The 57,671-nt window shown below is 46.5% G+C and carries 43 protein-coding genes (2 of these 43 cut by a window edge); 10 read left to right on the forward strand and 33 right to left on the reverse strand.

Annotated features, from left to right (window positions below; translation table 11 throughout):
- The 8 genes from L3C95_RS18905 to L3C95_RS18940 form a co-directional block, all read right to left on the reverse strand.
- On the reverse strand, positions 1-397 hold the 5' portion of the coding sequence (locus tag L3C95_RS18905) for a phage tail protein (RefSeq protein WP_089831925.1). 47 nt of this gene lie to the left of the window's left edge; the window shows 397 of its 444 coding nt (coding positions 1-397); its start codon is at positions 395-397; its stop codon lies off the left edge, out of view.
- A 43-nt stretch (positions 398-440) separates the two neighbouring features.
- Positions 441-1,286, reverse strand: coding sequence for a hypothetical protein (locus L3C95_RS18910; RefSeq protein WP_236389973.1), 846 nt, complete (start codon positions 1,284-1,286; stop codon positions 441-443).
- 48 nt (positions 1,287-1,334) lie between these two features.
- Positions 1,335-2,279 carry a hypothetical protein gene (locus L3C95_RS18915; protein WP_236389975.1) on the reverse strand — a complete coding sequence of 315 codons (945 nt, stop codon included), beginning with the start codon at positions 2,277-2,279 and terminating at the stop codon, positions 1,335-1,337.
- A gap of 55 nt (positions 2,280-2,334) precedes the next feature.
- On the reverse strand, positions 2,335-3,738 hold the full coding sequence (locus tag L3C95_RS18920; RefSeq protein ID WP_236389978.1) for a phage tail sheath family protein: 1,404 nt from the start codon (positions 3,736-3,738) through the stop codon (positions 2,335-2,337).
- An 11-nt stretch (positions 3,739-3,749) separates the two neighbouring features.
- Positions 3,750-4,973 carry a hypothetical protein gene (locus L3C95_RS18925; RefSeq protein ID WP_236389980.1) on the reverse strand — a complete coding sequence of 408 codons (1,224 nt, stop codon included), beginning with the start codon at positions 4,971-4,973 and terminating at the stop codon, positions 3,750-3,752.
- Positions 4,974-4,975: 2 nt separating this feature from the next.
- On the reverse strand, positions 4,976-5,590 hold the full coding sequence (locus L3C95_RS18930; protein ID WP_236389982.1) for a DUF4255 domain-containing protein: 615 nt from the start codon (positions 5,588-5,590) through the stop codon (positions 4,976-4,978).
- A gap of 828 nt (positions 5,591-6,418) precedes the next feature.
- Entirely contained in the window at positions 6,419-8,236 is a 1,818-nt protein-coding gene (locus tag L3C95_RS18935; RefSeq protein ID WP_236389984.1) for a family 20 glycosylhydrolase, read from the reverse strand.
- A gap of 607 nt (positions 8,237-8,843) precedes the next feature.
- Complete coding sequence (locus L3C95_RS18940; protein ID WP_236389985.1) at positions 8,844-9,827, reverse strand: MBL fold metallo-hydrolase; 984 nt, start codon at positions 9,825-9,827, stop codon at positions 8,844-8,846.
- Between the two features lie 118 nt (positions 9,828-9,945).
- Here L3C95_RS18940 and L3C95_RS18945 point away from each other — a divergent pair, with 118 nt between their 5' ends.
- Positions 9,946-10,326: a winged helix-turn-helix transcriptional regulator gene (locus tag L3C95_RS18945; RefSeq protein WP_236389987.1), complete on the forward strand. Its 381-nt coding sequence runs from the start codon at positions 9,946-9,948 to the stop codon at positions 10,324-10,326.
- Positions 10,327-10,375: 49 nt separating this feature from the next.
- Positions 10,376-10,717: a TfoX/Sxy family protein gene (locus tag L3C95_RS18950; protein ID WP_236389989.1), complete on the forward strand. Its 342-nt coding sequence runs from the start codon at positions 10,376-10,378 to the stop codon at positions 10,715-10,717.
- A 254-nt stretch (positions 10,718-10,971) separates the two neighbouring features.
- On the opposite strand, the gene L3C95_RS18955 is transcribed toward L3C95_RS18950, so the two are convergent.
- The 4 genes from L3C95_RS18955 to L3C95_RS18970 all read right to left on the reverse strand — a co-directional run bounded on the left by L3C95_RS18955 (position 10,972) and on the right by L3C95_RS18970 (position 14,726).
- Positions 10,972-11,244, reverse strand: a complete 273-nt coding sequence (locus L3C95_RS18955) for a UBP-type zinc finger domain-containing protein (RefSeq protein ID WP_236389991.1) — start codon at positions 11,242-11,244, stop codon at positions 10,972-10,974.
- Positions 11,245-11,363: 119 nt separating this feature from the next.
- Entirely contained in the window at positions 11,364-13,022 is a 1,659-nt protein-coding gene (locus L3C95_RS18960) for a trypsin-like peptidase domain-containing protein (protein ID WP_236389993.1), read from the reverse strand.
- A 151-nt stretch (positions 13,023-13,173) separates the two neighbouring features.
- On the reverse strand, positions 13,174-13,746 hold the full coding sequence (locus L3C95_RS18965) for a DUF417 family protein (RefSeq protein ID WP_236390000.1): 573 nt from the start codon (positions 13,744-13,746) through the stop codon (positions 13,174-13,176).
- Positions 13,747-13,871: 125 nt separating this feature from the next.
- Complete coding sequence (locus tag L3C95_RS18970; RefSeq protein ID WP_236390002.1) at positions 13,872-14,726, reverse strand: helix-turn-helix domain-containing protein; 855 nt, start codon at positions 14,724-14,726, stop codon at positions 13,872-13,874.
- 148 nt (positions 14,727-14,874) lie between these two features.
- On the opposite strand from L3C95_RS18970, the gene L3C95_RS18975 reads away from it, so the two are divergent.
- Entirely contained in the window at positions 14,875-16,056 is a 1,182-nt protein-coding gene (locus tag L3C95_RS18975) for an ATP-binding protein (protein WP_236390004.1), read from the forward strand.
- Complete coding sequence (locus tag L3C95_RS18980) at positions 16,053-18,038, forward strand: ATP-binding protein (protein ID WP_236390006.1); 1,986 nt, start codon at positions 16,053-16,055, stop codon at positions 18,036-18,038. Before L3C95_RS18975 ends, L3C95_RS18980 begins: the two co-directional genes overlap by 4 nt.
- Positions 18,039-18,120: 82 nt before the next feature.
- Here L3C95_RS18980 and L3C95_RS18985 read toward each other — a convergent pair whose 3' ends face one another.
- The 10 genes from L3C95_RS18985 to L3C95_RS19030 form a co-directional block, all read right to left on the reverse strand.
- Positions 18,121-19,950, reverse strand: a complete 1,830-nt coding sequence (locus L3C95_RS18985) for an OmpA family protein (RefSeq protein ID WP_236390008.1) — start codon at positions 19,948-19,950, stop codon at positions 18,121-18,123.
- A 17-nt stretch (positions 19,951-19,967) separates the two neighbouring features.
- The gene (locus L3C95_RS18990; protein WP_236390009.1) at positions 19,968-20,936 is read right to left on the reverse strand and encodes a type IX secretion system membrane protein PorP/SprF; all 969 of its coding nucleotides are present in this window, start codon (positions 20,934-20,936) and stop codon (positions 19,968-19,970) included.
- A 20-nt stretch (positions 20,937-20,956) separates the two neighbouring features.
- Positions 20,957-27,202: an Ig-like domain-containing protein gene (locus L3C95_RS18995; protein WP_236390014.1), complete on the reverse strand. Its 6,246-nt coding sequence runs from the start codon at positions 27,200-27,202 to the stop codon at positions 20,957-20,959.
- 363 nt (positions 27,203-27,565) lie between these two features.
- Positions 27,566-29,056, reverse strand: coding sequence for a calcineurin-like phosphoesterase C-terminal domain-containing protein (locus L3C95_RS19000; RefSeq protein ID WP_236390015.1), 1,491 nt, complete (start codon positions 29,054-29,056; stop codon positions 27,566-27,568).
- A gap of 6 nt (positions 29,057-29,062) precedes the next feature.
- Entirely contained in the window at positions 29,063-30,574 is a 1,512-nt protein-coding gene (locus L3C95_RS19005) for a DUF5689 domain-containing protein (RefSeq protein WP_236390017.1), read from the reverse strand.
- 27 nt (positions 30,575-30,601) lie between these two features.
- On the reverse strand, positions 30,602-32,104 hold the full coding sequence (locus tag L3C95_RS19010; protein WP_236390019.1) for a SusD/RagB family nutrient-binding outer membrane lipoprotein: 1,503 nt from the start codon (positions 32,102-32,104) through the stop codon (positions 30,602-30,604).
- An 11-nt stretch (positions 32,105-32,115) separates the two neighbouring features.
- Positions 32,116-35,547: a SusC/RagA family TonB-linked outer membrane protein gene (locus tag L3C95_RS19015; protein ID WP_236390021.1), complete on the reverse strand. Its 3,432-nt coding sequence runs from the start codon at positions 35,545-35,547 to the stop codon at positions 32,116-32,118.
- Positions 35,548-35,671: 124 nt separating this feature from the next.
- The gene (locus L3C95_RS19020) at positions 35,672-36,676 is read right to left on the reverse strand and encodes a FecR family protein (protein WP_236390022.1); all 1,005 of its coding nucleotides are present in this window, start codon (positions 36,674-36,676) and stop codon (positions 35,672-35,674) included.
- Positions 36,677-36,754: 78 nt separating this feature from the next.
- The gene (locus tag L3C95_RS19025; RefSeq protein ID WP_236390023.1) at positions 36,755-37,297 is read right to left on the reverse strand and encodes a sigma-70 family RNA polymerase sigma factor; all 543 of its coding nucleotides are present in this window, start codon (positions 37,295-37,297) and stop codon (positions 36,755-36,757) included.
- A gap of 233 nt (positions 37,298-37,530) precedes the next feature.
- On the reverse strand, positions 37,531-37,926 hold the full coding sequence (locus L3C95_RS19030; protein ID WP_236390024.1) for a winged helix-turn-helix transcriptional regulator: 396 nt from the start codon (positions 37,924-37,926) through the stop codon (positions 37,531-37,533).
- 75 nt (positions 37,927-38,001) lie between these two features.
- Between L3C95_RS19030 and L3C95_RS19035 the strand changes: the two genes are divergently transcribed.
- Entirely contained in the window at positions 38,002-38,892 is an 891-nt protein-coding gene (locus tag L3C95_RS19035; RefSeq protein WP_236390027.1) for an NAD(P)H-binding protein, read from the forward strand.
- 48 nt (positions 38,893-38,940) lie between these two features.
- On the opposite strand, the gene L3C95_RS19040 is transcribed toward L3C95_RS19035, so the two are convergent.
- The 8 genes from L3C95_RS19040 to L3C95_RS19075 all read right to left on the reverse strand — a co-directional run bounded on the left by L3C95_RS19040 (position 38,941) and on the right by L3C95_RS19075 (position 46,070).
- Positions 38,941-39,957 (reverse strand): MlaD family protein, encoded by a 1,017-nt coding sequence (locus tag L3C95_RS19040; protein ID WP_236390028.1) that lies wholly within the window; start codon positions 39,955-39,957, stop codon positions 38,941-38,943.
- 3 nt (positions 39,958-39,960) lie between these two features.
- Positions 39,961-40,734, reverse strand: coding sequence for an ABC transporter ATP-binding protein (locus tag L3C95_RS19045; protein ID WP_236390031.1), 774 nt, complete (start codon positions 40,732-40,734; stop codon positions 39,961-39,963).
- A gap of 3 nt (positions 40,735-40,737) precedes the next feature.
- Positions 40,738-41,532: an MlaE family ABC transporter permease gene (locus L3C95_RS19050; protein ID WP_236390033.1), complete on the reverse strand. Its 795-nt coding sequence runs from the start codon at positions 41,530-41,532 to the stop codon at positions 40,738-40,740.
- A gap of 313 nt (positions 41,533-41,845) precedes the next feature.
- Positions 41,846-43,357 carry an FAD-binding protein gene (locus L3C95_RS19055; protein ID WP_236390036.1) on the reverse strand — a complete coding sequence of 504 codons (1,512 nt, stop codon included), beginning with the start codon at positions 43,355-43,357 and terminating at the stop codon, positions 41,846-41,848.
- Between the two features lie 36 nt (positions 43,358-43,393).
- Complete coding sequence (locus L3C95_RS19060) at positions 43,394-43,747, reverse strand: Bor family protein (protein WP_236390038.1); 354 nt, start codon at positions 43,745-43,747, stop codon at positions 43,394-43,396.
- Between the two features lie 91 nt (positions 43,748-43,838).
- Positions 43,839-44,087: a hypothetical protein gene (locus L3C95_RS19065; protein ID WP_236390041.1), complete on the reverse strand. Its 249-nt coding sequence runs from the start codon at positions 44,085-44,087 to the stop codon at positions 43,839-43,841.
- A gap of 241 nt (positions 44,088-44,328) precedes the next feature.
- On the reverse strand, positions 44,329-45,030 hold the full coding sequence (locus tag L3C95_RS19070; RefSeq protein WP_236390047.1) for a LytR/AlgR family response regulator transcription factor: 702 nt from the start codon (positions 45,028-45,030) through the stop codon (positions 44,329-44,331).
- Positions 45,027-46,070, reverse strand: coding sequence for a sensor histidine kinase (locus L3C95_RS19075; RefSeq protein ID WP_236390050.1), 1,044 nt, complete (start codon positions 46,068-46,070; stop codon positions 45,027-45,029). The genes L3C95_RS19070 and L3C95_RS19075 overlap by 4 nt, the downstream gene beginning before the upstream one ends.
- A gap of 105 nt (positions 46,071-46,175) precedes the next feature.
- Between L3C95_RS19075 and L3C95_RS19080 the strand changes: the two genes are divergently transcribed.
- Complete coding sequence (locus L3C95_RS19080) at positions 46,176-47,015, forward strand: DUF922 domain-containing Zn-dependent protease (protein WP_236390054.1); 840 nt, start codon at positions 46,176-46,178, stop codon at positions 47,013-47,015.
- A gap of 87 nt (positions 47,016-47,102) precedes the next feature.
- A complete protein-coding gene (locus tag L3C95_RS19085) occupies positions 47,103-49,916 on the forward strand; it encodes an outer membrane beta-barrel family protein (protein ID WP_236390056.1) in 2,814 nt (937 codons plus the stop codon).
- 120 nt (positions 49,917-50,036) lie between these two features.
- Here L3C95_RS19085 and L3C95_RS19090 read toward each other — a convergent pair whose 3' ends face one another.
- Together L3C95_RS19090 and L3C95_RS19095 are read right to left on the reverse strand one after the other, a co-directional pair.
- Positions 50,037-51,077, reverse strand: coding sequence for an alpha/beta fold hydrolase (locus tag L3C95_RS19090; RefSeq protein WP_236390058.1), 1,041 nt, complete (start codon positions 51,075-51,077; stop codon positions 50,037-50,039).
- Between the two features lie 347 nt (positions 51,078-51,424).
- A complete protein-coding gene (locus L3C95_RS19095; protein WP_236390060.1) occupies positions 51,425-52,219 on the reverse strand; it encodes a GLPGLI family protein in 795 nt (264 codons plus the stop codon).
- A 167-nt stretch (positions 52,220-52,386) separates the two neighbouring features.
- On the opposite strand from L3C95_RS19095, the gene L3C95_RS19100 reads away from it, so the two are divergent.
- The 3 genes from L3C95_RS19100 to L3C95_RS19110 all read left to right on the forward strand — a co-directional run bounded on the left by L3C95_RS19100 (position 52,387) and on the right by L3C95_RS19110 (position 55,641).
- The gene (locus tag L3C95_RS19100) at positions 52,387-53,871 is read left to right on the forward strand and encodes a sensor histidine kinase (RefSeq protein ID WP_236390062.1); all 1,485 of its coding nucleotides are present in this window, start codon (positions 52,387-52,389) and stop codon (positions 53,869-53,871) included.
- Position 53,872: 1 nt separating this feature from the next.
- The gene (locus L3C95_RS35130) at positions 53,873-54,559 is read left to right on the forward strand and encodes a response regulator transcription factor (protein ID WP_236390064.1); all 687 of its coding nucleotides are present in this window, start codon (positions 53,873-53,875) and stop codon (positions 54,557-54,559) included.
- A gap of 125 nt (positions 54,560-54,684) precedes the next feature.
- The gene (locus L3C95_RS19110; RefSeq protein ID WP_236390066.1) at positions 54,685-55,641 is read left to right on the forward strand and encodes a hypothetical protein; all 957 of its coding nucleotides are present in this window, start codon (positions 54,685-54,687) and stop codon (positions 55,639-55,641) included.
- A 72-nt stretch (positions 55,642-55,713) separates the two neighbouring features.
- On the opposite strand, the gene L3C95_RS19115 is transcribed toward L3C95_RS19110, so the two are convergent.
- A protein-coding gene (locus L3C95_RS19115; RefSeq protein WP_236390068.1) for a GH92 family glycosyl hydrolase crosses the window boundary here: on the reverse strand, positions 55,714-57,671 show its 3' portion. 1,258 nt of this gene lie beyond the right edge of the window; only the last 1,958 of its 3,216 coding nucleotides appear in the window; its start codon lies off the right edge, out of view; it ends in the stop codon at positions 55,714-55,716.

A 57,671-nucleotide genomic window follows, 5' to 3' on the forward strand; every position in this document is an offset into this window, starting at 1 on the left:
CAACCGCGATCTCGTTGGCGTCAGCTTTCAGATCTGCAGACTGTACCTTGATAGGCCATGCATTCTTCACCTTCCATACGATGATAGGTTTATGCGTTTCGTCCAGCAGGCTGATAGTAATGTTCCTGCGGTATTTACCGTTCTGTTCCTGGAAGAACACGGTTTCTTCCCACCAGTCGAAATACTCGTTGTCTGACTGGAAAGTGCCGCGTTTCAGCGTGATGTTGCTGTATTTCTTCAGACCAGGTTGTTTGGTCTTGTGATATTCAGGACTGGCGCCATGGCGGTATTCTATCGCTTCTGTTTCAACAGTGAGGCCGGTTACTTCAGTGAAACCGATGTTTTTACCACCCCATTCTACCTGGAAGTGAAACTTGGGTAATGGATAATTTGCCATTGTAATGATTTTGTTCTGTTATGATTGAATGTTGAAATCTTGATTATCTTCTGGCTGCAGCTGCAGGTGCTGTTTCACAGGACTTTGCTGCCAGTGCGGCTGCATATGCTTTGTCCAGCGCAGTCTTGCGGGCCTGTGCAAATTCACGTTTGCAGGAAACCACTTCCACTTCTTTCTGCAGATCTTTCAGTTCGTCGAGGGTCTCTTCGTACTGACGTTTCGTTTTGGTATAGAAGTCGCAGGTCTCATCGTCCATCGGGAACAGCGGCGTTTTCTGCGGATGGCAGGAAGCGCAATCTTCCAGATCAGGCTTTTTGCCATCGGTCATCAATTTGTAGGAACCCACCACCTGGAACAGCAGACCTTTTTCGCCGGCCAGCAGCCCCCAGAGGTCTTCTTCCTCGTGATAGGTAACCAGCAATGCCTTGATAGCATCTTTGATAGCTGTCAGCGCATCATCTGTAGCGGTTTTCAGCGCAGCCAGATTTGCCATGATGGAGTTGGCGCCCTTGTCAGGTATCTTGTTGTCAATACGGTCTGTCAGTACCTTGATCTGTCCTTTCAGTACCTCGGTGCAATCCAGCAGTTTCTTGCCTTCGCAGATGAGGATCTTGATAGCATCGATACACAGGCGTGCATTCTTGCCGGATTTCTCGTTGTACTTACGGGTCCTTTCCAGGGTACCCAGGTAGATCATACCGAGACGGTTAGTTTCGGTGATAGTAGCCAGCAGGTCTTTCAGGACGTCGGCCCAGCGGGTCTTCTTTTCCAGGGCACTCTTCTTGAAAGCCTCCTGTGCGAGGGCGTTCACGAGTTCCTGGTCCGCCTCTGTGACGTCTTTTTTCAGACGGTCCAGGTATTGTTGTACGGTATCTTTATTTGAAGCCATGATGATTAAATTGTGTACGGTGTTTTAATAGTGTGAAACGGGCTGTTATTATGCTTCGTTCTCATGTGGTTCGCCAGGAGTTCCGCAGTTAGGATTCTCGTATGCGCCTTCTGCTTCCTCTGAAATATCATCCAGTTTCTGACAGCCACCGCCGTTACAGTTTTTATCCTCTACAAACTTGCTGGTTGCAGCGTCAGCATCTTTCAGTACCCATGCTTTGTTCTTGGAAGTACTTGCCGTGCTGAGACCCTTGAGTGCATCACCCAGTGGTTTGCGGGAATCATCATATTTCTTCTGGGAATTTTTAACGTTGTTCTCTACGTCGGTGATCAGCTTACCGCCATCAGTTTTAGCAGTAGCGATCAGCGCAGACAGGTTGTCGATATTAACGAAGGCATTGATACCTGCTACTTTTACAGCTGCCTGTGCCACGTCGTCGGCCTGGTTTACGATCTTTTCAGCATACTGTACAAACTCCTGTACGCTGTCTTCGATATTCTTTTTGTTGGGGCCTCCTTTAGAAAGGTTCTCGCGGATCAGTTTCAGCTCTTCTGAGTTGCATGAATCTGCCACAGCGTCTTTCAGTTTGCCTGCCAGTGTATTTACCAGGCCTACCTTTGTCTTGGCGGCTTTGATAGCGGTAACGGCAGCATCAAAAGAGGTTTTAACAGAAGTGTATTTTGTCTGAGCCTGTGCTACAGTCGCGGTAAGGCCTTCCAGGTCCTGTCCTGTGTATACGGTCACACAGTTGCTGAGGAAGTTGTACTCCTTTACAGCGCGGGCTAACTTATCGTTGATCTTTCTTTCAACGCATACTACCTGGCTGGCAGTATTGGTCAGAATCACTTCAGCTTCGAGGTTAGCAGAACGTTGCTGCAGTTCTTCTTTCAGGGTAACTCCGTATTCCTGCATCAGCAGATCAAACTGGGATGGGGATGGCGGTACACATTGTACTACCGGATGTTGTTCTACCGGAGGTTTAAAGTCGCTCATATATGGTGTATTTTCTGGGATTTAGTTATTACAATTGGGGGTGTTCGATCAGGGATCAGGATTCCTGCATTTTGTGACTGAATCTCAGGATGATGAATTCAGCAGGACGTACTACGGCCAGACCGATTTCAACGATCATTCTTCCTTCCAGGATATCAAATGCTGTCATGGTTTCATTGATGCCGATCTTCACATAAAAGGCATGCTCAGGTTTAGCGCCTGCCAGTGCACCGGAGCGCCACTGATTAATGAGGAAGTTCTCGATCATCGCTTTCACCTTTACCCAGGTATTAGCGTCGTTCGGTTCAAATACAAAACCTTCAGAGGCTTTCTTGGTAGATTCTTCCACCATGTTGAAATAGCGGCGTACAGAAACATAGCGCCATTCGTTGGAGTTACCATCCAGTGTGCGTGCACCCCAGATCTTGATACCTCTGCCTGCGAAGAAGCGGATAGCGTTCACAGATTTACCTGCGTTCACGTCCACGTTCAGGTTACGCTGGATCTGGTCGCTGATATCGCAGGTTACACCGGATACTGCCAGTAAGCCTTCATTGGCCGGCGCCTTCCACACACCACGTGCATTGTCAACACGGGCATATACACCGGCAACAGCTGCAGATGGAGGTAAAATGATAGAGAAGTTGGAGATAGCCAGTTTAACGTTCGCCTTATCCAGGTTATTTAGTCCGCCGAAATTAGGCGCGTCTCCACCTACGATTGTCACTGTACTTTCGTCATACGCATAGTCGAATGTAGAGCGGATGTTAGGGAAATATACAGCGCCGTAGCTGGTGTAAGGTGCGCTCAGGGAGATCGCATTACGGAAGTCATTTGCCGCTGCCAGGATCGCACTTTCTGTTTTTAATGTGAGACCGCTGTCGAACATGTCCATGATCACAAAACGGTCCTTCAGATCAAAACACTGTGTCAGCGCAGCTTCCAGCAGGGTTTTGTAAGTATCCTTCGGCAGGTTCTGGCCTTCAGGGAAAACAATGAGTGTAGGTTCATCCTGTTTTCTCAGTTCTGTCAGTGCATCCATGAATGCGTCCGAATCAGTGATCGGTGTACCCAGGTCCAGGTAAGGTCCTACGGAAATGATGTAACATGGACCACCACCGTTTGCATAGAACTGCTGCAGGGAATAGTACATGATGTGTTTGGACAATCCCTTACCGTCGGCATCATTGTAGCTTACAGTATAACGTTTGCCTGAGGTCTCACTTTCAGTGATGGTAACGATCAGGTTCACCTCTTTCTGCGGGCCGCCGAAGATGTTTTCATACTCCAGCAGTGAGCTGATACGTACGGGCGTACCCACTACTGATTTACCATCTACAATAGCCTGCTCTGTAAAGCCGATAAATGCAGGAATAGCTGTTTCCACCGCTGTGATGGATGGGGGGAACTTGGAGATCTCTTCAATATACACGCCTGGTGTATAGTATGTGTTTGCCATAATCGATCGATTTATAATTTCATTTTAGGAAGTAAAATTTCGGAACATATCAGGTCGCCCTGGCGGCTGATCATTTCGCCGTCAGGATTGGGAAGACTGACTGCAGCATAGCTCACCTTTCGGTAGGCCTGCATGAGCGGGTACGGTTGTTTACTGATGATCACCTTTTTGATACCCGGAGGAGCAGGAAGTACTTCCTCCCAGTTACCATCTGCTCCCGGAGGATCTGCTTTCTGCAGATAGTATTTCCAGTAAGTAGCCCTGTTGGCGAAGCGCAGTTCAAACACTGGTGCGGATGGTGTCCTGAGCAAACCATCTGCATCCACCAGTTCAAATGCGGCATCATTTGTATGCATTACCAGGTCGAGCACACCCCATACATCTTGCTGGTAAAGCGTTGAATGCAGGTAAACCGTATAACTCCGCTCGTAGCTGTTATTACCGGAGATCTTCAATGTGTAGATCCCGTCCGGTGTACCTGTAAAATTGAGGGCCGCTTCCCGCAAGCCATCTGCATGCTGGAAAGGCAATGTCTTAATTTCGTCTGCTCCTTTCAGCAATACGAAGTCAGCCTGTGTGATCCCTTGCTGGTCGAACGTGTAGGTAAACTTTTGCGGCAACAGGATGCGATCATATTCATTGATGAGATGATGATCATCTGTTGTTGCCCAGCCGGTAGCAGCGTTGTCAGTGCGGGCAATGGCCTGCGACACATTACCGTTGACGATCGCCATCTCTCCCATCTCATACACCTGGCCATCCGTGAACTCCTTTACGGCGGCGGAAAGTGAGGGAAAAGATTTACCGGTAGTAATATCGTCGTTCGTAAAATAGTAGCATGCGGGAAATACGGGATTAATACGCAGGTTACTACGGGATAACAAAGCAGCGTTTTTCAGGCGGATCGTAAACTGTAACCGCAATTGGCCGCTGACCGGCACCGCTGTTGTCAACGCCCCGTTGGGGCCCGGTGCAGATGCGACACCTAATACAAGTCCGGTGGATGTTTGACGATACACGATCCGCTGCCCTTTCAGTAATTTTTCGGTAGCGGGTGTCGGTTTGATCGTCACGTTTTCCATCAGGCTGTAGCGGTTATCCATCAGGAGATCGGCCAATCTGAATTCCTGGTCTTCCTGGGACAGGCTATAGTAGGTGCTTCCCTCTTTATCGAGGTAGAAGCTGTGCAACATATTCACCACGGCCAGGCGCCTGTATGTAATCTGAAAAGCCATTATTATGATTTGGGGAAAGCAATACTGTCTTTTGATTGGATCTGATCCACAATGGTACCCAGTCCTGTAATCCTGTTCTCTGTGATCTTTACCAGTCTTACTTTATATAGTACGCTGGGCATTTGTTTGCCACCCAGAGCGCCCCATAGATGATTCAGTTGTTCAAAGGAAAGGGAAAACAATTCTAAATGTAATTGCAGATCGTCGGGTGCCTGACCACTGTTGATCAGGGCTTCATTCGGTGAGTTCTTCAGGTTAAAACTACTCTTACCCTGAAAGAACTGGATAGCCTGAGAAAGCCTTGACAGCGCATCTTCATAGTTCTTATAATGCGCGGACACAAGCATGTACAGATTCAGATAGATAGGAGGATTATGATAGGCAACGCCCTGTGCATTCCGGTAAAAATGTGTGCTGTTTTTCAGGGTCGCTTCTTCCTCTATATTCACCATGCTCAGGATAATCCGTTCTTCTGCGCCCGGAGGCCTGTCTGGTGTTTCCAGTGTAGCTACGTTATCCAATACCACATGACCTTCGGGGTCGTTTCCCATAGGGTTAAAGGATTGGATATAACTATCCAACTGATCTTTTAATAATTTAAAAGCAGTGAAAATCATGGTGATGATTTTATTTACTATCAAGCACGGAAAGCAGGTCCGGTGGCTATTGCCAGCGGCTGTTTACACGGGATATGATAAATGATATATGATTTTTCGATACGTTGATGAGGAAAACGTGGACGGTTTTCAGGTACAGTTGTGGCAGCATTCTGCTTACGGATTTCGGGAGGGTGTATTGGCCATATGCACATGTTGCGGCGACTGCGGCACATCAAGAGTTAAACGAATCTTCTTTTTGTTATGATTTTTCTTTCGGGGTAATGTCTTCTTTTTTTTGAGTTAAATTTTGAGTTAATACAGGAGTTCTTCAAACGCTTTACACACGATTACCATAGAGAATGTAAAACTATGTAATAATTCGGAAATAAAAAACTTTTGAGCCATCGTAAAACTCAAATTACGTAGAACTACGCAAAGTGTTTTTTAGTGATGAAAATTAACTTTTCATGTACAATAATTTTTACTCATTTGACGAAAGTGTTGATGTTCTGTTCCTGAATTGCAACTACTCAAAAAATTGCGTATAGGTTGTATGTGATCAGGATATGACTTGCATATGACCAGCATTAACCTCCGATTATCTTCCGATCAAATCGGAGGATAATCGGAGGTTAATGCTGGTCATATGCAAGTCATATCCTGGTTACATGCTACTCATGTGAAGATTATTCGCGGCAATCACGTCGCCGTGGCGCGGCAATGTGTTTGTGAGTGGTGTACAACCGTAAATATATTGAGCGCATTTAAAGAATCCCATAAACGAAACAGGATGCCCCATCATGAGACATCCTGCCCTTTTATCAAATTAAACAATCTCTACTTTCCTTACTGCAACGGTACACTAAACATGTTGCTCACTCTTCCACCTGGTGTTACAATAATATAATTCAACACCATTGGCTTTGCTCCGGGCACCGCCAGTGTAACAGGTCCGTTATACAGATTTCCTGTCTGATCAGGTTTATGACCATCCAGCGTATAATACACTAAGCTATTCGCTATGAAAGGCGTGATCTCTGCAGTCCTTCTGCCAGCGGCATTTGCCGCAAATGTGATTTTCGCTTCAGGAATACGATAGAAATACTTCATCTGCTCCAGTTCCTGCAAACGTGCGGGCAGTCTTCTGGTAGAGAATTCATCATAATTCTGTTTGTCCCTTGCCGTCCACGCTATCTCAGACAAAGCCAGTATACGCGGGAACAACATATATTCCAGCTTATTGTTAGTGCCGATATACTCTGTCCACAGGTTAGCCTGTACACCTAATACCAGCTTCTGCTGATCAGGCGTCAGGGAATCAGGACGCGGATGATAGCTATACACTCTTTCCAGCGTCAGGAAACCACCGATTGCGGTAGGTTCTGTAGTTTTATCTTTAGCCTGATAGTGGTCAATATACAGGTGGCTGTTAGGCGTCATGATCACGTCATGTCCCATTCTTGCGGCGGCAATACCACCTTTCTCTCCTCTCCAGCTCATTACAGTAGCATTAGGCGCTAAACCGCCCTCCAGGATCTCATCCCAGCCTACAAGACGACGGCCGTTTTTGTTAAGGAACTTTTCAATGCGGGAAATGAAATAACTCTGCAGCTCATGCTCGTCTTTCAGCTTTTGCTTCGCAATCACACTCTGTGCGAATTTAGACTGCTGCCAGTGTTCTTTCGGCACTTCATCGCCACCGATGTGGATGTATTGGCTGGGGAAGATAGCCATTACTTCCGTCAGCACATCTTCCAGGAATTTGAAAGTCTCTTCTTTCGGACATAAGATAGCATAATGTACGCCCCAGTAGCCAGGTACCTGGTAGGTGGTATCTTTACAACCCAGCTGCGGATAAGCTGCTAATACAGCTGTACTATGGCCAGGCAGCTCTATTTCCGGCAGGATAGTGATCTTACGGTCAGCCGCATACTTTACGAGCTCACGGGCCTCTTCCTGGCTGTAATAGCCGCCATGTTTTTCACCATCGTATACAAAAGGCTTGAAATCGCCGTATTGTCCCAGGATGGTAGAATCGCGCCATGCAGATACCTGCGTGAGCTTAGGATATTTTTTGATCTCCAGGCGCCATCCCTGATCGTCCGTCAGGTGCCAGTGCAGCCGGTTGAATTTAAAATAAGCCATCACATCCACGATCTTCTTCATTTCATCCAGGGAGAAGAAATGTCTGCTCACATCGATCATCACACCACGATAACCGAACTCGGGTTTATCGGAAATCACCACTGCCGGTACCCCCAGGCTGCCATTCTGTACATCGATCAGCTGCAACAGTGATTGTAAGCCATAAAAGCAGCCAATATTGCCCCCTTTGATGGTTACCTTGTCATTTCCCGCTGTCAGGCTGTACGCCTCCGTGGTATCGTTCTGCTCTTCCAGTACGATCGCCTTTCCTTTGGCGTCGTGGGCCACGGTAAGGCGGATACCGTAACGGTTAAAGAGGAAGTCGTTGAACAGTTCAGCGTTCTTCCTGGCGGCGTTACTCTGCGCTACCAGGACCGTCTGCGGCCCAAGATCAAACCTGCCATTGGCCGGCTGCATAGATACGGGTTTGGGTATCAGGGAATAGTTTCCCTGCTGCGCATAGGCGCCGCTAACCCCTAACGATAGCAATAAGATAGAAGCGATTCTTTTTAACATCATCCTGTTTTATTGGTTTACGAGATTCAATTGCACGTGAAAAATTTAGTACCTGTAACGTGGATTATATACTCCTTGTAGCATAATATTACCCCAACACTGATAGTTTTTACACCGGTTTTCCGTAACTGGCTGAGTTATCGGACAATATAGTAAGAATTTGGTGGCCATCAAAGCCGTTCATCCCATAAATATCCTACGAATAGGGTGAAGTACCGTAACGAATCCGGTGGGGAGTATAGCTTATAGGCGCTCTACTATAGCGTTATGGCCACTATTCTATAGCCCTGGCTATAGAATAGCAGGCCTAATGCAGGACTATAGCGCCTATAGGTATAGAGTGGTACTATAGTCGAAGCGAAGTCGTACCCTTTTGGTACCATGGAAGGTTCGGTGAGGAATGGTCTCAAGTCCGGCTCAAAGGCTGGGTAAAGGCAGGGTAAAGCTATGGTAAAGGCACACCAACATACGGCATCATCCGCTTCGATGAGCCTGCCGCAGGCGACATCTTCGTAGTCTGCGGGTGTCCCCGGGGAAACGGAAGGATGTCCCCGGGGTTGGAATCTAAAACGCGTTCATATCCAGCAACGCGTCTGGTGTAAAGTATACATTAGGCTGGAAACGCATATGTCTCCGCTACCCACTCATAAGCATCTGCCTTCTTTTTGATATGCCCTATACCCGGCCAGGGCAGATGGTACGAAAATACGGCCGTCCGGTCAACTGCCAGCTCCTCCATTACCTTCCTTCTCGTGGCAGCAGCCATAACGAAATCTGTATCTCCGTCGAAACCCCATTCGGGGTGAGGGAACAACAACACATCTGAATGCAGCAGATCTGCGATATGCACGATCTCTTCTTTCCCCGAGAATATCCTGACAAGCGTATGGCCTGGCGTATGGCCAGCTGCCAGTTGCAGGCGTATACAGCCAAACAGCTCCTCTTTGTCGTCAAATAAATGCAGGCGGTCTTTCAACCCGGTCAACGTTTGCTTTGTAGATACCAGGATCCTTGCCAGCAACTCCTGATTACCGAACTTACTTTTTGAGAAATCAGATTTGTTAGCAGACATCCAGAACCTGTGCTCTATAGAAGACATATACACCTGGGCATTAGGGAATATCAGCTTATTATCCTGGCTAAACAATCCGCCAATATGATCAGGATGCGCATGTGTAATTACGATCTGTGTAACGTCATTTACGTGAATCCCTGCATCTTTCAGTGAAGCAGGCAACCAGCCGGAATCAGGACCGAAACCATAACCGGCGCCGGTATCGATCAGGATAATATCTTTTCCCTTCTTTACGATCAGTATGTTCATGCCCAGATCAATAGCCTTCGTTGACCGGAAGTTGCTTTCCAGCAACTGATTTACTTCCTGCTGCGGTGCATCCATGGCAAAGTGCTCCTGCACAGGACTCATCACAATATGTCCGTCCGTTACCACCATCAGCTCCAGCTCTCCCAGCTGAAACCGGTGATAGGGGCGTTCCGCAGGCGTAACACGTTTTCCGGCAAACAGGGATTGTAGCGGCAAAACAGATCCAAGACCTATAATAGCCATCGTTTTTAATAAAGCTCTTCTTTCCATCTTTGAATATTTACATCAAATTTATCCGGGGCGTATCTTTGAAACAAGTATGTACTTTTAAGTATCCTGGATACCAAAAAGTATGTATAATTGATTTTCAATGACAAAAAACTAAGGAATGGCTAAGAAAAATATTGACACACCCATTTGCGCGGTAGATTTTGCTTTCCGGAGGATCGGGGGAAAATATAAAGGCCGCATCCTATGGTATTTGCATATACATAAGGTGTTACGGTATGGCGAACTGCGAAAAAGCATTATTGATATCACGACAAAGATGCTGACCCAGACCTTGCGTGAGCTGGAGGAGGACGGACTGGTGCATAGAGAGGTCTATCATACGATGCCGCCCCGTGTAGAATATACACTGACACCTTCCAGCCAGGAACTGATCCCCTTCATCAATCACCTGCGACAATGGGGCGACAGACAGATGGATAAAGAAAATATTCCCAAAATAGGCAGCGCTGCTGACTGTGTGATAAAGGACGCCTACTAAAATATGGCTGGTAACAGGAAGTACTGTATGAATAACTAAACTTTTCTCTATGGCTTACGATGAAAAACTCGCAGACAGGATCAGGGAAAGATTTGCAGATCTTCCCAATGTGGAAGAAAAGAAGATGATGGGCGGCCTCACTTTTATGTACAATGACAAGATGTGTGTGGGAGTGATCAAAGATCAGCTCATGTGCCGCATTGATCCCGATCTTCACGAAGCTGCCGTTGAAAAGACCGGCTGCAGAACAATGGACTTTACCAATCGTCCGATGATAGGTTATGTACTGATCGATCAGACGGGAATGAAGAGCAAAAAGGATTTTGACTATTGGATTGATCTGGCGCTTGACTTCAATAAAAGGGCCAAATCATCCAAGAAGAAAAAATGAAACGGCCTGATACACGAAAGCTCCGGCTGTCTGACCGGAGCTTTGCGCTGATAATTCTGATACATTATATTGTTATTTCATCTCCACCCCTACTGATACCCTGGTCTCATTATAGAACGGGTTCAATGGTTTAGGCCTGGTACCAGCCGGCGATCTGAATACTTTGTCAGTAGACGATTTGGTAGATCCAGCCTCCACATTCAATGAATGGTATTTGTCATTGGTGATGCCGTTAAATACGGGCCCTGCACAGGTTAATATTCTGCAAATTGTTTATCAGGATAACACCACAGCCAACGCTCTCCCGGTTCTGCCGAAGCCACCACAGGGTGATGCGATTCATGGTAGTGACGGGTCATATGCTTTTCCGGCGACTGATCACAACAGAGCGTCACGCCACAGGTCTGACAGGTACGAAGATGCACCCATTCTCCGTTATGCTTAATGCATTCTTCACACACATACTCTTCCCCTATTTTCACTTCGGCGATCTCACGCAGATGCTGGCAGGTATTCTGATCTTCCATTTGTAACAATGATTTTTATTCTACAATCGGGTTATCTGTGGTAATATAAAACTTTCTGTTGACTAAATCATGATGCAGCAGCAATCACATTGCTATTGCTGTGATCACTGCTGCCATTATCAACTGTTTCTCCGGTAAAGATTGCTTATGATAAACTGTTTTACGATGGCTGCCGGAATCACCAGGCTACTTGTCCGTGAAAACCGCGCAATATTGATCCCGTAAAACTGTCCGAGCATATCAAACACGGGACCTCCGCATTGTTCGGGCCTGAGAATAGCATCATGTGAGAACACGCTTTCAAAGCCGTCCCTTCTGCTACTCTTTCCTCCCGGGAACATCTCAGCAGGATGACTGGCCGGTTGCTGAGGACGGGTACCCAGCACAATCTCTTTGGTATATACAGTTCCATTATGCTGACCTTCAAAAACAATCTTGTCGCCTGCCCAATATTGAGATAGCTCCCGGCCATAGTCTTCCGCCTTTCGAATTGGAACACGATTGATACTTAACACCAGGTCTCCTGCCTGCAGGCCACTTTCTCCGGCGGGTGAACCTGGCTGCACGATCGTCAGTACAAGCGGCCCGTCTGTAGGCGCTATCGCAGCTCCCAGAAATGCAAAGCTGGTCATCCGGGGCAACGAGAATTCCTTACTTCCCAATACACTTGCAATGCCCATCGTATCAGGCTGGGGAGACAGCAGGAATTCACCCGGATGATCCGGCGCCTGTATACTTTGCCGGAGCGTAATACCTTTCTTCAATGGAGAGGCTAATTCCAGCCATACCAGGTCCGTACTTCGGTCCCGGCATCTGACAGTAGCTTTCAACTGTTTATTGTTCACGATAACAAAGGGGGCTTCTCCTACCGCTGAACTCTTGCTGATGATGGCCGATTGTCCGCGTACAGAAAACAGCGTGCCGAGTATTGTTTGCTGCACTCCATCCACCCTGCTGATGACTTTCAGGCTTAAGCCGTTATATGCTGTCGTCTTCAATGCTGCGTTCATATCTTCCAGCTCCGGAACAGTCAGCAAGCTGGCAGCCAGCGGGTCTGGCATCAACGTATCTGCTGCTGCCGGAAATTGGGTGTAATGTTCCGCTTTATTCAGGGCAGTCCAGTATTTCCTGTAGAGATCAACCGGCACCTCATAGTTGATGCTTTCGCTTATATCCACTGCGCTATGCAGGCCGATGACGCGCCCCATGTAATCAAATAGCGGACCTCCGGAATCACCCGGCTCCATGATACAGGACGACTGTACGAAACCCTTGTCGTTCCTAACTTGTGTAATACGACCAAAACGCACCGCCGGTAATGGCTGGTTCAGACTTTCAGGGTAAGCAATGCTGATACAGGGTTCATTGACTTTCAGGTCTGCCGACCTGCCCATGGCTGCAAATGTCCACTCTCCGCTACTGATGATCTTCATCATTGCCACATCAGGCAGGATGGGCGTTTCCGGAAAGTTGATTTTCCCTAAGGCAAGGGCAATCGCGGCCTTCCCATCAGGGAAAGTGACCTTATAGGTTTTGCCCGGAATAGTGGTATGGGCAACCGTCAGGATATGCCCTTCGCGGGTGACTACCACACCGCTGAACTGAGCGCTCATTTGCTGATTCGAGACGGTGTCATATCCCCAGATCCTTACACTGGCGGGATAGGCTTTTTCAATGGCAGCGTGAATAATGGGAGGTAATGTTTCGGCAATACGTTGGCTGTAGCTATCCCCTGCAAGTAGTAGCAGGAGGATAACAAATAGTTGGTTTTTTCTCATTTTAACAGACCGGTTTTTATAACCGGCAGATAAAGATAAATTTCCAGCCGTTAAGTATACAAAGTTTTCAATAGAGGAGTTGCTTATTCACATAAAAGGGCATTCCGCTTTCAGCGGAACGCCCTTTTACTTTTTGTCAGTCACTATATTATCAATGTGCCGTTTTTTGCCGGTGCAAATAGATCTTCGCTGATTCAGCTGCTGTTATAAGCGCGCCGCCGAGAATAACGATGTCCTTGATGACCAGCCTTCCACGTCCGGACAGATAAGGGAATCCCCACTCACGATCTGTCAGATGCGGCACCCAGCTTTCGGGAGTCGTTACCAGGAAGGAAAGCGTACCCAGTGTCATGATAAAGATCAATATACTACCTATCATACTGGCAAATGGCGCTACTTTATATAATGCCACCAGTACTCCTAAAGTGACCAGCATGATACCCAATCCCGTTGAGAACCCATATGTATTGTTCTCAATATGCCACTGATGATTTTCAGGGACCAGTTCACCTTCTTTATTTATATGGCTTTTATATTCGCTGGGATGGTTGTAAAAGAATGACATGAATGGACTATTGGCCACAAACGGCGTAATACCATCCGCCTCATAGGTGAAAAATTTCAATCCGCCTATCCAGAGAAAAACGACCACAATACCAAAACGTACCGCCTTTTTACCAAATTGATCCAGGTTAGCTATCAACCTTACAAATGAATTTTTCATGATCTGTGTGTTTAGTGTTGTTTTGCCTTTGATGATGTAAAGGTAGATACACCTGTCACAGCAGAACATGGACGATACAGTCCTTCACTTGGACAAATCTGCCGGGCATACAGATACGAGAAATATCATTTGGGCAGGTCGGCTACGATGGAGATGCCTGTCTTTTGCCGGAAGGTCTGGGGAGATACCTTCGTAAACTTTTTAAAAAAGCGGCTGAAATAGAACTCATCGCTGAACTGTAGCGCATAAGCTATCTCCTTAATACTACGGCGTGTCAGATGCAGCTGTTTCTTCGCTTCCAGGATCAGGCGCTCCTGTATCATGGCGGAGGGGGACTTCTTAAAGTACCTGGTACAGCGCTTAGTGAAATTGTTGGGGGACATTGCTAACATCTCCGCATAATCGGAGGGTTTATGCAGGGTGAGGTAGTGCTGTTCCAACAGCTCCCTGAACTCTTCCATCTGCTCATCTTTCTCCCGCGGGTCCTGCTTATTAGCTACTGACTTCAGCTTGATACTGCTGGATTTCGCGAGCAGTAATTGTAAGTAGCCCCTCATCACAATTTCGTCACAGCCGGAGGTGTCAAATTCTGCGGTTAACTCAGCCAGCAGGTTCTTAAAACTTGCTGTTTCCCGTTCGTCCAGGTTTACGGAAGGCGTTATATAGATGTTGTTGAACAATAATCCATTGCAGGCAACCTGCGCCTTGTGGTATTCTATGCAGTAAAAGTCGCTATGGAACTGCAGCATGGTCAGGTCACAGGGCTGGCTCCGTTCTATATAGATCAGCTGTAAAGGTGTGGAGAATAGCAGCACAGGGCCTTTAAAAGGGAAAGTACCAAAATCGGCATGATAAAGCCCCTCTCCTTCAGGGATGAAAACGACGGTGTACTCAGAGAATTGAGCAGGGCTGGCGAGGCAGTCCGGATCGGTGTTCAGGCTGAGCAGCGTTTCATTGGAGGAGGAACAAAGTCTTTTCATGATGATTAATAGCTAGGCAGGGGCAAAAATAAGGAAGTTGGGGTAGTGTCTGCTTAGGGCAGATTAACTGAAAGATGACAATAAATTTATTGCTATCTTTTTTGACAATAAAAACATTGTCAATATATTTGACAAAAGTTCCATTGTTATGAAAAATTTAATTGGCCTTCCGGTAAGAGGAAATCGTTTCTATCAACGTGACCGTGAAATAGCGAGGATATCAAAAGCATTAATAGACAACAACATACACCTTATGGCGCCCAGGAGAGTAGGAAAGACCTCCATACTATGGTATTTGTTTGACAACCGTGTTGCAGGGAGACATTACGTATTTGTAGACACAGAAAGCATTGCAGATGCGTCGCAATTTTATAAAAAGCTTCTGGAAGTTATTTTGAACGACCCTAACATTAAAAAGTCACTATCCAATAAACTTAAGGCTGGTGTCAAGACTACCGGCAGCAAATTCTTCCGAATAGTAAAGAGCATTAAAATATTGAATACAGGGATAGAATTCAATCATGATGAGAGCACCCGGGACTATTATGAAGAATTCAGAAACTTTCTGATCGATTATTGTGCAACGGAAGACACGCCCCTGGTGTTGTTGCTTGATGAATTTCCCCAAACCATTGAGAACATGAAGAAAAAGGATGCAGACGCGGCTACTCTTTTCCTTCTGGGAAAACGTGCGATTCGAATAGATCCCGTGATCTCTCAAAAAGTCAGGTTTATATATACAGGCTCAATCGGCCTTAATCAGGTAGTGTATTCTATGGGCGCTTCAGCTACTATTAATGATCTGAATCCTCTTGAATTAGAGCCTCTGACAGAAGATGAGGCCATCGACTTCCTCAGGAAATCATTGCCCGGTAAAGTTATTCATGACAGTGTCGTGGATATATTGAGAAAATCGTTGCAGTGGTATATACCTTTTCATATTCAACTGATTGCCCTGGAAATTCTTAGAACATGTGGTAGTCAGCCCGTGGTTACAGAAGAGATTATCGAAAATGCTATCGAAGGATTGTTAAGTTTGAGATATAAAAGCCATTTTGAGCACTACTACGTTCGTCTAAAGGCACATTTTAAAGGAGATGCATTCAGATATGCAGACTTGTTATTGAAACAACTGGCTGAAAAACAGATCCTTACTTCGAAAGATACTTTGGAGTTGGCAATAGCATGTCAACAGGAAGAAGATTATAGACTCATAATTGAAAATCTGATGTATGAGGGATATATACATTGCGATTATAAACAACGTATTTACTTCTTTAATTCTCCTATCCTGAAGCGATGGTGGGAGCGATTTATTTGTAAGTTATGAGCATTTTTCTTTACAATCCTGATCGGAAAGGTAAACAGGAGTTTATATCGGAGTTCGTTATCAGGACGGAAACATTTGAGCAGATATTCAGGGATATCAAATCCGGTAAGATGGTCACCCCAGAGCAGCATTATCTGCTGTTCGGCCAGCGGGGTGCAGGCAAAACCACACTGCTCCTCCGGTTAAAGTATGCTGTTGAAGATCATCCTGCATTATCCAAATGGCTACTCCCTGTCATGTTTAATGAGGAACAATACAACATAGGCGCACTTGGGGATCTCTGGGAAAGGATTGCTGAATATCTGGAAGACCATTATAACTTCACCGGCATTACCGGTGAAATGGAACCTCTTGCTCAACAGGATGGCTTTGAAGGAGCGGCATTCAAGATACTGATCAGGCATCTCGATAAACACAAAAAGAAAATACTACTGCTCGTAGACAATATTGGCCAGTTGCTCGCCAAATTCGAAGAACTGGAAGTGAGACGATTGAGGGAAGTATTACAAACAATTCCACATTTCAGACTGGTAGGAGCATCTCCAATAATAATGGATTCGGTATTTGATTATCAGCAGCCATTTTTTGAGTTCTTTAAAATGATAGAGCTTCAGGGACTGACCAATGAAGAAAGTGTGGCGCTGTTACGGCAATTGGCAATTGTTCATCATCAAGAGGAAAAAATTGAGCGCATTATCGACAATATGCCTTCCCGCATCTCTACTATCAGAACATTATCAGGAGGCATACCTAGAACAATGTCTTTGTTATTCCAGATCTTCGTCGACAATGAACATGGAGCAGCCCTGAGTGATCTCGAAAAAGTACTGGATGCGGTAACACCACTTTACAAACACCGGATGGATGATCTTCCCGCACAGCAGCAAAAAATCGTTGATGCCGTGGCATTACACTGGGAAGCTATCAGCGTAAAAGACCTGACCAAACAAGTAAGATTGGATAGCAAACTTATATCAGCCCAGCTCAGACAACTTGAAAAAAACCAGGTAATCGAAAAGCGTGCAACTAACACGAAAAACCATATTTACCTGTTAAAGGAAAGATTCTTCAACATCTGGTACCTGATGAGGTACGGGAGAAAACAGGACCGTAACAGAGTGATATGGCTGGTTAAGTTCCTCGAATCGTGGTGTGGTAAAAGCGAAATAGAAAAACGGATACAGGACTATATTAATAAAGCCCAAAATGGCTTACTAGACAAACATACGCTTGAAATTTACGGACAGGTCTATAGCTTTTTTCAGGATATTGACATAGAAACAAGGTATCTGCTTAACGAAAGCATACCTGAACACATTGTGAAAACTACAACATTATCCGAAGACGATTTCTATTATTTACTGAATAAAAAATTGCAGGAAGAAGACTATTCATCCTTTCTGCAAATTGCTCTCAGACGTGATGTATCAGGGCCAGCATCCCGGCAAAGAGCGTTCCTGTATCTTGAGCATCAATTTATAGAGATCATAGCTGATTTTTCCTCAGAAAAAAAGAAGGAATATGTACAATACCTACGTGGTGCTCCTCCCTCCTCCTATTTTTGCCTTACACTTTTTCTTATCTGGGGAGAACACAGTCTTATGAATTCCATTATTTTTCAGGAACCGGAATCAGTGTTGGATATTGCCAACAACCTGATAAATCTGATTCAACAATACAGGTTTGACAAACTTACAGATAAGGAGGAGGAATTCTTTCAACAGATATTTTATACCCTCATAGTAGGTGGGTATTATCAACTTGCTTTAAAAGTCCTTAGGGTGATTCCCATGTCCAAACAAGAACTTGAAATATGGGACAAAGTAATTAACTATATGACATCGAACAACGGTAAAGAGGTCCTTTCTTCTTTTGGCGCAGAGGTGGAGGAATCAATACTTATTTATATAGAATCCATTACAAGTGTCAGAAGATCTATTAAGAAAAAATTTCCGGGATTTTCAGTAGGCAAGCCCGAATAGACAAATCCGCCAGACACTACGCCAGTAAATATTTCAGGAGGCAATCCGATATTCTGATTGCCTCCTGAAGTATGTTTTATTATCACTTCACAATCTTAAACTCAGTCCTCCTGTTCACCTTATGCTCCTCCTCACTACACTGCACCCCATTGGCACAATTATTCAACAACTTCGTCTCACCATACCCTTTCGCCTTCACTCTCGCCTTCGCCACACCTTTCGTCACAAGATAGTTCGTCACCGACACCGCCCGTTTCTGTGACAGCACCAGGTTGAACTGATCACTACCACGGCTGTCTGTATGTGAGCCTACTTCTACAATACTACCCGGACTATCCGCCAGCAGTTTAACCACTCTGTCCAGTAAAAGCTGTGCATCAGGACGGATCTCCGCCTTATTAAAGTCAAAGTAAATATTAGGCAGATTAGGAGAAGAAGGAATGCTGTCTTTCGGCTTTTGCGGTACCGGCACTACCGCCACCGGATTATCCTTAGGATCTATGCCTGTGGGAATAGTTGCAGTACTATCAGCTTTCGCAATAGGTATATCATGGATAGTATCCTTCGCTATATCCGGAACATTTTCATCTGGCAGTGCCGCTATGGCATAGATATCATCACTTCCGATGCCTCCTTCCCTGTTGGACGACAGGTAGGCAATACCTGCTTCCGTCAGACCGAAAGCAAAATCATCCTGCGGAGAATTGAACGGATATCCCATATTCCGGATGGTACCTTTCGTCTTACCGGTATTATCAAGCGCTACGCGATAGATGTCCAGTCCTCCCATACCAATACGGCCATCACTGGCGAAGTAAAGGATGTTGTTCTGGGTTAAAGCCGGACTACGTTCGTTGCCAGGCGTATTCAGCTCTTTCAGGTTCAGGGGCGGTCCCCACACACCTGCTGCAGTTCTGTAACATACATACAGGTCCGTTCCTCCAACGCCTCCCGGCATATTGGAAGCAAAGTAAAGCGCCATACCGTCTTCTGTGATGAATGGATCGCCCACAGAATAAGCTGTTACATTATTATGCGTGAAGGCCAGCGGAGCAGACCAGTTACCGCTTGCATCCTTGCGGCTGCTATAGATCTCTATGTTAACGGTGAGTGCTTTTCCTTTCTCGCGACTGCCCTTGCCGGGAATACGTGTCAGGGTAAAATACGCCTCATTACCATCTTTCGTGAAGCTGGCAGAGCCCACATGATAATCCGTACCTGTTTTTAAAGGGAACAGCTGTACACTGTCACCGTTGCCGGGCTTGTAGAACAGGTGCAGATAGTCATTACCTGTCCAGCCGTTCAACAGCGGATCGGGGGTATTGCGGGTATCAAAATGCAAAAAGAGGGCATGCTTTTTAGGTTGGCGTGCTTTATCTGTAAAACGATCAGAAGTAAAGACCATACCACCCTGGTAAGGTACCGCACTCCAGTCCGACTTTGCAGAGTTCAGCAGCTTATAGTTGTCGATCTTCAGAGGGGCGGGCGCTTTCATCCAGCTGATGGCGGAGTCGCAGGAAGCGATCCACACATCTTTCTGTTCTTTTGCTATAGTCTTGTCGGCAGTTGCAAATTTCTGGTATTGTGCTTTCGCTTCAGCATACTTTGAATTGTTCTGTAATGCCCTGGCGTAGAACAGCAGGTTCTCAGGTTTACTACCCGGCATACCTGTAGCAATAGCATACCAGTGTTCCGCCTGCGGATAGTTATTATTCAGCCGGTAACAATCTCCCAGGCGTTCTGCGGCATGTAAAGTGGCTTTCTTGTTATAGGCCTGTTCGTAAAGGCTGATCGCTTCCGCGTATTTAAAAACTTCATATTGCTTATCAGCCTCCTTAATGACATACTGCGCCATTGAATTAAGGGAAGAAAACAATAAACACAGACTAAGCGCGTAATGTATCTTTTTCATGTCAGTATAGGATGCTTTTAGAATACCCTTGGCGTAGCCATTCTGATATTTTGTTTATTGAATGTGAACCCGACAGATATTTCGTGTGTGCCACCGCTATAGCTCTGCAAGGGGCCTACAGAAAAATCATAAGCATATCCCACACGCAGATTAGGTATGGGGAATATTTCCACCGCAGCTACAGCCGCGTTACGGTACATCAGGTTCTTCTGCAGATAACTCTTGTCATACATCTTCACGCCCGTGCGGTAAGAACCGCCTACCCATACGATATCCCTGAAGAGGATGAAGGCATTCAGGTCCAGGCTGGTAGGTCCGCCCCGGTCATCCTTGAGGAGAAAGGAAGGTTTCAGCTGGATGTCTTCATTTACCGGCAACAACATACCTGCAGTTAAGTAGTAATGCAGTTTGGTTTGCGGGAGCCAGGTGAAACGTCCGGTATTCTTAAATGCCTGTACCACCAGGTTATCTACCGAGAAGCCGGCATAGTACTTATCGTTGGAAAAGAAAATACCCGCCCTCGCATCGGGTGTGAGCCTGCGCAGGCCTGCCGGCATGTCCGTTTCGGGATCGTTGGGGTTGAGTGTAGACCCGTTGATGCCTGATTGCAGGATACCGGCACTTAAACCGATGGCAAGCCGGGAGCTGCCATTAGCGTTCATACGAATGCGGTACGCATAACTTGCGTAGGCCGACAGGTTATCCTGCGAACCTAATTTGTCGCTTGCCACCTGCAGCGCCAACCCTACATTACCATCATTCGCAATGGCATCTACTGCCAGCGAAAAACTTTTCGGAGCACCTTCAATACCTGTCCACTGATTACGGTAAAAGGCGTGCAGGTTGAGTGCTTCCTTATAACCGGCATAAGCGGGATTGATATAGATGCCGTTGAACATATACTGGCTGTACTGCGCGTCCTGCTGGGCGTTGACAGTATGTCCCAGTGATGTTATTAATCCGGCTATCAGCAATATTCTTTTCATAGTATAGAGCGCTTATTCCTTTACTTTTTAAAAGACCTGATCAATGTAATATATCCTTTCACCACTTCCCATTCCGCGTCGGCATTACGTCTGATACGTAACAGGTAATAATAGGTACCCTCATTCAGGCCCTCGCCTTTCCAGGTGTTCTGATAACCCTTCTGACGATATACCTCATTACCCCAGCGGTTGACGATGATCAACTCATTCTCATAGTACTGATTCAGACCTCTGATCTCGAAGTTGTCATTTTTACCGTCACCGTTCGGTGTGAACAGGTTAGGCACATTGATAACAGATAAAGTGATCGTGATACGTACAGACACGGTATTGGATGCCTGACCGTTTGTATTGGCTACATGATAGGTGAACACATCTTCACCGGTATAACCGGCAGCAGGTGTATACACAACTGTTCCATCCTCGTTCACAGTTACCGTACCATGCGCGGGCTGGTTGACAATTGTTACTGATTCTTCATCCAGCGATGAATTACCCGCATTGTCATTGGTAAGCACCTCAATGGTTACAGGCGTATTCGCTTTGGTCTCAGCCCTGTCATCTGCAGCAACAGGAGGAGTTGTTGTTTTTGCCGTAACGGTGATATTGACAGTTACAGTGGTAGTTCCACCTTTACCATCACTGATAATAATAGTGAAGTTGTCTGTACCGGTATAACCTGCAGCAGGTGTGTAGGTATAAGTACCATCCGTATTTACTACTACTGCGCCATGAGCGGGATCTGTGCCTTTTGTAAAGGTCAGTGCATCACCATCAGGATCTGTACCGTTGACAGCACCATTTACCGGTGTATCCTGTTCAGTTGTCTTTGTATCGCCACTACCAGTTGGAGGAATATTTGCAGGAACAACAGGATTCACGGTAATGTTCACAGTAACTGTGGTAGTACCGCCTTTTCCATCACTGATAATAATATTGAAATTGTCCGTGCCGGTATAACCTGCAGCAGGCGTATAGATATAAGTGCCGTATGTATTCACTACCACTGAACCATGAGCCGGATCAGTACCTTTCGTGAAGGTCAATGCGTCACCATCAGGATCTGTACCGGATACTGAGCCATTTACAGGCGTATCCTGGTTAGTGGTCTTTGTATCGCCTGTACCGGTTGGCGGATTATTACCCGGAGCAACAACAGGATTCACGGTAATATTTACTGTAACTGTTACAGTACCACCCTTACCATCACTGATCACAACCGTGAAATTGTCCGGACCAGTGTAACCAGCAGCTGGTGTATAAGTGTACGTTCCATCTGTGTTTACTACTACTGATCCATGAGCCGGATCTGTACCTTTCGTGAAGGTCAGCACATCGCCATCAGGGTCCAGACCGCTTACAATACCATTTACCGGAGTATCCTGGCTGGTTGTCCTGGTATCACCGCTTCCGATAGGCGGATTATTCGGTATAGCAACAGGATTTACTGTGATATCAACAGAAACGGTTGCAGTACCACCTTTGCCATCGCTGATAATAACCGTGAAATGGTCTGTACCGATATAACCTGTGTTCGGTGTATAGGTATACGTTCCATCCGAACTGAATATAATTGAGCCATTAGACGGATCTGCTCCTATCGAGTAGGTCAGTGCATCACCATCAGGGTCTGTTCCCGACACCGCACCATCTACCGGCGTATCCACGGTAGTCACCCTGGTGTCGCCTGTACCGGTTGGAGGATTATTTGGTGGAGCATTTACGGTGATGTTTACAGTAACGCTTGTTGTACCGCCTTTACCATCACTGATAACAATGGTGAAATTGTCTGTACCCGTGTATCCCGGAGCGGGCGTATACGTATAAGTTCCATCCGGATTCACTACCACTGCGCCATGCGCAGGATTTGTACCATTGGTAAAGGTAAGTGCATCCCCATCAGGATCTGTACCTGATACGGAACCGTTTACAGGAGTGTCGCGGATAGTCACCTTGGTATCACCAGTTCCGGTTGGAGGATTATTTGCAGGGATTACAGGATTTACCGTAATGTCTACAGTAACTATTGCAGTGCCGCCTCTACCATCACTGATGATAATAGTGAAGGTATCTGTACCGGTATAACCTGCGGTTGGCGTATAGGTATAAGTTCCATCTGCATTTACCACCACCGAGCCATGAGCAGGGTCGGTATCTTTCGTAAAGGTCAGTACATCGCCGTCAATATCAGCACCAGATACGGAACCATTTACCGGCGTATCCTGGTTAGTCACCTTAGTATCGCCTGTACCGGTCGGAGGAGTATTTGGCGGAGCGTTTACCGTGATGTTTACAGTAACGGTTGCAGTACCGCCTTTACCATCACTGATTGTGATATTGAATTGGTCTGTACCGGTATAACCTGCGGCTGGCGTATATGTATAAGTTCCATCGGTATTTACTACTACAGTACCATGCGCAGGATCTGTGTCTTTCGTAAAGGTCAGTGCATCCCCATCAGGATCAGTACCAGTTACTGAACCACTTACCGGCGTATCCCGGATAGTTGTCTTAGTATCGCCTGTACCGGTCGGAGGATTATTCGGCGGAGGATTTACTGTAATGTCTACTGTAACGATTGCAGTTCCACCCTGTCCATCACTGATAATGATCGTGAATTGGTCAGTACCGGTATAACCTGCAGCAGGTGTATAGGTATAGGTTCCATCCGCATTTACCACTACTGTACCATGTGCAGGATCAGTGTCTTTCGCAAAAGTCAGTGCATCGCCATCAGGGTCTGTACCAGATACTGAACCACTTACGGGTGTATCCCGGATAGTGATCTTAGTATCGCCGGTGCCGGTTGGAGGAGTATTTACAGATGTAATCTGTATAGGGAAGGTCCTGGTATCCTGCAAGGCTCCACCTGCACCCGTATTTCCGTTGTCCGAAATATTTACTGTCACTGTTACAGAAGCCGGCGGATTATGTACTGAAGTATAACTGAGATTATTGGCAATAAATGCGTTGATATCTGTTAATGAACCGCTCAGCACCAATGCGTCAGGCGTACCACTCACGGTTACACCTCCGCCTGAAGTAGCGGTGAATGCTCCCGAAGGCACACTAATGGTAACGGTCACAACACCCGTACCTGCGTCAATATCAGTAAAGGAGATGCCTGGAATAACAGTTGCCGTTTCTTCGGTGACTGTCACACCTGCAGGAACACTTGCCACCGGCGCATCATTCACAGGATTAATAGTGATGGTCATAGTGGCCGGCGTAGTGGCATAGCCTGTACCATCGCTGGCTACCCAGTCAAAACTGGTCGTGCCATTCCAGTCAGCGTCCGGAACAAAGGTAATGTTACCCAGATCAGCAGCAGGTATTTCCTGTCCCACTGTAACAGCAGTGCCATTCAGCATTAGCGTACCGTGCTGCGGCAGAGAAAGCACCTTTATCTTATTCAGCGGAGAAGCATCCGCATCTGTATAGTGACTGGTGAAATCTGTACTGGTGAAAGTGAGTGTATTATCCTCATCTGCAGATACGCTGCCGTTAGTTACTGTTGGCAGCCTGTTTGATGCAGCAGTCACCACAAATGTGTAATCTGCCTTGTCTGCATCTGCATCGCTGTTCTTAATAGTAATAGTAGCAAAATAGATACCTGCCGAATGGCCTGCAGGATCGAAGGTAACTTCGAAAACTGTAGTAGCGGCGGCGTCCAAGGAATTTGTAGCTGGTTGTACCGTAACTGTAAACCCGGGATCTCCGCTGATGCTTACCAGTGGAGTACCTGTCAGCGACAAAGTTCCGGTGCCACTGTTCTGAATGGTGAAACTATGCGCGATCGTAGCACCGGTAGTCTGACCAAAATCAGTGCCGTCTGCAGTATTAGAGGTAGTGCTATTGTCAGGAATGGAAATACTATTGCCTGTTACATCAATAGCCGGTTCGGTCAGTATCTTGATGGTAGTGGTGGCAGTGAGCCCATTGTCAGTACCATCGTTCAGGACCATCGTGATAATACGGTCAGTAGTATTAGGCGTATTATTGGTGTTCTTATATCCAAGCAGCTTTATGGCGGCTACATAGTCCGCCTGTGATGCACGGCCTGACAATGTAACCACGCCCGTACCATCACCGGAAATCGTAATACCTGCCGGTAATGTTCCCGCCAGGTGAATACCTTCCTGACCTGCGTCCAGGATATTGGTCAGCGTAATAGTGGCGCCATAGATATCGCTACCGGCAGGCGCTATAATAGCCAGGTCCGCATCTGCAATATTTGCCGGGGTAGTACTACCCGCTGTGAAATAGTTCAGATAAGTGTAACTGCCCGTAGCGCCGGAACTTTTATCCGGATCGGGATCTATCGCAGGACAACTATTTACGTTGATGGTCTTTGCAAAGAGGTTATTATCGTAGTAACATTCTTTATAGAAAGGATCCCGGGTATCCAGGGAAGCCAGCGAGAACGGTGTACCAACAGCATTTCCTACCCCCCCTGCTACAAAAGAGCCATCATCATTAAGCACCATATTCAGGTCGATGCTCGGATCACTGATGCCGCTGAGGTCCACGTTAAAAGTGAAAGTCTTGCATTCACCAACTTTTATCTGCTGATCGAGTGTATCGATGTGCAGGAGCACTGCAGCAGGATTCACCGTCGGGTCTCCATTGTAAAAGGCAATCGGCAAGCCCCCTGTTGCATTACCTGCACCAGGGTTACATACGTCTACCGTCACTTTCAACTGTTTGCAGGAGCTACCTTTTGAAAAGCTCATTCCTGTCGGATTAAAGGCAAGATCCGGACGGGAGCCATAGAAATCAGCGGAAAGCAGGAACTGGTAAGTCTGATTCGCCAGTCCGGTTTGATTGGTAACAATCAGTTCACTTTTGTCTTTAGACAAGGTAAATCTCAGATCATAAGGGAACCCTCCCCGGAAGCCTACTGTATTGGCATGATCGTGCGTACTCGAACTGTCCAGTGGTACATTTTGGAACGCATAGTTGTCCTCACGCCTTCCTGTACCTGAATTGGATCCCACCTGCTGATAATAATAACCGGTGGCAGTTTCCGTCGTCAGGTCTATATATCCATACGCCGCCAGTGAGTTCTCATTGCTCTCTACACTCAGATTGATCGCGTTAGCGGTTTCATTGAAGTAAATAAAGCTGGTACCTGAAGGTATCTTGAAGCTCCGGGTAACACCTGCAGCTGTATAGGTACTGGCGCCAATCGATCTGATATCAGAATCAATAAACTCGGCGCTCATTCCCTGCCCTGTCCTTTTATAAAATTCAACCGTATATGCATCGTCAAAGTCGCGGGCATAGGCCACATCTCTTTTGATAATGAGGTTCGATCCGGAAACATAGACCTGCGGATTATACAATCCGACAGCGCCTGTACCGGAATTTTTAGCAGAGTAATCGCCCGTGATAGCGCCAGACCCCACCAGCGTTCCTACATAGGTGCTGCTAAGATTGCTGATCACGTAAGTTGACCTTCTGTCTATTGAACCTCCGTTTGCGAGGGTGACAAATCCATTTGTCAAACCAGCGTCCAGGTCTATCGTAATATGCAGATTAGAATATCCTTCCTCCGTACCATTCGGACTGTTAAGGTCCGCATTACTTGAGTTGATCCCTTTTCCCGAAATAGTGAGCAGACTGGCGCCCGCCGGTATCGGGATCACGAGATCCGTATTGAGGACAGTTGCACCGTGTAAAAGCGCCCTGATCTCCGTTGGCAAAGGGTCGAATGAATTCGTAGCGGGAGAAAGATATTCCACATAATAAGAGGAATTGGTGCCCGTAGCATTCTCTGTAATCGTCAGCGTCGAACCGGCAATAGTGAAATTCACGTTGTTCAAATCTGGCGTCTTATCACCCAGCTTACTGGCATTGGGTATCGGCGCTCCCAGGATAACATCCTTCCAGCCATAAACGTTCGTTCCGCTACCGTTGGTAAATGTGCTTTTTGCATAGTTCACAAAACCGGAAGATGTAGATGACGCGATATCAATAACGGCATTGATCGTGATAAAGTCTTCATCTCCTCTTTCCGGCTCAACACCAGCGGTTAAATCTCCCGTTTCTGAAGAGACAAACACTGTAATTGACTTGGTACCGGCAGGAATGGTAAAGGTAGGGGCTCCTCCGCCTGGCGCTTTGTACTTGGTTTCCACGCCTAATATGTTCGCTTTTTTACCTCCCATGGGACTACAAGGGCTGTAGGGCAACTGGCTGAACACAAAGAAGGGAAAGAGCACCATACTAATGCTTAACAGCACTCTGATGAGATGTGATTTCATAGGTACAACAAAATTTACGGCTGCAGCAAACTGCATATTCACAGATAGAAAGGGATTACGCAACAATTACTTAAATGAGTAGTCAAAACTGATTATCATTTACCGAACAACGTCCCATTGAAATAAAAAATGCCGAAAGTGAATAATTCACCTGTTCGACAGCACGAAATCCGTACGCAAATATAGATAATATACTAATATATCGGGGAAAAAGAAAAGACAAGCCACTTTTGCGACTTGTCTTCTCCTTCATTCAATTTGTATTCTGATCTGAATAAGCATACTTGTTCTCTCCGTCTTCTCTGCTTCTTCTCTGCTTGTTCTCTCGTGGTTCCGAGTGTATAAATAGCCCCCGCAGGTGTCCTACAGCGATTCCTCGTATACATTACCGAACCTGTCGGTCGCCTTTACCGTGATCTTCTTCGCATCCGGAGAAGGTTTGGCAAAGAACATATGATCTGTCAGCGTAGGCTCCACGAACTTATGCTTCTTTGGCAACTGTGGCCCTAGGTATAGTTCCACCGCCCAGGGATCATGCGCCACACGGCGTTCCATCTGTCCCTTCAGCACACCATCTTCATACCATTCCACCTTCCACTTATTGTCCCAGTTCCATACGTTGGCAGAGATCTCGTCCGCCGAGTCTTTCACTTTTCCTTTAGGATAAACGCGCAGCTGCTTTTCTTTCGGCAGACCAGTGGACTTATAGTACCATTTAATATCCGGGCCATCCACATCATACACCCCGTAACCACCAGGTGTACCGTCGCCGCAGATAGGGCCAGTCCACCAGGCACCGCAAACGGTACCGTGGTTATGTTCCATGATATTTCCTTCCTCCCAGTTATCATTAAAGTGGGTATGCCCACTCATAATGTGTACTTTATAAGGCGCCAGCATCTTGTAGAGCTGTTTCCTGTTGGCCACCGTACCACCGCCTATTTCTTCCGGCTTTCCGGCCCTTCTCTGGGCGCCGGTGAAAGTGGGGATGTGCAGGCTCAGTACAATAGTGCTGCCGGGTTTCACCATGGCCAGGTCCTGTTCCAGCCATTGCAGCTGGTTTTCAGTGACATAGCCGATATAACTCTTGGCGGCGCCCACAAAGAATACGTCGTCCAGTACGATGTAGTGGATCTCTCCCCTGTTATAGGAGTAGTAAGTAGGACCAAACTGTTTCTTGAAAGTATTGGAAGAACCCTCGTCCGTACGGGCCTCGATATCCATATCATGGTTACCGATCACATTGAAGAACGGAATGCCTGAGAGGGCAACTGCCTGCCTGTAGTCAGCAAACAGTTCAAACTCGTCCCATACCAGGTCTCCACAGCCAATGCCATGTATCAGGCTATCTTTAGGGTAAGATTTCACTACCGCCTGCAGATCGGGTACAGATTCGCTCATTAACAGCTCTACATCCTTCTTTGATTTCATCTGAGGGTCTGCCCATACCACAAAGCTGTGTTTGCGGTCGTCTACCGCCAGTTTCTCGAGGCTGAAATCATTTTTAACTGAGCTGCTGCCCTTTGTGATCGGTCTGTAGAAATTAGCGATCCCTTTTTCTTCAGGGAAAGCATATCCTGCCGGTACACTGATATATACAAATTCCGCGGTGGCATTACTCTGCAGTTCGTACTGACCATTCTTGTCAGTCAGCACAATGTTAATACCATCAGTTACCTGTACGCCCGGAATGCCTTTCCCTTTGTTGTGTACCTTTCCTTTCAGGGTAATATTGGAAAGATCAATATTGCCTCGTCTGAATAATGGCCTTGCGTTCAGCATTACCGAAGGAAGCGTCAGCAGCGATCCGGTAACACTTAAGTTCTTTAAGAATTTTCGTCTGTTAAGCGTCATAAACTGTTATTCTTTTGTTTTGAGTACGGTAGCTCCTTCTCCTTCTATCTCGGTAATGGCGGACGTTTTGGTCAGCAGCACATTATTCTGCATTCTTACTTTTGCCCATTTCCCAATTGAAGGATCGTAAACACCACCCAGCATATTAAAGTATCCCAGGTCAGCGGTATTATAGCTAAAGGCACGCAGATTAGTACCTTGCCTGTAGAAAGGCTGAGATGCCTGGGTGATCGGGTGTTTAATATCGTAAACGTCGGTATTGGCAATACGGTATCCTTTTCCGCTGCCGTATAAGCTACCACCTGTAGCAATAAAGATCACGTCCACCGGCTTTGAATCTGCCGTAACGGTAGAATCTTTAAATACCGCGATACCAAATGCGTTACCACTATTCGCCAGTAAACCACCGGTTTTCAGACCGAAACCATCACCATCGTTCTTAGTATAATCGAAGGCCCTGACCCAGTTACTACTGCTCATACTGGTAGAACCGGAACCATTGATCGTTTTACCGGAACCGCCAACATAGAAAAACGTGCCCTTAGCTGCTTTACCTTTACTCAGGCTGAACTTGTACGTACGCATTTCACCTGTTGCCCAGCCTTTGGCCGGCACACCGGTAGGAGTTGAAGCATTTGCATTGTTGGTAACAACTACCGCATAAGGAGTAGCCGCAAAATCGATATCGGTGGTAGCCATCATCTGCACATATTCATAGTTTCCGTCTCCCCCCTTTACATCACTCATAAAACCCGTAATGACCACCGGCTTTTCTTCAATCACGGAGCTGAGTACCTGTACATCTTTTCCTGTACGTACCCTGAACTGTGGCTTTCCATCGGGTGTGTTAAAGAGAATACCGTAGTAGTTAGCGTTAAACACGGCTTTTTGCTGGGCAAAAGCAGCATTAGCTTCTGTATGCAGGGTAATGTTCTCATAACCGTCATTCAGGGTCTTATCGCCCGACAATACTGCATTTGAATCAGGCAGCGGATCAAAAGTTCCTTCTGCAATCACCGAAAACACACTTTCATAAGCGTCGGGATCAGCGATCATTTTATCGGATGTTACAATTATGATAGGAACGGTATTTCCTGAAGATACTTTTTTAATATCACTGTTTTTGATACCAGTGAGTTGCAGCATACCGTCCACTTTTTTCAATACTGCACCTTCCACATGTATAATGACAGAATCGCCAGGTACATAAGTGGCTGCATCTGCTCCCAGGGGAATAGCAATACCACGGAACAGGGATAAACGGCGGGCATCCTGCACGACCAGCAGTCCGGCGGGCAGGTTGCCACCGGAATGGTCTGATACCACCATCGCTGCTATGCTGGTAGAACCCAGCATGTTGTCTATGCTCAACGTTACATCATGTCCTTTATAAAGGTTCCTGATATCGTAGATCGCCATGTAAGGACTGATCTGACCACCAGGATAGGTATCTTTTTTACATCCCCATAAAGAGATGAGAGACGATAAAAAGAGAGCGTATATGAAGATCTTTTTCATGACAGTATTTTTCATAATTAATATCAATTATGGTTTTTGCCACCAAACCTGTGTATAGATCTGATCAGGTCCCTGATTGGCAACAGCAAGTTTATAGTTTGTAGGATTGGTAGATTGTACGTATACCGGGTACACCATCCTCGCCGGCATTACGCCGTTGTTCTTCAGGCCTGCACCTTTAGGTAATATCGGGTGACCGGTACGGCGGTACTCAAACCACTGCTGGAAGTCCACGAGGAACAGCGCATAGTATTTCTGCAGATGGATCCTTTCCATCTTTTCGTCGAAAGTTAAACTATCCATCCACTGGATGTCTGCTTCCACCAGGAAGTCCTGTATCTTTTTAGGCCATGCAGGCAGCCAGAGGGTAATACTTGCCAGGGCGCCATCATTGTAATAGGTCTCGGCAGAACCGTTTATCCAACCCTTTAACGCCGCTTCCGCCAGGATAAACTTCAGCTCAGCATAGTTCATCATCATCCCGGTCATAGGCTCTGTCATCAGGGAAGAAGAAGATGTATTGGAATAGAAATAACATTTCTTTACAGGATTCTCTCCCGGCGCATAACCGCTTGGTATACCCTGGTAGTTGCCTGAATAAGGCGCTATACCCCATCTGTTAATACCACCAACACCATAGGTCGGAATGTCAATACGGGGATCATTCCAGTCCGACAGGTGATCTATGAAGAAACTGGCTATGCCCGGCTGCCTGAAGTCCTGCTCCCTTACACTTAATAAAGGAGATGAATAAGGGCCTACACCCGTCCATCTCAGGATAGCCGATTCATCATTGTTTGCTATGATAGGGAAGGTTTCCACTATCTGTTTGATCTTGGCCCTGCAGAACTCCGCCATTTCAGCTTTGGCTGATACGCGCATCAGCAAACGCAGGTACAGCGAGTTACCGAACTTGCGCCAGTTAGCTACGTTACCACCATACACAGGGTCGCTGGAAGGCAGAATGCCTGTACCTGTTGATAACAGCAGGTTTGCGCTGTCCAGTTTACTGAAGATATCTGTATAGATATCTTTCTGCGCATCAAACTTTGGCTCATAGATAGCGCTGTCTTTCGCCAGGTTGGATTGAAAGTATGGAATATCGCCATAAGTATCTGTCAGTATGGAATAGATCCATGACTGACAGATCAGTGAGATACCCATGTAAGACTTATTGTAGTTCAGCTCCTGGCTGGCTACCTTATAGATGTCCTTAAAGTTGGTCAGTTCAGAATACAGGCCGTTATATAAAGCATCTGATACACCCGGGCGATAGTCATATCTGAATACCCTTCCTTCTGCATCACTGGGGTCTACCGTTACCTGCATTAACTCATTGTTGAAGCTACGGTTACGCAACATGGTAGTTGTGAGTGTACCTACCAGTGCCGGCGCCAGCAACTGCTGCGGCAATGCCGTAGGCGTACCATTCGGATCTGTGTTGATCTTCGTGAAATCTTTTGTACAGGACGAGAGCATCATGCTACTCATCAATACAAGGCTTGTTATTGTGTATATGATCTTCTTCATTGTTTCAAAGATTAGAGTGCAAGTACCAGGTTGAATCCAATTGTACGGGTAGATGGGAACTGACCTATTTCAAAACCCTGCATGATGTCCGAACCATTCAGTGTACCAAACTCAGGATCGAATATTGGCCAGTCTGTCCAGATGAACAGGTTACGGCCATATACGCCGAATGTTGCACGCTGGAAACCGATACGTTTGGCCAGTTTAGGATTCAGTGTATAATCCAGGCGCGCCTCCCTGAACTTCACGAAGTCGGTACGGAAGGTGCTGCCCTCTGCATTGTCTGTACCGTAGTGAGAACGGTAATATTCATCGATGTCAGTAGCGATCACGTCATTCTTTCTGAACTTACCATCTCCATCTGCCACTACACCATTACCAATGATACCGTTGTATCTTCCAGGCAATGTATTGGTTGTTTTACCCTGTTCTGCCAGTTTGTAGTGCGTCAGTGAATGTGCTACGCCACCGTACTGCGCATCGAACAACACGTTCAGATGGAATTGTTTGAAATAGAAATCATTACTGAAGCCGAGCTTCCATCTGGGATTGGTGTTACCCAGGTATTTCACTCCTTCTGTGAGCAATGCTACACCGGTGGTACCATCGTAGATGATCTGTCCGTCGGGAGCACGCTGATAACCTCTTCCATACAGATCGCCCATACTGCCGCCTACCTTTGCTACCAGCTGACCACCCCCTACAGGACCTGTCTGCAGTACGAGAGAGCTGTCCAGCAGTTTTTCGATCCTGTTACGGTTAGAGGAGAAAACAACATTTGTACTCCATTTGAATCCGCTTTTGGTAGATACAGGTGTACCATTCACTGCTACCTCAATCCCCCTGTTGCTTACCTCACCGGCATTGATCAGCACAGAAGTATAACCGGATGCACGGTCAACGATACGTTTCAGGTGCTGGTCTTTACTGAGGCCTTTGTATACGGCTACGTCAAAACCTAAGCGGTTATTAAAGAACTTAGCATTAGCGCCCGCCTCGTATGAAACGGTTCTTAGTGGTCTCAGATTCGGGTTAGCCAGCAGGGGTGGATTTTCCAGACCACCGCTATAGAGGCTGCCCGCAGAAATATAGCTGTAAGCTGTCTGATAAGCAGTTGTACCACCGCTACCTACACCAGATGCTGATAATCTCAGTTTTGCGAAGTTCACAGCCTTGGGCAGGTTAAATACTTCCGAAGCGATGAAACTCAGGTTTGCTGATGGATAAAAGAAACCGGCATTGGTAGTACGGCTGGGAGTTGCCAGTGTACTGGTCCAGTCGCTACGACCTGTGAGGTCGAGGAAGAGATACTCCTTATAGCTCATCGCCAGCAATCCATATAAGCTGTTGATCGTATAAGTGCTTTTCGCAGGAATAGTCACCAGGGGACCCGCAGCATTCGCCATGGTATAGATACCCGGATATGTCAGGGAGTCGGCACGCACCTCGTCCTTATTATAGTTGTTCTTCAGGTTACTACCACCCGCAGTCACAGAGAATTCAAAATCTTTTGACACTTTCTTCGCATATTTCAGCAGGAAGTCACTGCTGGCTTCCATGGCGAAGATGCTCTGCGTACGATAGCTACCTTTAGGCAATTTGGCGCCTGCGTCATAAGGACGCTCCTGCGCACGCTGTTCATATGCAAAGTCTACCGAAGTTCTTACCTGCAGACTTAATTCCTTCGTGAAATTATAGGTAGCCTGCACGTTACCGGTAATACCATGGCGGTTGGTCCGGTTAAGGAACTCATAAGAAACCGCATACGGGTTCTCCGGGAAGGAGCTGAAAGGATATTTGATCACCTTATTCTCCTGACCATTAGCCCAGTAGTTTCTCAGCCAGTCCAGGTTCGCGTTCGGCTGCCAGAAAATGTACCAGTACATCAGCGACTGGTTACCATAACCGGAACCCGGCAGGTTGTCACTCCATTTATTGGTATAGTTTACCTTAGAAGCGATCTGCAGCTTGTCATTTACCTTTGAGTTAACAGACATGGATACCGTGTTACGTTTGTAACCGGTATTAGGTACGATCCAGTCGTTGTATACATTTGTGAAAGAGAAACGGGCGGTTGTTTTATCAGTACCTCCATCCAGGCTGATAGTGTTCGTTACAGTGTTTCCGGTATTGAAGAACTTCTCCAGCTGGTGAGGATAAGCTACCCATGGCGTTTTCTCTTTCCCCTGTGCCTGCGTTACAGGGTCGTACTGGTAGAACATTTGTCCGTCGAAACGCGGACCATAAGCCGAACTGGTACCGCTGGTGCTTGCAAGACCATCTGGTGAAGTGCCATAAGAGTAATAGGTAGCACCGTCCAGGCCTTGGCCGTACTCATACTGCAGGGAAGGCCAGCGGTTTACTGACTCTTTGGATGCATTGGAATTGAAGGTAACACCAAGGCCTTTCCTACGGTTGCTACCCGCCTTTGTTACAATGATCAAAGCGCCGTTGGCGCCACGGCCGCCATACAAAGCGGCTGCACCGGGACCTTTTAATATAGTGATAGACTCGATGTCTTCAGGGTTAATATCGTTCAGACCACTGCCATAGTCGGCCGGCATATTATCGCTGCTGGTGCCATAGGAAGACTCTCCCGTTACAGCGCTACGACGGCCGCTACTCTGGTTGATCACCACACCATCCACAACGATCAGCGCTTCATTGTCGCCGCTCAGGTTACTCTCACCACGCAGGATGATCTTGTTGGAACCGGTAGGACCTGCATTGGACCTTACGAGGTTCAGACCAGCCACCTTACCTGACAATGCGTCTGTCCAGTTGCCTGATATCGCATCGGTGAGCTGTTCATTCTTTACTACAGTCGCTGCATAACCCAGCGCTTTCTCATCACGTTTAATACCCAGCGCAGTGGTCACCACTACTTCATTCAGGGCTTTGGCATCAGGTATCATCTGCACGTTCAGCGCCTGTGTTTCTGTTACAGGGATAGCACGGTTCGTATACCCCAGGAAAGAAAAGACCAGTGTAGTGCCCGGAGAAGGTATCGCAATGGTATACTGGCCGCTGTTGTTGGTAATAGTACCTCTGCCGCCATTTCCCGGGCGTACGTTCACACCGATCAATGCCTCGCCTTTTTCGTCAGTTACTTTACCGCGGATAACAATATCCAGTTGCTTACGCATGATCACGAAGGTGTTGCCGTTACGCACAAATTCATATTCGGTACTGCGCAGCGCTGTTCTTAATATTTCAGCAACAGTAGCGCCCTTCATATTCACCGTCACTTTTACGCCGGTGTTCACTTCGTCTTCGCTATGATTAACGAGGAAGGAGGTGTTCTTCTGAATAAACTGGAACACATTTTTAAGCGGCTGGTTTTCAATGGCGATATCCAGCTTAGGCTCATTTGATTGTGCATTGACAGATGGCACGAATGCTGCTAAAAATAATAGTACTAACAGCCCCGCGGATCTGATCATTCCTTTCAGTTGGGGACAGCAAATCCCTAGCGGGGCTCCCCGCCTATTTGTACTTTTGTCCATTCATTAAAAAATTTAGCTTTTGTACCGAATTGTTACACCCTGTTACAGCAGGGTAGTTTTTTTATTGTATTAATATTAGGTTGTCTGTAATAGTGTATTTGATATTACCCATCAGCTTCAGCTGCTGCATGATATTCTGAATACTGTTGTTCCTGAAAGTGGCTGTGAACCTGCGCTTCAGTAATGTTGAATCCTTCACTTCAAAACGCACTGCATATTTGTGTTGCAGTACCTGTAATACCTGCTGCAAAGCAGCGTCCTGGAAGGCCAGCTCTCCCCTGATCCAGGCTGTTGTTGTTGTAGTGTCGATGTCCTGTTTCGTAATTGTCCCTTTATATTTATCTATTACCGAGCCATTGCCTGCCGAAAGTTCAAGCCAGTGGCTTATTGTCAAAAGATTTTCCAATGCGATCTTACCACTGTTAACAGATACAGATGCATGCTTTTCGTCCCTGTAGTCTCTTATGGAAAAGGAGGTACCGAGTACTCTTACCCTCATTTGTGACGTTCTTACAACAAATGGATGCGCAGCATCCTGTGCTATATCAAAATAAGCTTCTCCGTCTCTGAGGTATACCATACGTTCCGCTCCCTCAAAGTTTTCAGGATAGAGTAATTCACTTCCTCCGTTTATAATAATACGTGTACCGTCTTTTAATATCAACGTGCCCTGGTTACCGTCAGGTACCTTCATCGCGCGGAAACGTTTGGCGGTCTGCCCTTTCCCATCACCGCTAAAAAGTCCCGTTGTTTTTCTCAAAAGAAAAGTGCTTCCTACTACCAGTACGAGAATGGCCGCATACCTGCTCACTTTTCTCCAGTGGGTCAGCATCATCACCCTGCCCACAGGTTTTGTCGTCTGTTTTAAGCGAGCCAGTGCAGCAGTCACTTCTTCCTCCGGCAGCTGGAATTCTCCTTTTTGTAAATAGTCCTCCACGGGGAATAACGCCGCATGCTCCTCTTCTGTGAGAGCAGACAATGCACCGCGTAACTCCTCTTTTTCAGCGGAGGTCAGTTTACCTGATCTGAAATCTTCCAATCTTTTCCGGATGTCCTGTAGGTCCATTTAGCTGACTTTGTTTGTGTTTATTAAAAGAACCACAAAACAATCGTGTCACCGTCAGCAGATCAGGTTAAGGAATTGTTACCAAAGGAAAAGTATGCTGGCAAGGCGGGTGCGGAGGGTACGGAGCACTCTGCCGATATAGCGCTCCACGGTTTTTTCAGAGACGCCTTCCTGTAATGCGATCTCTTTATAGGTAAGGCCTTCTTCCCTATTCAGCAGATAGAAACGGCGGGCGGCTTCTTCCTGGGTGTTAATCGTATAGTCGACGATCTGCTGTTGCTCCTTGACTTCCATATGGTTGACAACAGCGCTTGTTTCTATATAGACAGTGGCGTAGGCGTCCTGCTGTTTCTTTTCTTTCAGCGCCAGTTTAAGATGGTCCAGGAAACAATTGCGGGATATGATCAATATATAACGTAGTGCTTCGTCTTCTGCTGCGGGCAGCAGATCCAGTTTCTGCCACACCTTCAGGTAGGCTTCCTGGGCAAGGTCGCGGGCCAGTTCCTTGTTATTGCTGATCTTCTCCAGGTATGCGATAGTATTAGCGTAGGTCTCTTTGAACAACCTGTCAAAATATATCTCAGGGTCCGATGAAGCACTATGTGAGGTATTGGATCGCATCTTATTTAACCTGGTATTTACGAACAAAAGTACACTGCCATTGTAAAGACAATGTTAAGACTATTGAAACAAGAAACCCTGTCGCCGGCATGATAGAAACTCAATAGATTGACAATCTTGACAATACACTAATACCCTGACTGGTACTATTTTTCAGGGCGCTAAAATATATGCGCAATGTTAAGTTTGCATTAAGTCATTGTTAACTTTAGGGGATATTTTTATGCTTCTTCCTATCCGGGGAACTGTTGCAGGTTTCTGCGGAACGTTGAGCCATGTTCTTCACTGTCTTCCACGGCCCAAACGGCCATGGCATATAATACCGGTTTTAGCCCCATTCCGGCTTTCGTGAGGCTATACGTAACATGTGGAGGCACAACGGGTTTGGCTTCCCTGATCAGCAGGTTTTGCGCCTCCAGCTGCTTTAACTGCTGGATCAATACTTTCTCTGTAATATCAGGAATAGCCTTTCTGAGGTCACTGTATCGTTTTGGACCGGATAATAACTGGAATAAGATGATAGGCTTCCAGTAGCCGCCGATCTTTTCCATTACATATGTTACAGGGCATTCTTCAAAGGCAGATCGCTTATTGGCCTGTATCGTCGAGTTTTCTTTTATCGTTGCCATAGTTACATACTCCAGGGTAAGTACTTGTACAAAAGTAAGTACAAATCTACTTTTGTCAAACAAAATATGAATGACATGAAAATCACTATCACAGGCTCTCTGGGCAACATAGGCCAAAGACTCACCAGCCAGCTGACCGCCAAAGGACACGAAGTAACCGTTATCAGTCACAGCCCTGAAAGGGCGGCCGCCATTACCGCCCTGGGGGCCATCCCGGCTATCGGCCAGGTAAACGATCCGGCCTTCCTGCAGCGTGCATTTACAGGTGCAGACGCCGTATTTACCATGATCCCGCCTCACTATACAGATGTGATCAATTATATGAAGACAGTTGGCGATCATTATGCGACCGCCATTGCCACAACAGGCGTGAAGTATGTGGTGAACCTGAGCGCTATCGGCGCCCATCTGCCGGATGGACCCGGCCCCACAAAAGGCAACTATTATGTTGAGCAGCGGCTGAATGCATTGTCTGATGTACATGTTTTACACCTGCGCCCGGGCATGTTCTATACCAATTTCTATGGCGCTATTCCCATGATCATGCACCAGCATATTATCGGCAATAATTTCGGTGCTGATGTAAAAATGGTACTCTCCCACCCACGGGATATTGCGAATGCCGCTGCGACTGCATTAGATACGCTTTCCTTCAGCGGAAAGAGTGTCCGTTATGTGGCAGGTGATGAGAAAAGCGGAGCAGAGATCGCAGACATACTCGGCCGGGCTATTAACAAGCCTGCATTATCATGGATAGCTTTTCCGGATGAAGCACTCCTGCAGGGCATGATGCAAAGTGGTATGAGTGAGGAGATGGCAAAGGTGTATATGATCGAGATCGGGGTTGCTTTAAGGGAAGGTGGATTGTTTGATGATTACCGTCGCCATGAAAACGATGCGTATGGCAATATTGGCCTCGAGGAATTTGCCGGCGAATTTGCAGCGGCTTATGCATCACATCAGTGATCATAAACAGACAAGCCGCTTAATGATTAAGCGGCTTGTCTGTTTCAATTATTTCTGCGCATTCTTAATACTATCCTGTCTGGCTTTTTCTTCCCGTTTGGCTTTCTTCTTAAAGTAACCTCTCAGCAGGAAGTTATGCTGTGCTGCCTCCAGGTCTTCATTCAGCTTACCGGTACTCAAATTGAGGTTCTTCAGCGCCTGTTTCAGGTCTTCGCCTGATTGTTTATCGTTCAGCAACACACCTACCGGAGAATTTGCACTGTTCAGATTCTCATTCAGCCCCTCGCTGGTACTTTTCAGATTAGCCACTACATCATTGGCGTTATTAGCCACCGCATTCATCTGCGTTACGGCAGAACGGAGGTTTTTGAATATAGTCGTATCTGTCACCAGATCGTTCGTGAGCGTGCCTTCTTTACGCAGGCTGGCAGCATATGCAGCCAGGCCCTGGGTAAGACGCTCAGTGTTGTTGGCAGATTTCTGCAGGGATGCAACCGCGAGTGACATATTGCTGTACAGGGTTTCATCATTCACCAGCTTACCGATGGAACCTTCCCCGTTTAAGATCTTTTTGCTGAGCGCATTCAGATTGCCTGTAATGCCTACTAAGTTTTTGTTGTTCTCCTGCAGGGTGGCAAGGATCTCGTCGGGGCTGACATTTACTGCAACTTTCAGCTGATCGCCATCCTGGATAGCAGGCATATTGTCTGAACCACCCGACAGCGCAATGATCTTGTTACCTACAAGACCATCCGACCCTACTTTTGCCAGCACGTCCTTATGTATGAATCTGGCAGAACTCTCCTCTATATTCATGGCCACCTCTATCCTGTTATGCTCGAGAAAAGTGATCTTCTTCACGTTCCCCACTTTCACACCGGAATACCATACATTATTACCTGTCTGCACACCGCCTACATCATTGAAGATGGCAGTAACACGTACCGCCTTCACAAATGCTTTCTTTTGTCCGCCAAGTGTAAGTACGCCTGTGATAACGATCAGCAAACCTATAACGATAAAAATGCCTACGATAACGGAGCGTCTGTTGCTTGATTCTTTCATATCTTACTGTATAAAATTATAATCATAAAATTCCTTGATGAGGTCATCCTGTGTGCTGAATACCTCTTCAAAATTCCCCTGCTTTACAAACTTCCCTTCTTTCATTACCACAATCTTATCTCCCGTCTGTTTGGCACAGGCAAGATCGTGTGTAATGATGATAGAACTGGTATGAAAGCGGCGTTGCACCTCATTGATCAGGTTATTTATTTCAGTGCAGGTAATGGGGTCCAGCCCTGCAGTAGGTTCGTCATATAGCATAATATCAGGACGCAGGATCAGTGTACGGGCAATGCCTATACGTTTACGCTGCCCGCCCGACAGCTCTGAAGGCATCTGGTCAATGGTCCTGGCCAGGCCAACGGCCTCCAGTACTACCGTCACCATTCTCTTCACCTGCGCATTGGTGATTTTCGGCGTATTGCGTTTGAGCGGGAAAGCGAGGTTCTCGCCCACGGTCATACTATCGTACAGCGCACCGTGCTGGAAGCAAAAGCCTACTTTAAGACGCAATTCCCTCAGCTCAGCAGGATCCAGTTTATCCACTTCCCTGCCCAGCACATTCACCGTACCGGAGTCTGGCGCCAGCAAACCGGCAATGATCTTGATCAACACAGATTTCCCGGTACCGGAACGTCCCAGTACCACCACATTCTCTCCTTTATGCACGTCAATATCAATACCGCGCAGCACGTGATTGCTTCCAAATGACTTATACAGGTTATGGATGTCAATCACCTTTTCATTCATATTTATTTCCGGCGTAAATGACTTCATATATTAACGGATAGAGTTGGCTATTTGAACAATAAATACCTCTTCGAGGAAGATCAGGAACATAGATATCACCACGGAAAGGTTGGCAGCTTTACCCACGCCCTGCGTACCCTGGGTGGCATGATAGCCCTGATAACAGCTTACTACACCAATTGTAAAACCAAATACCACCGCTTTGATACCGGTAGTGATGAAATCGAGAAAGTAAATGTTCTTAAATGCTTCCTGGAAAAAGCTGGTGAAAGAGGTCTGTTCATTCAGATGGATATCCAGAAAAGACCCCAGCATTCCCACGAGGCCCGTGTAGGCCACCAGGATGGGAATAGATATGGTGGTGGCCATTACCCTTGTTACTACCAGGAACTTGAATGGATTGATCGCAGAAACCTCCATGGCGTCTATCTGTTCGGTTACCCGCATAGATGCCAGCTCAGCACCTATACCCGATCCTACCTTACCGGCAGTGATCAGGGCGGTTACCAGTGGCGCCAATGCCCTGATCACAGCGATGGATATCAGGGAAGGCAACCAGGAAGTAGCACCGAATTCTGAAAGGGAAGGCCTGGACTGTTTGGTGAACACAAGACCGGTTATAAATCCTGTCATTGTGATCAGGGCAAGGGATTTGTATCCCACCTGAAAACACTGACGGATCACTTCACGCGCTTCTATGGGTCGTTTAAAGGCTTCCGTAAAGATTCTGACCAGAAATAAGAAAATGTTGTAAATGTCTTTGAAAAAGCCATCAATACCCTTTGAAATAACTGGTTTCTCCGGTTGTTCAATATTTGAGTCCATTCGCAGTTTTTAAGGAATTGCTAATATAAGTAGCCCGGTATTTAATTACTAAATACAATTTTAGTTCTCGTTTGTTAAACCGGCGGCAAAGGTATCAACAATTCACGGTAAAATTCCAAGATACGGACTTATCTGCAATGGGATTGCATATATAACTATTTAATAATAAAAATTTAAATGCAGATGTCTTTAAACGGAAGGAAGATGGGTTGGACCTGTAGTCAAAGTTGCACAATGGAAACCGTTTTGTGCAACTTTGACTACGGCTGAGATATTGGTTTATCGTATTGAAAGTCAGCAACAATGATACTGATCAGCTCACAGGGTCTATTCCCCATTGTTTCATCACCTCATTGCTGAAAATACCTGCTACCGCAGGTTCGATGATCCTTGACCTGGCTAAGAGAAACTTATCAAGGCTGCTGCCATACATGCGCCGCAGGCGGTCGGGGGCAATGGTGCTCATTTTGCCCCAATGGAAAGTATATGGAATATTCAACTGCTCCAGTCTATTCCATACCGCATCATAAAAACTCAGGGTTTCCGGAGAAAGCACCGCGTCCAGCTCCAGCACACAGGTAACCGGTGCAAAACGGGTAAAAGCCATTGTAGCCGGAGATGATTTTACGAAGCGGAAAGCAAACAGTCCTACAAATGGTCCTGCCGATTCATTCATCTCCATCAACACATTCACAACCTGCTCTACCGCAGACAATGGTAATCCGATAGCAGCACTGGCCAGCTTTCCACGTAAAGTGGTATTGTTAAAGATCTCACTGAGCCGCCCGAACTGCTTTTCGTGGATGTTGAGGCTTGCCGTCAGCACCTTATTGACCATCACCGGCACCAGCCCGGGTATAACGCCAGCCAGCTTTCCTATGAAACAGGGAGCATCGTCCCCCGGGCCTATTCCCGCTGCATTGGCTGTTGGTGGTGTATAGTCTCTCCGGTAGGGCCGTTTATACATGGCGGTCATATACACCCCGTTCTTCATATCGTAGGGATTGATGAGCACCTGCATATGAAAGGGCCGCTCTCCCGGATAAGGTAGCTTTGGATTGCTGAAATCCAGTGACTTCATCTGCCTGATCAGGGCGTCATCATATGGTACACGGCGCTGGTAAGATTCCAGCAGAAAATCATCTTCCGCTTCTATCAGGGCGCCATGTATAAAACCCATCGCGCCGATGCCTACCAATGCCGCATTAAATACCTCATCGTCCCGTAATAATGTGGCGCCCAGCTTATCCGGAAAGGTATCTGCCATCACAGGATAAGACGAGCGCTCCAGCCAGATATGTGTATCCGGCCCGGTGATGATATGCAGCGCCACCACGCTCTCCTGTATGGCTCCAAAGTCCAGCGCTGCACCGTGGGTGCCCGTGGCGATGGCGCCGGCGATGGTTTGCCCGTTACTGGCCCCACTGGCTGAAAGGGACTGCCCACGGTCATGCAGGTGTTTGCTCAACTCCCAGACCCTGTTACCACACTGTGCCATACACAGGTATTTAGGGTCACGCGTATACTTTGGAGACACACTTGCCGACGATACCGTAAAGCGGATGTTCAGTGGTTTTGTGTTGAGAATGATGCCATTAGTGGCTGCTATGGGGGTGAACGACCAGCTGCCTCCCAAAGCCCTCAGCGGGGTATTGCTCTGTATCGCTTCCCGGATGATCTGCTGGATACCCCGGGTAGTGTCGTTATAAATATCCAAAGCCTGGCCAGTGGTCTCGTTGGCAAGATCGTAGAGATCTTTTATGGGCTGGGTAAATGTACTATGCTCATTTTGCCAGTTGAAGGCGCCGTTTTTAATAATTTTCATCGTGGATCAATGTTGGGGTAAATGAAATCGGACAAATTACAAAGGGTCTGACTGCGGCTGGCATGGTGTTGCACACTTCCATTCCAGCGACAGCGGGCAGTAAATGCCAAGCGTGCACACCGTTAGAAGCGCATTGCCAAAGTTATTCTTCACACGCACCTCCGCCATACCGTTTACGCCCAGCGAATCGCATACAGGCGTATGAATGATCTGCGGCTTGTTGAGCAGTCCCCAGAACAGGCTGTAAGTCCTCACCTTGTTCAGGGGTGTAACACCGGTGGCAGGAAGCGCATGGGTAGCAACGCGATAGGAATAACAGCTACTTGCGCATAAGACCATGAGGGCCAATATAACGGCCATGGTAACATTGTGGGATTTGGGGTAACGCATAGCAATATTTTCTACTAAAATAGGAAATAAAAAGGGTGAAAAGCACTAACAGCTGCCTTTCACCCTTTTAAAAACAGATTATTTTTTGCCTTTATCTCCCAAATCTTTCTATCTGCTCACGATGCTCACGGTCCCTGAAACATCCCCTTCCATCCCTGAAAGCAGAACGCATAAAGACCATATTCGCTGCTATGAACAATACGATCACCAGTATTGCAGCCACCTTACTCAAACTTGTCAGTACCGGTTTCTTTGAAAATCCTCCGAAAATATACCCGATGACGAACACCATACAGGCAACGAACAGTATCCGTATGATGATAATAAATGCGAGTCCCATATGTTTACAGTTTTATTTGTAATGATTGAATAGTTTCATATGCGCGGCCCTTCCCCGGCGAGGCGCAATGCCCGTAGTGGCATGCTGGTGACGCCAGCATGGATAACGTTGTTTTCTTCATGTGTTTTCTTTTAGATGAACGATGCATTTACAATACAAAACTAACTACTGATATAGCAGGACGTTTTATAGCGTAGACAACATGGGAAAGTGTTACGACAAGACGGAAAAATGAGTGGGCTTAGTCTTTGGATAAATTCAGCATCCGGGTTACATTCTCTTTATAGAACTCACTGACAGGGATCTCCTTGTCGCCGATCACAACAAGGTCTCGTTTAACAGCTGTGATCTTTTTCGCGGCTACAAGGAAAGATTTATGTGTGCGAATAAACGCCGGAGGAGGTAATTTCTCTTCCATTGCTTTCATGGTCATACGGGTAAGCACAGGCTTTGAGGAAGATGACAGGTAAATCTTAATATAGTCTTTCAGGCCTTCGATATACGCAATATCCGCCACCACAATTTTCACCTGCACATACTCTACATACACAAAGAAATCTTTGGGCGCTTCAGATGCTTTATGTTGTAAGCGGAACAGCTCATATGCATGATTGCAGGCCTTGAGGAAACGTTCAAAACTAAATGGCTTCAAGAGGTAATCTACCACGCGCAGTTCAAACCCTTCTAATGCGTATTGCTCATAGGCCGTTACCAGGATGACCATCGGCGCTTGCGTCAGCGATCTTAAAAACTGCAGCCCGGTCAGCTTAGGCATCTGTATGTCCAGGAAGATGAGGTCTATCTGTTCCTGCTGCATCACTTCCATTGCTTCCATGGCATTTTTGCATGTCTTTACCAGGTGCAAAAAAGGCACCTGCCGGATGTTGTCTTCCAGCAATTCCCGCACCAGCAGTTCATCGTCTATGGCAATACAACGCATCATGTAAGCACTAAAGTTAAGGTAATATGAAATACGCCCTTTTCTTTCCTGATCAGCAAGGTATACTTACCCTTATACAGCATGTCCAGCCGTGTTCTTACATTAGACAAGCCGATACCGGAATTTTCATCGTGTACGGTAAGATTCCCCTCATCAAAGCGGTTCTTTACATCAAAGGTAAGCTGTCCACCCTTTACCAACAGGTGGATATCTATCTGTGGATCTGACAGGTAATTTACCCCATGCTTAAATGCATTTTCCACAAAAGGTATCAGCAGCATGGGCTCTATTGTGTAGGATTCCGTTTCTTCTTCCGTATCGATTACAGTATTGACTGCCACCTCATTGCCGAAACGCAGTTGCTGCAATGCAATATAACTATTCAGATAAGCTATTTCTTTGCTGACGGACACCTTCTTCCCCTGTGTATCGTACAGCATGTACCGCATCAGATCTGACAGCATAATAAGGGACGATTCCAGGCGGTCCGATTTCTTCCGCGCCAGTGATACAAGGTTGGTCAGGACGTTAAACAGGAAATGTGGGCTGATCTGTGAACGGAGAAACTTCAGCTCTGTAGACAGCTGTTCTGTCCGTCTTTTCTCCTGCTCCTTCTCAAGCCGGATCTTGTCTGCTACCCTGCGGTAAATGATGCTGATGAAAAATATCCCGACTGACGGACCAAATATGAATTTGTACGACGCCATATCTTTCAATACATCAGGGAACCAGAAAGCCAGTATATAATACTTCAGCTGGAATGAAACGAACAACAGCAAGATGGCTACGGGGATGTACAGCCACCAGTATTTCCGGTTCCTCAGCCGGGGGTAGAAGAAGAAAGCATTACTATAGAAAATGCCCATATGTATAAACCCTGATATGGTGAAGAACAAACCGGGAATAGGACCTATCTTATAGTCGTTGGCTGCTGTAGAAACCAGATATGGCAATAGCAGTAACAACGCCCAGATAAGGGCATGAATACTACCTTCAGTAAGTACATATTTATTACGTTGTATCCGCATTGCTAATAGTAACAAAAATAGCCATTTTAAGCCCTGTTTACGAGGAAGGTGTAGACAAAACAGGAATATGTGTAGATTACCTGCTATCCCGTATATTCGTATAATAATCATCCATTAGCAATGAAGCACCTGCTTTATATAGTCATCGCCGTTTGTATCTGCTCCTGCTCACCGAAACTTGCCCCCGGCACAGGGGACAACGATATTTCACCGCTTCCGGACACTGCCTTTGTATTGGTACTTAGCCAGAACGACCGCTTCAATAGTAACGGTAATGGCAGAATAGCTACTATCAGCTCTTCAGAGAACAATAAATATCCTGCCTGCACCTATGAGGAGATCATAACGAAGTTTAAACAGATGGCCAGGGCGCAGGGCGCCAACCTGGTAAGAATAAGCAGCTACAGGAAGCCGGCTTATAAAGGAGATTGTGATAAGATCACCGCAAAACTTTACAAGGTCGACAATGTAAAAGCCTATGAGCAGAAATTTGAATGGAGCGCTGAACGCAAACTGACCTGGGATGATTTCAAAGGCAATCCTGCATTCAACAAAGAGCCCGATGTCGCTGCCAGAACATCCTGCCGCTTCGGTATACGGATCGATACCATGTATGCATCAGGTATCCGGGTTGTGGTAACCAATGAGTTTATCTGCCGCCAGAGCAGCGTAAGGCCCGAACGAAAGACTGCAGCCCTGCTGGCACATGAACAATTACACTTTGACCTGAGTGAAGTATATGCGCGGCTACTGCGCAAACAGCTGGCCAATACACAACTAACCGCCACCAATATCAATAAGGTGTCAACAGACGCCTTCCTGGAAACATACCGGATATATAAAGAAAGACAGTGGGCATACGACCAGGAGACCCACCACGGACTAAACGCGGCAACCCAGGAGCGCTGGGAAGAAACCATAAGAAAGGAACTGGCCGCCCTGGCCGGATACGAAAATTAACCTTGTTTAACATTAAAGCAAGGCATATTAACCTGCTTTTGCAGATGGTGGATCTACCTTCATGTTATTCACGAAGTAACGACCATCATGAGAAAATACTACTCACTACTCCTTGCCTGCTGCTTTACACTTGGCGCCTACGCACAGCGAACCGGCACTGTGAAAGGCACTGTATCTGACACCAGCTCCGGACAGCCTGTAACATCCGCAACCATTACGCTCTTCCGAAAAGCAGATTCATCGCTGATCAGTTTTACCATGACTGATAACAAAGGCGCTTTTCAGTTGTCCGGCATTCCGAATGGAGATTACCGCCTGCTTATCACGCACGTCAAATATCATAATGCCAGCCGGCCTGTTAATATCAACGCCGGCAGCCATGACATCAACCTGCAGAACATCGTGCTGCAGGACCTAAGCCGAACACTCAATGAGGTAGAAGTCAGTGCGGAAGCACCACCGGTCACGCTCGTAGGCGATACCATTCAATATAACGCCGGCTCATTTAAAACACCGCCCAATGCGAGTGTGGAGCAATTGCTGAAAAAGCTGCCCGGTATCCAGGTAGATAAAGATGGTACAGTAAAAGCCCAGGGACAAAAGGTCAACCGCGTACTGGTAGACGGCAAGGAGTTCTTCGGCACCGACCCTAAACTGGCTACCAAAAACCTGCCCGCTGATGCCATCGAAAAGGTGCAGGTATTTGACCGCCTGAGTGACGCTGCCCAGTTAACAGGCTTCGACGACGGCAACAATGAAAAGACCATTAATCTGAAACTCAAACAGGATAAAAGAAAAGGGCTGTTCGGCAAAGTGACTGCCGGCGGAGGTACAGACGACCGGTATGAAGGACGCTTCAACGTTAATTCCTTCAAAGGCGCCAGGCAGCTATCCGGTATTGGTATGGGCAATAACTCCAATGCCGAAGGTTTTTCCTTCATGGACCTGATGAACTTTTCCGGTGAACTGAACCGCATGCGGCAGAGTGGCAACGGCAATGCCAGCTTCTCCATCAATGCCGATAACCCTATTAGTGCATTAACAGGGATGGGCGACAATAACGGCATCAAAACTATATGGGGAGGTGGGATCAATTACAATAACATCATCGGCAATAAAACCGATCTCAGCTCCAGTTACTTTTATAACCGTTATAATCCCTACAAGGAAAGTACTGTAGAACGCCAGTATTTTCTGCCCGACTCCTCCTATTTCTACAACCAGCAATCGACCAGCGATAACCTCAATAACAGCCACCGTCTGAACGTGGCAGCCGATATCGCCATCGACTCCTTTCATTCACTCAAAATATCGTCTTCTGCCGGCTACCAGGAAACCCGTACAAAAAGCCACAGCAGCTACGAAACATTGTGGGAAGATAAACAGCTGGCAAACCAGGGTTTTAGCGATAACTATACCACCGGACATGGTACCAATTTCCGTAACGATATATTATTCCGGAAAAGATTTCCGCTTAAAGGCAGGACCTTTTCACTGGGACTGCAAACAAGCCTGAATAACAGCGAAAATAAAGGCCGCTTGCTTTCTGTCAATCAGTTCTACAACCATGGCACTCCCCAGCCATATCAGGACTCCATTAGCCAGGTCAACAACACACAGGGCGATCTCAAAGCTTATACGCTCCGCGCCGTCTATACCGAACCACTGTTCAGGCACTCGCTGCTGGAATTAAGCCTCAGTCGCAGCAATACCAGTAGCAGTTCCGATAAAACCACGTATGACTATAACGGCCGGACCGGCAAGTTTGACCACCTGAACGAAGACCTGACCAACAATTTCGAAAACACCTACGGTTACACTAACGCTGGCCTGCGCCTGCGTACCAAACAAAAGCACTTCAGCCTGGCCGCCGGACTTAACTGGCAGTATGCTACCCTCGAAGGAAATATCATTGCAGGTACGAAAGATTCTGTCATCCGCAAGAACTTCTCCAACCTGTTGCCATCGCTCCGGTTTAAATATGATTTCAGCCGTTACCGCAATCTTAGTATCAATTATGCAGCGAGCACCAACCAACCAGGTGTATCGCAGTTACAGCCCGTTCCCGACATTTCCGATCCGCTTAACATCAAAGAAGGTAATCCATCCCTGAAACAGGAATATACACATGCGGTACAGCTGAGTTATATATACGTTGATCCCTTCAGGAACAAGAACCTGTTTGCCTTTTTCAATCTGCAGGAGACGCAGAACAAGATCGTAGACGCGCATACTGTGGATTCATCCGGCGTCAATCATACCACGCCGGTGAACGTAAACGGGGTATATAATATGACCGGCTCCATTAACTGGGGCTTACCGGTAAGGGCATTAAAAGGCACGATCAATTTCGGTAGCAATATGGGATACAGCAAAACAAAACAGTTCACCAATACGGTCGCAAATACTATCCGCACCTTTACCTTCGGACCATCCATGCGTATGGACCTGGCGCCTACCGACAAATTAGACCTCTCATTCAATGCAGGACTCAATTACTACCATACAGGCTATTCCCTGCAATCGGCTCTTAATACCACCTATTTCTCACAGCAATATGAAGGAGAGGTGAACTGGCAATTACCAGCCAGCTTCCAGCTAAATACCAGCTTTACATACACTATTAACAACCGTCGTGCAGAAGGCTTTAACACCAGCATTCCATTGTGGAGCGCCTCCTTTAGCCGTCAGTTCCTGCGTTTTAACAGGGGAGAATTAAAACTGAGTGTCAATGACATCCTGAACAGGAACATCGGCATCAGCCGCAGCAGCAACCAAAACTATATTGAAGACAGCCGCACAAAGAACCTCCGGCGCTTCTTCCTGCTCAGTTTTACCTACAGTCTCAGTAAGCGTCCCGCCCGGGAAGAACATGGCGGTTTCAATGTCATACGACGCTAACACAATACTTAATAACACAAAAAGGGCTGACCCGAAAGGTCAGCCCCGGCCATATTGGAAGTCCGCCCACTTCCGGCCAATCCACTCTTTAATCCCTATTATCCTGTTTATCTGTAAGTATTATTTAGCGAAGTTGTTCACTTCAATGATCGCATCTGCGAATGCCTGAGGTGCTTCCTGAGGAAGATTGTGACCTATACCTCCTGTGATGGTATGATGTGCATATTTGCCTTTAAATTTAGCCGCATACATAGCTGGATCAGGATGAGGTGCGCCGTTTGCATCACCTTCCAGGGTCACACTTGGTACGGTAATAGCAGGACCGGTAGCCAGTTTCTTTTCCAGTTCATCGTATTTTGATTCGCCTTTGGACAGACCCAGTCTCCAGCGGTAGTTATCAATTACGATCTGTACATGGTCAGGATTATCAAAAGCAACTGCTGACTGGTTATAAGTAGCGTCAGTGAAGTGCCATGTTGGAGATGCCAGTTGCCAGATCAGCTTATTAAAATCGCGGGTATTAGCGGCGTATCCTGCCTGGCCACGTTCTGTTGCAAAGTAGTACTGGTACCACCACAATAGTTCAGCTTTAGGCGGCAGCGGCGTCTTATTGGCTTGCTGACTACCGATCAGATAACCACTCACTGACACCAGGCCTTTTACACGCTCAGGCCACAGCGCCGCCATGATATCGGCAGTACGTGCCCCCCAGTCAAATCCGCCTACTACTGCTTTCTTAATTTTCAATGCGTCCATAAAAGCGATGATGTCCACTGCTACTACTGATTGTTGTCCGTTGCGGGGTGTTTCAGCAGAAAGGAAACGGGTGGTACCGTAGCCGCGCAGATAAGGTATCAATACCCTGAAACCTTTTGCTGCCAGGATATCTGACACTTCCTTGTAGCTGGCAATGTCATAAGGCCAGCCATGGAGGAGAATAACAGGCTCACCGTCTGCAGGTCCGGCTTCTGCGTAGCCCACATCAAGTACACCTGCCTTAATTTGTTTGAGATGATCAAAGGCTGCAACTGTAGCAGTAGTACTGCTCTCACTGGCGGAGGGCTGCGCATTTGCGGTATTGAAACTGCCCAGTCCTAATGTTGCTAAGATAAAAGCTGCTGCTCCTAAAAAACGACGGCTAAAAGTTGTTCTGTTGTTCATAGTATTTTTAATTATTGTTGTCAGGTAATATTTCGTTCGGCTCATTTGCTCACCCTGCACAACAAAAGTAGATCGGCGCAGGTTCAACGCAAATCACGGATACCGTAAACCGGACATAATCATCCCCGAATTAGACAATACCAGGACCGAAATTGGACGGGGAACAACATATCGGGGTTAAGAAAACAGGGTTGGGGCCCGGGTAGCACAATAATGCCCAGGACAAGGTTTAAAGACAGAGCCCGCATCAAATTGTGATACGGGCTCTTGTTATGGGGTCAACTGACGTAATCAGGCAATCTTTACACACTTATGAGGACGTTTGTATATTTTGTGCCTATGCTGATCTACTGGACCATGCGTATCATTCTCCCTCTCCCGCCATTATTACGTTGCATCTCTGCGAATATCTTATCCCGTTCCCGGTCAAATTCCTCCGCAGTCACTTTTTTACCTTTGGATGGCGGTTTGATGGTGGCCAACTCTACCTCCCCGGATACCTCCACAGCTTTATAGACGGTACGGCCATTACCAATATCGAGACCTAATACAAGTCCCGGCAATTGGGCCTGGTATTCAGGACCAGCCGGCACGGGAATAGCCAGCGTGAACCAGGCAACGATCTCCGAGGTATCTGCCACCTCCTTCGTTTTCATTTCGCCATTCTCCATGCTGGTCACAGAGCGTTTACCAATGGTACGGGCCACCGCCTGCTGACAGGGATAATTGAGGATAGTGCTGGTCTGTCCCGTCAGCTTCCACTCCAGTTTTCGCACACTGTCTGTTATAATGTAATTCTTTGCCCCAAACTCCGTTTGCTCCACCATCTGACCGTTGGCAAGGTTTACATAGGTCAGATCGTCCACACCGGCTACCATGGTACGAACCCTTAATCCTCCTCCCCTTTCTTCCTCCTCCTCCGGCCTGTCCTCGTCTACGGCACGACGCAGGCACTGATCATTACCGAATAATACTTCCAGTTTGCTGGTATGTGTGCGCGGAAGCGGCATTGCCCCTGGTTCCATGGCAACGTCCAGCATCATCTGTACAGTACGCGTATACAATACTTTGCCCTGCTTTTGCTGACCGTTGACTGTAATAACCGCCAGGCCCAGGGAAATCGTAAAAATTATCTTTTTCATCCTGTGTACATTTAAGGAGATAAAGCTATCCAGATCTTCCCGCAACACAGGTTAACATGACTTGATTTAATGTTAATTTAGGTTAATGTTCTGCTGCCGGGCCCATAGGAAACAATACATTTGCAGCATAACAATTAATAACGACACTGCCCAACAGCGATATATTCATGCGATATAAACTTTCCATACCAGTCACCATTTCCCTGATCGCACTCACGATACTCGTGATCACGGCGTTCCAGGTATACTGGCTGAAGAAGAACTATCAGGAAGAGGAAAAGTTATTCTCCACCCATACCAATATACTTTTCCGGGAAACCCTCTTCCACCTGCAGGCATCGAAGCTGAAGCTTGATTCCGGTCTTCGCATCACCGTAGACGACCGGCAGGGTGTAACGCGCGTTACCAACGTGTTACAGGAACGGTTCAGGGATTCTTTTGGCCTTGCACAGCCGGCAAAGCGGGCAGTATTTATGACCGTAAAAGGCAATCCGGCTTTTCGCGATTCCTTCAACGTGGCATTTAGAGACACGAACAACGTACACCGCATCAGGGTCGTTGACTTCCTGGCCGGCGTGGATTCACTCCGCGACTCTATTACGGTAAAAGAAGTATCCAGCCTTTACGGCGACGCACTGCGGAGAGAAAAAATAAACCTGCCCTTTAGCATCCACACCATTCCTGTCGATACACCACGGGATGAAATACTGCCCTTCCCGAACGATTTCGATGGCAATGTGGTAACCATTGGTTTCACCAAACCAGTCAGCTACCAGGTGCTCTTTGGCAATACCACCTGGTATCTGCTGCAACGTATCAGCCAGCCTATTCTTATTTCGGTGCTGCTGCTGGGTATTACAATACTTTCATTCCTCCTGCTCTACAGGAACCTGAAACAGCAAAGAAAGCTGGCACAACTGAAAAACGACTTTATCAGTAATATCACACACGAACTGAAAACGCCTATCGCCACTGTGAGTGTCGCTATCGAGGCGCTGCGGAGTTTTGACGTACTGGAAGACAGGGAAACCACCAATGAATATCTTGAAATATCTGCCAACGAAATGCAGCGACTCAGCCTGCTGGTCGATAAAGTACTGAAACTATCTATGTTCGAAAACCGGGAGATCACTTTAAATAAAGAACAGTTTGATCTGAGAACATTGGCTGCCAGTGTAATGGAATCTATGCGGCTACAGTTTGAAAAACACCGCGCGCATACCAGTCTCAAAACGAGCGGACATAATTTCATTATTACGGCAGACAAGCTGCACATCACAAGCGTGTTATACAACCTGCTTGACAATGCACTCAAATACAGCGTCAAGGATCCGGAAATACTTGTACATATACTCGACCATGGACAATACCTGGAGATACGTGTAACAGACAACGGAATCGGCATTGCAAAAGAGTACAAAGGAAAAATATTTGAGAAGTTCTTCCGTATCCCCAATGGCAACCGGCACAACATCAAAGGTTACGGACTTGGTTTAAGTTATGTATCGCATATAGTACAAAGGCATATGGGCTTTATAGAAGTGGAAAGTGAACTGCATAAAGGCAGTACCTTCTCAGTAAAACTTCCCTTTGTGGAAGCGCCAGTCATTTATTACGATAACAACCGCCAGGTAAGGTCTAAAATATTCTAAGGTGAAAACAAGGATTCTATACGTTGAAGATGAGCCATCCCTGGGCAAGATTGTAAAAGAAAGCCTGCAGCGAAGAGGATTTGAAGTTGTCATGGAAACTGACGGCGCCAATGTATTGGCCCTGTTCAAACAGATCAACCCGACCGTTTGCGTGCTCGATATTATGCTGCCCAACAAAGACGGCTTCGAAGTAGCGGAAGAGATCAGGGCTATTGATCCCAATGTTCCTATCTTATTCCTGACAGCTAAAACACAGACGGAAGATCTTGTAAAAGGCTTTACACTAGGCGGTAATGACTACATCCGTAAGCCTTTCAGTATGGAAGAACTGATCGTCCGTATTGACAATGTATTGCGTAAACCCACCGGTACAATTGCGCCCTCCTCCACTGATCATATCAGCATTGGAAAGTTCCGCTTCTATGCCAACCGGCAGGTATTGTTCAATGGCCGCGAAGAAAAGAAACTGTCATATAAGGAATCTGAGCTGCTGAAATTGTTGTATGAAAAACGTAATGGCATTATTGACCGGAAGGATATACTCGATCTCCTCTGGGGACATGATTCATTCTTTAACAGCAGGAATCTGGATGTGTATATTACCCGGCTGCGGGTGCATCTGAAAGAGGATGAGAATTTACAGATATTGACAATCAAAGGGATCGGATATAGGTTTGTGCTGGCGTAAAAACAGATTATACTTTCTTTTTCAATTGTCATCCCAAATATGTTTATTTTACACCTTCTATTATCAGGCTGTAGCAAACAGTCTTTACTACTCAAAGTAAATATGTAATTGATATCCTTTTAACTATGAAGATATTTCTATCCCTATCAGCCCTTGTACTGACAATGAACGCCTGCAACATGAATGATGTCGGCAAAAGAAATCTCAACATTCCTGATAAAATTGAGATGACCAAAACATCTCTGCATCGGCAAATACCAGGAACAAGATTATTTATGGTTGTTCCTTCTGGCTACAAAATTTCAAAATCGCGAAGTTTAGTAAAAGATAATGGCACAGAGATCCTAATATTGGATAGTCCAGGAAGGGCTTTTGGAGAAGGTGAAGATAAAGTCTCTACGTCTCGGCTACAAAACAGTAAAGAAATAACATTTTATGAAAAGGATTTCATCATTGGATCTTACGAAGCTAATATCAGGTATGGAAAAATAAAAAAGGAGAAAAGGGAAAAAATAGTTTTTAAATTTGGTGACGCTGAATTTACCGGAGCAGCAATATGTACACTACCTGATAACAACAGAGAGGCAAGGGAAGAAATTATCGCCGCTCTCCTGACAATATTTTTCGACAAATCGATTAATATAGACTATGCGGCATTAAATAATTATTCATTAGATACCTCTAAATCGGTATTTAAATTTAATAAAAACTCATCCTTGATTTTCTATTATACTGCTGATGGAAAGGGAGATATCGATAATAATTATGTCGCGATTGTTAGAGGCCCTGCGTTACCAAATCTAGACTATATGCGAGGTGCGTCGAAAGAACTTGTAAGGCGAATGAAAGACGAAAACGGCGTAACCATTGATCACATTGAAGAAAATGTAGTGAATATTAAAGGCCAACCAGCATACGAATCTATAATGAGAGGAATCGCTAATGGTACTCCTGATAGCATGTACCTTCTTCTAATGGGAAACGAAACGTCGTCCATTTTTTTTATGGGTATGATTGATGAAAACAAGGCATTGCTCTTCAATGAATGCAAAGCACTGGCACAAACAATACAATTGAAATGATTATCATCCTATGAAGCAGAAAAACGTCGTCTGCGGACGGGCTTTTCTGCTTCATTAATTAAATTTCGCCCTTTATTTTATCTGACTGGTGTTTTCCTGATAAATCGTCTTTACCTCTTCTCCTGATAATGCTGTGTAAAACACCTTCACCCTATCCATATAGCCGTTAAATATCCTTTGAAACGGGAACTCCTCATTCCTTCCCAGCGTCCACCTGTTAGACACGGATAAATTCTCATGCCCCTCAGGTATGGCAAATCCTTTCATTTCCCCGTCAATATATATCTTCAGACTATCACCATCGCAAACGCCTGCAATATGATGCCAGTGGTCCTTCCAGTTCTCTGGTAATTGTACTGTAACGTCTCCTCGTCCCCAGCCGCCGGCAAAGAAGGTCAATGTTCTGCCATCAGATACCTGCAACACATGTGTATCTCCCTTGGTAAAGATATCCACCAGGCCCTTATCTGTGCTTTTGGGATACACCCATGCCATCATCGTAATAGTCGTTCCCATTACATCCAGGCTGCGGGCATTCGGCACCTCTACATAACTATCTTTTCCCAGCAATAATTTACCTGGTTCCTGACGACCACCTCCAAAAATACGCCCATGATTACCCAAACCAGAACTATCCGCTAAAAGACTATCAACTTGTCCTGTTGCCGACAGGTCCAGCAGAATCGCATCTTTGTTGGCGGTATATACCTTACATCTTTCAGCTGCATTGCCAATACTCACCGTATGCCATCCTTCTTTTGATATAGAGAACTGCCTGGAAAGCGTTTTTTCCTGTCCCGGTTCCAGGGTGATCTTTTCTGTCATCAGCACCTGCTTATCCAGTTTTAGCGGAAGCTGGAAAGTACGGGCGATCCAACCCGTATTCTGTACAGTAAACACCACCTGTTGCAGTTGTCCTTTCCTTACCAGCGCCTGCAAGATCAGACTTTTTATCTGCGGACGCTCAGGCAAGGGATGATCCGGTTTGTTAACCTGTACCGTCATGGCATGTTCTCCATCCAGTGTGAGATGTGCATTACCCGGGCGATAAAGGCGACAAGGGATAGAGTCAGTCACTGTTATTCCCTGCCCTACCATACAATGCCTATACGCATATACTTTTCCATCTACCAGCAACTCTACCCGTTTTGTACCAAGACTACGTTTATTCTGCACGGAAAATCGTACATAGAACGGCTCATCAGGCAACACATTATTCTTAGACACCGACGGCTGCAGGACCTCAAAATCTGCCCTTCCGGAGCTGTCCCTTACCAACCACTTGTTAGCAGGAGATGCATCCATGTCAAACAACATCTCTCCACCTTGCGCGATGAGCGCATGCGGTATACTGATACTGCTATAAGGACGATGATTAACGCTCAGTGATTTTATATAAGGATATTCGCCATGTGTACGCTTTATCACAAAATCCCTGCCGTTGTGCAGGTGAATACGCAGCGTATCGAAAACAGGAACGCCAATGGTATATTCCGGTAATCCGGGACATATAGGATAGATCCCCATGGCACTCAGCACATACCAGCTGGAAGTGGACCCCAGGTCATCATTTCCCGGTAATCCGCCGGGTGTTGCCTTAAACCTTGTCTGCATAATATTCCGCACCCACCACTGTGTTTTATGCGGTGCATTAGCTGCATTAAAAAGATAGGGAACATGGAATACCGTCTCATTATCAAATGTAATATGGTCCCGGCTCAGGGCTGTATCCAGGCGTTCTGTGAACAGTTTGTCTCCACCCATCAGGTTCACCAGGTCTCTCGTATGCTGCGGTACGAAATAGGAATACACCCATTTATCACCTTCCTTGTAGCCTGTATTGCCTGGCGCCAGCTTAAACTCATGCTCCTGTCGCGGTAACATGAACAGGTCCTGCGAATGAAATAGATTGCGGTACTGGTAACTTCTGTTCATCAGCAGCTGCTGATCATGGTCATTATGCATCACCTGCCCTGCAAACGCTGCAAGCGCCCAGTCATCATAAGCATATTCAACGGTGCGGGTAACAG

Source organism: Chitinophaga filiformis, assembly GCF_021646545.1.
Classification (GTDB): domain Bacteria; phylum Bacteroidota; class Bacteroidia; order Chitinophagales; family Chitinophagaceae; genus Chitinophaga; species Chitinophaga filiformis_A.

What these genes read in the sequence shown, in the direction of transcription:
- L3C95_RS18910 (WP_236389973.1), bottom strand. Translation starts at nt 1,286, where the DNA reads ATGGCTTCAAATAAAGATACCGTACAACAATACCTGGACCGTCTGAAA.
- L3C95_RS18915 (WP_236389975.1), bottom strand. Translation starts at nt 2,279, where the DNA reads ATGAGCGACTTTAAACCTCCGGTAGAACAACATCCGGTAGTACAATGT.
- L3C95_RS18920 (WP_236389978.1), bottom strand. Translation starts at nt 3,738, where the DNA reads ATGGCAAACACATACTATACACCAGGCGTGTATATTGAAGAGATCTCC.
- L3C95_RS18925 (WP_236389980.1), bottom strand. Translation starts at nt 4,973, where the DNA reads ATGGCTTTTCAGATTACATACAGGCGCCTGGCCGTGGTGAATATGTTG.
- L3C95_RS18930 (WP_236389982.1), bottom strand. Translation starts at nt 5,590, where the DNA reads ATGATTTTCACTGCTTTTAAATTATTAAAAGATCAGTTGGATAGTTAT.
- L3C95_RS18935 (WP_236389984.1), bottom strand. Translation starts at nt 8,236, where the DNA reads ATGATGTTAAAAAGAATCGCTTCTATCTTATTGCTATCGTTAGGGGTT.
- L3C95_RS18940 (WP_236389985.1), bottom strand. Translation starts at nt 9,827, where the DNA reads ATGGAAAGAAGAGCTTTATTAAAAACGATGGCTATTATAGGTCTTGGA.
- L3C95_RS18945 (WP_236389987.1), top strand. Translation starts at nt 9,946, where the DNA reads ATGGCTAAGAAAAATATTGACACACCCATTTGCGCGGTAGATTTTGCT.
- L3C95_RS18950 (WP_236389989.1), top strand. Translation starts at nt 10,376, where the DNA reads ATGGCTTACGATGAAAAACTCGCAGACAGGATCAGGGAAAGATTTGCA.
- L3C95_RS18955 (WP_236389991.1), bottom strand. Translation starts at nt 11,244, where the DNA reads ATGGAAGATCAGAATACCTGCCAGCATCTGCGTGAGATCGCCGAAGTG.
- L3C95_RS18960 (WP_236389993.1), bottom strand. Translation starts at nt 13,022, where the DNA reads ATGAGAAAAAACCAACTATTTGTTATCCTCCTGCTACTACTTGCAGGG.
- L3C95_RS18965 (WP_236390000.1), bottom strand. Translation starts at nt 13,746, where the DNA reads ATGAAAAATTCATTTGTAAGGTTGATAGCTAACCTGGATCAATTTGGT.
- L3C95_RS18970 (WP_236390002.1), bottom strand. Translation starts at nt 14,726, where the DNA reads ATGAAAAGACTTTGTTCCTCCTCCAATGAAACGCTGCTCAGCCTGAAC.
- L3C95_RS18975 (WP_236390004.1), top strand. Translation starts at nt 14,875, where the DNA reads ATGAAAAATTTAATTGGCCTTCCGGTAAGAGGAAATCGTTTCTATCAA.
- L3C95_RS18980 (WP_236390006.1), top strand. Translation starts at nt 16,053, where the DNA reads ATGAGCATTTTTCTTTACAATCCTGATCGGAAAGGTAAACAGGAGTTT.
- L3C95_RS18985 (WP_236390008.1), bottom strand. Translation starts at nt 19,950, where the DNA reads ATGAAAAAGATACATTACGCGCTTAGTCTGTGTTTATTGTTTTCTTCC.
- L3C95_RS18990 (WP_236390009.1), bottom strand. Translation starts at nt 20,936, where the DNA reads ATGAAAAGAATATTGCTGATAGCCGGATTAATAACATCACTGGGACAT.
- L3C95_RS18995 (WP_236390014.1), bottom strand. Translation starts at nt 27,202, where the DNA reads ATGAAATCACATCTCATCAGAGTGCTGTTAAGCATTAGTATGGTGCTC.
- L3C95_RS19000 (WP_236390015.1), bottom strand. Translation starts at nt 29,056, where the DNA reads ATGACGCTTAACAGACGAAAATTCTTAAAGAACTTAAGTGTTACCGGA.
- L3C95_RS19005 (WP_236390017.1), bottom strand. Translation starts at nt 30,574, where the DNA reads ATGAAAAAGATCTTCATATACGCTCTCTTTTTATCGTCTCTCATCTCT.
- L3C95_RS19010 (WP_236390019.1), bottom strand. Translation starts at nt 32,104, where the DNA reads ATGAAGAAGATCATATACACAATAACAAGCCTTGTATTGATGAGTAGC.
- L3C95_RS19015 (WP_236390021.1), bottom strand. Translation starts at nt 35,547, where the DNA reads ATGATCAGATCCGCGGGGCTGTTAGTACTATTATTTTTAGCAGCATTC.
- L3C95_RS19020 (WP_236390022.1), bottom strand. Translation starts at nt 36,676, where the DNA reads ATGGACCTACAGGACATCCGGAAAAGATTGGAAGATTTCAGATCAGGT.
- L3C95_RS19025 (WP_236390023.1), bottom strand. Translation starts at nt 37,297, where the DNA reads ATGCGATCCAATACCTCACATAGTGCTTCATCGGACCCTGAGATATAT.
- L3C95_RS19030 (WP_236390024.1), bottom strand. Translation starts at nt 37,926, where the DNA reads ATGGCAACGATAAAAGAAAACTCGACGATACAGGCCAATAAGCGATCT.
- L3C95_RS19035 (WP_236390027.1), top strand. Translation starts at nt 38,002, where the DNA reads ATGAAAATCACTATCACAGGCTCTCTGGGCAACATAGGCCAAAGACTC.
- L3C95_RS19040 (WP_236390028.1), bottom strand. Translation starts at nt 39,957, where the DNA reads ATGAAAGAATCAAGCAACAGACGCTCCGTTATCGTAGGCATTTTTATC.
- L3C95_RS19045 (WP_236390031.1), bottom strand. Translation starts at nt 40,734, where the DNA reads ATGAAGTCATTTACGCCGGAAATAAATATGAATGAAAAGGTGATTGAC.
- L3C95_RS19050 (WP_236390033.1), bottom strand. Translation starts at nt 41,532, where the DNA reads ATGGACTCAAATATTGAACAACCGGAGAAACCAGTTATTTCAAAGGGT.
- L3C95_RS19055 (WP_236390036.1), bottom strand. Translation starts at nt 43,357, where the DNA reads ATGAAAATTATTAAAAACGGCGCCTTCAACTGGCAAAATGAGCATAGT.
- L3C95_RS19060 (WP_236390038.1), bottom strand. Translation starts at nt 43,747, where the DNA reads ATGCGTTACCCCAAATCCCACAATGTTACCATGGCCGTTATATTGGCC.
- L3C95_RS19065 (WP_236390041.1), bottom strand. Translation starts at nt 44,087, where the DNA reads ATGGGACTCGCATTTATTATCATCATACGGATACTGTTCGTTGCCTGT.
- L3C95_RS19070 (WP_236390047.1), bottom strand. Translation starts at nt 45,030, where the DNA reads ATGATGCGTTGTATTGCCATAGACGATGAACTGCTGGTGCGGGAATTG.
- L3C95_RS19080 (WP_236390054.1), top strand. Translation starts at nt 46,176, where the DNA reads ATGAAGCACCTGCTTTATATAGTCATCGCCGTTTGTATCTGCTCCTGC.
- L3C95_RS19085 (WP_236390056.1), top strand. Translation starts at nt 47,103, where the DNA reads ATGAGAAAATACTACTCACTACTCCTTGCCTGCTGCTTTACACTTGGC.
- L3C95_RS19090 (WP_236390058.1), bottom strand. Translation starts at nt 51,077, where the DNA reads ATGAACAACAGAACAACTTTTAGCCGTCGTTTTTTAGGAGCAGCAGCT.
- L3C95_RS19095 (WP_236390060.1), bottom strand. Translation starts at nt 52,219, where the DNA reads ATGAAAAAGATAATTTTTACGATTTCCCTGGGCCTGGCGGTTATTACA.
- L3C95_RS19100 (WP_236390062.1), top strand. Translation starts at nt 52,387, where the DNA reads ATGCGATATAAACTTTCCATACCAGTCACCATTTCCCTGATCGCACTC.
- L3C95_RS19110 (WP_236390066.1), top strand. Translation starts at nt 54,685, where the DNA reads ATGAAGATATTTCTATCCCTATCAGCCCTTGTACTGACAATGAACGCC.